Genomic DNA, 57,671 nt, shown 5'->3' with positions numbered 1-57,671 from the left:
AGCTGCGGCGAATAAACCTGGAAGGGTGAGATGATGCGCTCGATAAAGCGCAGGTTGCCGCCAAATTCAGAATCATGCCGGCGTTCTATGACAATCGCGTCCACCAAGCGCCCGTTGAAGCGGATGCGCACTTTAATCCCCGGTTGGACTTCTTCCGAGTCTGCCTCTTCAACGAGGTAATCAAATCCTCGGTCCAGGTGCGCAACCCCTAAAAGAGGCAACACCCGCGCAACCGGCTTCCGGGTGGCGGGTGTTTTCTTAGACATAGGCCTCGATTCTACAGACCAGCGGCAGCACGCAACGCTTCCACTCGGTTCAACTGCTCCCACGGCAGCTCAACGTCGGTGCGGCCAAAGTGACCGTAAGCCGCAGTTTGCGCATAGATGGGACGCAACAGGTCGAGCTCGCGAATGATAGCGGCCGGGCGCAGGTCAAATACCTGATTCACCGCAGCCTGGATATTCGCATCGCTCAGCCCTTCCTTGGCGGTACCAAAGGTCTCCACATACAAGCCGACCGGCTTGGCGCGGCCGATGGCGTAAGCCACCTGGACTTCAGCGCGATCTGCCAAGCCCGCGGCGACGATATTCTTAGCCACCCAGCGCATGGCATAAGCAGCGGAACGGTCCACCTTGCTTGGGTCCTTGCCGGAGAAGGCGCCGCCGCCGTGGCGAGCCATGCCGCCGTAGGTATCGACGATGATCTTGCGGCCGGTAAGACCGGCATCGCCCATCGGTCCGCCAAGAATGAAGGAACCGGAAGGGTTGACCAACAAGGTCGTCTCTTCGGTGTAGTACTTGTCCAAGCCGGCGTCCTTGATAACCCATTCAAGGACCTCACTGCGCAAGGGACCTTCCAACCAAGCGCTATCGACCTCGGCATCGTGCTGCGTGGAAATGACCACGGTATCCAGGTGGGACGGCTCATTGTCGTCGGTATAGGCAAAGGTAACCTGGGTCTTGCCATCCGGGCGGAGGTGATCGACGATGCCTTCCTTGCGTACCTGCGTCAGACGGCGGGACAGGCGGTGCGCCAAAGCGATAGGCAGTGGCATGTACTCAGCGGTCTCATTGGAAGCATAGCCGAACATCAGGCCCTGGTCGCCTGCGCCAGCGGTATCGTTTTCGGCATCATAGTCCTCGTCATGGGCGCGGGCTTCAGTGGAGTTATCTACGCCCGCGCCAATTTCCTGGGACTGCTCGCCGATGGCGATATTCACACCGCAAGTGTTGCCATCAAAGCCGACTTCTGAAGAAGTAAAACCGATGGATTTAAGGGTGTCACGCACCAGCGCCGGGATTTCGACGTATGCCTCGGTGCGAACCTCGCCCACCACGTGGACTTGGCCGGTGGTTACCAACGTCTCAACGGCCACGCGGGATGCTGGATCCTTTTCTAGCAGGGCATCAAGGATGGCGTCAGAAATGGCGTCACAAATCTTATCGGGATGGCCTTCCGTAACGGACTCGCTGGTAAAAAGACGAGTTGCCACTGCAGCGTTATCAGTCACAAAAACTTCCTTTGTTCTCACTGTTGATTCGATGCTGTGGGTTTTCTACGCCCAAGCCTAATACCTCGCAAGCCTAGACCAAGCGGTCTATAAAAGCAATTTTAGTTGTCTACCCTTGAAACATTTCATTCACGGCCGAAAGAATCTGAGCGGCGACAACCTGCTTCGAGCCATGCTCCACGCGTTGCGGCGCGGAATCCGGGCGCAAGATCCACCCCTCGCTGGACTTTTGACCAAAAGTCTTTCCGCGCCCGACCTCATTGGCCATGAGCACATCGCAGCCTTTACGCGCAAACTTTTCCTGGGCGTAGTCTAAGGCGGACTTCTGAGCATCACCGGTTTCGGCGGCGAACCCCACAATTACGCACTCGGCAGGGATTTCCGAGCGGTTGCGCGCAGCGACAAGCCCTTTGAGCACATCCGGGTTTTCCACCAGATGGAGCGTCGAGAGTGCATCGTCTGCCTGCCCCTTCTTCATCTTTGATTCGGCGACCACCGCCGGACGGAAGTCAGAGACTGCAGCGGCCATGATCACCACGTCCGCATCGCGGGACTCCTCGCGCATGGCGTCCTCCAACTCACGGGTGGAGACAATGTGCCGGAGCTTCGCGCCGCTTGGCACAGGAAGCTGGGCGGTATTACCCGCAACGAGGGTGACCTTGGCCCCCATCTGGGCGGCCCATTCCGCGAGCGCGAATCCCTGCCTGCCGGAAGAGCGATTACCCAAGTATCGGACCGGATCCAGCTCTTCCTGGGTACCGCCGGCTGATATGACGACTTTCTTGCCCTGCCAGGTGTGCTGCACTCGATAGCCTGCTAGTTCAGTACGGATAATCTCCGCGATTTGTTCCGGCTCCGGCAAACGACCCGGGCCAGAATCCTTGCCGGTAAGGCGTCCGTGGGCGGGCTCGATGACGGTAATACCGCGGCGCCGCAAAGTAGCCACGTTGTCCTGCGTAGCGGGGTTATGCCACATCTCAGTGTGCATGGCCGGGGCCACAATAACCGGGCACGTCGCGACCAATACGGTGGCCGTGAGCAAATCGTCTGCTCGGCCTGCAGCCAACCGCGCGATAAGATCCGCGGTGGCAGGCGCAATGACCACTGCATCCGCATGCTGTCCTACGTTGACGTGCTGCACCTCATCCACGGCCTGAAACACACTCGTGGCGACGGGATGGCCGGACAGTGCCTCAAACGTGGCCGCGCCCACGAAGTTCAGTGCACTTTCCGTGGGGACAACGCGGACGTCATCGCCCGCTTCTTTGAGGTTGCGCACGAGGTGGCACGCCTTGTAGGCAGCGATGCCGCCAGCGACGCCCAGAACAATATTGCGAGAGGTATCTTTATCAGTCACACCGCACGATGGTACCTGCCAACATAGACAAAGGCTCCACCCGCCGCGACCAAGAGGTGCACCCTAATTCGGGGATGCACATCCGTGGCGGCGCGTGGAGCCTTAAAGCTATTACACGCTTAGTGCTAGCTACTTGCCTTCCTCGTGGTCAAGCAGGCCAGCATCAATCTCGCGCAATGCGATGGACAAAGGCTTTTCGCCTGGCTCTGGGGTAACCAGCGGGCCTACGAACTCGAAGACACCTTCATCCTGCTCTTGGTAGTAGCTATTGATCTGGCGTGCGCGCTTAGCGGCAAAGATGACCAAAGCGTACTTAGAGGAAACCTTGTCCAAAAGCTCATCGATCGGGGGATCAGTAATGCCGATCGGATCATCAAATACTGGTTCCGCCTTTGCGGCTTCAGTGTTAGAAGGGGTGGTCACGTTAGTCACATGCACCTTTACATTGATTGAAGATGGTCAAAAAGGAGGTCTATGCCCGCAGGATATCACTAATGGCAGATACTGCCTCGTCCAGATCCTCGTTCACAACGACGTGATCGAACTCGTCCTGTGCGGCTAGTTCCTCATGCGCAGTTTGCAACCTACGGTCAATGACGTCTTGCGGCTCAGTACCGCGGCCGGTAAGCCGCTCCACAAGTACCTCCCATGACGGGGGTGCCAAAAAGACCAGGTCTGCCTCCGGCAGCGCTTTCTTAACACTCCGGGCACCCGCGAGATCCACCTCAACGAGTACCGGGCGGCCAGCGGCCAAAGCTTCCTCTACCGGCTGGGCGGGCGTTCCAGAGCGCTGCAATCCGCCGTGGATATCAGCCCATTCGAGCATCTCCCCGGCATCAATTCGCTCCTGGAAGGTTTCTGGGGTGACGAAGAAGTAGTCGACACCGTCCTGCTCCCCGGGGCGGGGCTGGCGCGTGGTCATAGACACGCTGAAATACAGCCCCTCGACGTCACTGCGCAGACGCGAAACTACGGTGGATTTTCCCACTGCGGAAGGCCCCGCCAATACGACGAGGCGCCCGCGTGCAGTTGCGTCAGCCATGGTTGTGACTATTCGCCGTAACCGAAACGCTCGAGGAGAGCACGACGCTGACGCTCACCTAGGCCGCGCAGACGACGGGTCTGAGCAATCTCCAGGTCCTCCATGATTTCCTTAGCCTTGACCTTGCCAACCTTCGGCAGAGCCTCGAGGAGTGCAGAAACCTTGGTCTTGCCGATGATCTCATCGGTCTCAGCCTTTTCGAGCACGTCCTTCAGGTCGGTCTCGCCGCGCTTGAGCGCAGCCTTGAGCTCGGCGCGAGCCTTGCGGGCCTCAGCGGCCTTTGCGAGAGCTTCCTTGCGCTGCTCATCAGTCAACTTTGGAAGGGCCACGGGTTTCCTCCGATTCATTAGATTGATTCTGTTACGTCTAGTACTTGGTACCAGATTACGGTTGCCTAACGCAGTTAATACACCGCGGAAAGTTATTAATAACCTTCGAGCAAACCGACTTCTGGCAATCCTAGCACTGCTCATTGAACGGTGACGATTAGCGGGTCCAAAAGCACGCCTATTTTAGCACGTCACCGCACATACCTTAAACAAAGTACCAGGTAAACGGCGCGGCTGTTAATCAGCCACGCCGCCCGTTCTAGTCCCGGAACTCCGCTGCCACCTGAGCAACTGCTTTGCGCAGGTCAGCGACGTCCGGACCCTGCTCCAGCACTGCTCGGGACACATTGGCAAATCCCAGCGAGGGATGAGCAGAAACAATGCTGTGCACCTGCTCTGGGCCAGCGCCCTGGGCGCCAACACCGGGCAGAAGCACCGGACCATTGAGTGCATCGAGGCGCGGCGGATTGTCTAACGTAGCGCCGACGACTACGCCGACATCGCCAGGCTTGTCGGCCTTGTTCGCCTCGACATTGAACGCGGCGCATTCATCGACGACGCCCTGAGCGATAGTGCTCTCCTCGCCCACCGGGACCGACTGGATGTCACGCGCCTCCGGATTGGAGGTAGCGGCGAGGACGAATACACCGCGGCCAGTTTCTTGGGCCTTGGTGAATACCGGCCCCAGTGCGCCAACGCCTAGATAGGGCGACACGGTCACAGAGTCTGCGCGCAGCGGCGAGCTAGCGCCGAGCCACGCATCTGCATAGCCGGCCATGGTGGAGCCAATATCGCCGCGCTTGGCATCGGCAACAGTAAGGCACCCCGCTTCCCGCAGGGAAGCCAAGACTTCTTCCAGGACCGCGAAGCCCTGAGAGCCAAAGCGCTCAAAGAAAGCGACCTGTGGCTTTACCAAGGCGGCGGTATCGCTAAAGGCTTCAACGCAGCGCATGCTAAAGGTCCGCAGACCTTCAGCGGTGGGCTCCAGCCCCCATTTCTCCAAGAGATATGGATGCGGGTCGATGCCAACGCACAGGCGCCCACGTTCCTGCCCGGCTTCTTCTAGCCGCTCGCCAAATCCTTTAGTGCTGTGGGCCATGCTCAAGCTCCTGGAGTGCGCGTACCTGCAGGTTGCCAATACGCATCGCTTCGATGCCCTGGACGGCTGCGGTTACACCCTGCACGGTGGTCACCAGCGGGATCTCCATGTGTACGGCGGCGGCGCGGATATCGTAGCCATCGTGGCGGGCACCGGCGGAGCCGGCCGGGGTATTGAGAATCCAGTCAATCTCGCCGTTGAAAATCTTATCCACGATGGACTCTTCGCCTTCCTTGGCCTCAGAGACCTTGGCAGCAACCTCGCACTCGATACCGTTGCGGCGCAGCATCTGGGCGGTGCCGGCGGTAGCGACGATGTTGTAGCCCATGTTGGCTAGGCGCTGAATCGGGAAGATCAGGGTGCGCTTGTCGCGGTTGGCAACAGAAACGAAGACGGTGCCCTCCGTGGGCGGTACGGCAAAGGCTGCGATTTCGCCCTTGGCATAGGCCGCGCCAAAGTTGGTAGCCAAGCCCATGACCTCACCGGTGGACTTCATCTCTGGCGAGAGCAGCGTGTCGAGCAGGCTACCATCGGGACGGCGGAAGCGATTGAATGGCAAGACTGCTTCCTTGACGGCAATCGGGTGCTCCAGCGGCAAAGAGCCACCGTCGTATTCGGAAGGAATCATGCCTTCGGCACGCAGATCCGCGATGCTCGAGCCCATCATGACGCGAGAAGCTGCCTTAGCCAGTGGTACGCCGGTGGCCTTGGAGACGAACGGCACGGTACGGGAAGCACGTGGGTTGGCCTCGATGACATAGAGGATGTCGTCCTTCAAGGCGAATTGGACATTCATCAGGCCCTTGACGCCAATGCCCTCGGCGAGCAAGCGGGTGGACGTGCGGACCTTTTCAATGTCCTCGGGTCCAAGTGTCATCGGAGGCAGCGCACAGGAGGAGTCACCGGAGTGGATACCGGCCTCCTCGATGTGCTCCATGACGCCGCCCAGGTAGACCTCGGTGCCGTCGCACAGCGCATCAACATCAATCTCGATGGCGGAATCCAAGAAGCGGTCCACCAGAACCGGGTGGTCCGGAGACAGCTCGGTGGCGCGCTCGATGTAGTCTTCCAGCGCCTTTTCGTCGTAGACGATTTCCATACCGCGGCCGCCCAGCACGTAGGACGGACGAACCAGTACCGGGTAGCCGATGGAGGAAGCAACCTCGCGGGCCTCCGCGAAGGAGGTGGCGGTGCCGTATTCCGGTGCTGCCAATTCTGCCTCATCGAGGACCTTGCCGAATTCGCCGCGATCCTCGGCGGAGTCGATAGCTGCGGGGCTGGTGCCCACAACCGGAACGCCTGCCTCCTCCAAGCGGGCGGCAAGGCCCAGCGGAGTCTGGCCGCCCAGCTGGACAATCACGCCAGCAACGTCACCGGAAGCGGCCTCCGCGTGGTAGACCTCCATGACGTCCTCGAAGGTCAGCGGCTCGAAGTAGAGGCGGTCTGCGGTGTCATAGTCGGTGGAGACGGTCTCCGGGTTGCAGTTGACCATGACGGTCTCGTAGCCCTGATCCGAAAGTTCCAGGGCCGCGTGAACGCAGGAGTAGTCAAACTCGATACCTTGACCAATGCGATTAGGGCCGGAGCCCAAAATGATGACCTTGCCCTTGGAGCCTTCCGGTGCCGGGCGAACCTCGGTCTCGGCATCCGGGTCAAGCTCATAGGAGCTGTAGTGGTACGGGGTCTGTGCTTCGAACTCGCCGGCACAGGTATCTACCGTCTTGTACACGGGGCGGATGCCCATGCGCCAGCGCAGGCTGCGTACGCCATCCTCGCCGTTGAATTCTGGGCGAAGGGCGGCGATTTGGGCGTCGGAAAGCCCAAAGACCTTGGCCTCGCGCAGCAGCTCCTCGGTGAGCACTGGGGCGTCGATAAGCTCCTGGCGGAAGGCCACCAACGTGGCCAGCTCAGCGATGAACCATGGGTCTACGCCGGAAGCCTCGTGGACCTCGTCTACAGAAGCGCCAAGACGAAGGGCTAGCTCGATGTCGTACATGCGGCCCTCGGTTGGGCGCTCCAGATCCTTGAGCACGGCCTGCAGGTCAGTGGCACGCTCGCCCGCGAAGTACTCATCCGGCTTGGTCCAGAAGCCATTCGGCTTGTTCTCCAAAGAACGCATGACCTTGTTCAGGCCCGCGATGTAGTTGCGGCCGATGCCCATGGCCTCACCCACAGACTTCATGGTGGTAGTCAAGGTGTCATCGGCACCCGGGAACTTCTCAAAAGCAAAGCGTGGGGCCTTGACAATGACGTAGTCCAGGGTCGGCTCGAAAGCTGCCTTGGTCTCGCCGGTGATGTCGTTTTGCACCTCGTCCAAGGTGTAGCCAATGGCGAGCTTGGCAGCCAGCTTGGCAATCGGGAAACCGGTGGCCTTGGAGGCGAGCGCGGAGGAACGGGACACGCGCGGGTTCATCTCGATGACGATGATGCGGCCGTCGTCCGGGTTGACCGCGAACTGGATATTGCAGCCGCCGGTATCGACGCCGACCTCGCGGATGATGGCAATGCCCAAGTCACGCATCTTCTGGAACTCACGGTCAGTAAGCGTCAGCGCCGGGGCGACGGTGACGGAATCGCCGGTGTGCACGCCTAGGGCGTCGACGTTTTCGATGGAGGCAACGACCACGACGTTGTCATCGCCATCGCGCATGAGCTCGAGCTCGTATTCCTTCCAGCCCAGGATGGATTCCTCAATGAGTACGTTGGCCTCAGGGGATGCGGCCAAGCCGCCGCCGGCAATGCGGTCCAAGTCTTCATTATTGAAGGCCAGACCGGAGCCCAAACCACCCATGGTGAAGGACGGGCGGACTACGACGGGCAGGCCGAGATTGTCGACGGTCTCGTGGACCTCATCCATGTTGTGGCACACAGCGGAGCGGGCGGACTCACCGCCGATGGAGGCGACGATGTCCTTGAATTTCTGGCGGTCCTCGCCGCGCTCGATGGCGTCAATATCGGCGCCGATGAGCTCAATGCCGTACTTGTCCAAAATTCCTTGGCGGTCCAGCTGCACTGCGGCATTCAGCGCGGTCTGGCCGCCCAAGGTAGCTAACACAGCGTCGATGGGGTGCCCCTCTTCGCGCTCCTTGACCAGAATCTTTTCGATATATTCCGGCTCAATGGGCTCGACGTAGGTGTGATCCGCAAACTCAGGGTCGGTCATGATGGTGGCCGGGTTGGAGTTGACCAGCGTCACGCGCAGGCCCTCTTCCTTGAGCACGCGGCAGGCCTGGGTGCCGGAGTAGTCGAACTCGCAAGCCTGGCCGATGACGATCGGTCCGGAGCCGATGACCAGGACGTGGTTGATGTCGTTGCGCTTTGGCATAGTTATTCTTCCTTTTCCTGGTTGTCTACTTATTTGGGGTGTGGTTAGCCATCAGTTCTTCAAACTGATCAAATAGCGGGTTGGCATCGTGCGGGCCCGCCGCGGATTCTGGGTGATACTGCACGGAGTAGGCCATGCCGTTGCGCAATGCCACGCCCTCCACGGTGTCGTCATTGAGGCAGATATGAGTGATCTGCGCGGGGCCGAAGTCGGTGGCGAACTCGGCGTCGTTGCTGTTTAGGTCATAGCCTTCCGGCGCCTTCAGCGCGAAGCCGTGGTTCTGGGAGGTGATATCAATCTTGCCGGTCACGTTATTGCGCACCGGCACGTTGATGCCACGGTGGCCAAACTTCATCTTGTAGGTGTCCAGGCCAAGCGCGCGGCCCAGGAGCTGGTTGCCAAAGCAGATGCCGAAGAACGGGATTTTAGCTTCGAGCACCTGCTTGATGATGCCCACCATTTCGTCGGCGGTAGCCGGGTCGCCCGGGCCGTTGGAGACGAAGACGCCATCCGGGCTATAGGACTTCACCTTGTCAAAGGAGGTATTTGCGGGCACCACGATGGTTTCAATGCCGCGCTGGGAAAAGTGGCGCGGGGTTGCGGTCTTAACACCCATGTCGAAGGCAACGACGGTGTACTTCTTCTCCCCTACGGCTTCAACCGTGTACGGCTCGTCGGTAGAAACCTCCGCGGCGAGATCGGCGCCTTCCATAGAGTCCTGGGACTTAACTTCCTTGAGCAGCTCCTCTACTGGGCGTTGAGCATCTTCGCCGGAGAACAGGCCGGCGGCGATGGAGCCGTAGTTGCGCAGGTGGCGCACCAAGGTGCGGGTATCGATGCCGCGGATGCCGATGACGCCTTGCTTTTCCATCTCCTCGCTTAGGCTGCGCTCCGCGCGCCAGTTGGATACGCGCTGTGCAAGGTCGCGGATAACGAGGCCAGCAACCCAGATGCGGTTTCCGTGGGACTCGTTGTCCTCATCATTCCAACCGGTATTGCCAATGTGCGGCGCGGCGGATACCACGATCTGGCGGTGGTAGGACGGGTCCGTCATGGTTTCCTGGTAGCCGGTCATCGCCGTGGTGAATACGGCCTCGCCCAAGGTGGTGCCGGTGGCGCCAAAGCCATAACCGCGGAATGTGCGCCCGTCCGCGAGAACGAGGATTGCTGGGGTTCTATCAGTCACGTCGTGGCCTTTCTCTGCCATATAGGTGGTTTCAGTGTGCAAGGTTAGTCTTCTTCGGAGGCTGCCAAGTCAAAAGTGACGGCACCTCGCAAAATGGTGTGGGTAACGCGGGCACCAAATTCTTCGCCAGCGTACGGATTGTTTTCGGACTTGGAGGCCAGCTTCGAGGAATCAGAAACCCAATGGTGGTTTGGGTCCACGATGGTCAAGTTAGCCGGCTCACCTTCCGCGATGGGGCGGCCATGGCCCGGCAGGCGGGTGATTTCTGCAGGGCGCTCGGACATGACGCGGGCAACAAAGCGCCAATCGGCCAAGCCGGTCTCGACGAAGATCTTGGCGATGACGGCCAAAGAAGATTCCAGGCCCAACATGCCAGGGCGGGCATTTTCAAACTCCACGCACTTGTCTTCGGAGCCGTGCGGGGCGTGGTCGGTGGCGACGCAGTCGATGGTGCCATTGAGCAGCGCCTCGCGCAGGGCCTCGGTATCACGCTGTTCGCGCAGCGGCGGGTTGACGCGGAAGAGGCCATCGTAGGTGCGCAGCTTGTCATCGGTCATTAACAGGTGGTGCGGGGTTACCTCGGCGGTGAGAGGAATATCCTGCTCCTTTGCCCACTTCAGTAGCTCCACGGTGCCCTGGGTCGAGGCGTGGCAGATGTGCACGCGGTTGCCGTAGTCGCGCGCCAATAGGGCGTCTCGGGCCACGATGGATTCCTCCGCCACGCGCGGCCACCCGCGCAGGCCGAGCTTGGCCGCGGTCTCGCCTTCATGGGCGGAAGCACCACCGGTCATGCGGTCATCCTCGGCGTGCTGTGCCAGCAGCACGTCCATGCCCTTGGCATATTCCAAGGCGCGACGCATAAGCTGCGGATCCTGGACGCATTTGCCGTCATCGGAGAACATGCGGACTTTGGCGTCCGAGCGGGCCATCATGCCGAATTCAGTCAGCGTCTTGCCTTCCAGGCCCTTGGTAATGGAGCCCACCGGGTGGACGTCGCACAGCGCCAGTGCTTGGGACTTGGCCCATACGGACTCAGCGATAATCGGCTGGTCGGTCACCGGGTTGGTATTAGCCATGGTGAACACGGCGGTGAAACCGCCCTTGGCGGCAGCCTTGGAGCCGGTCTCGATGGTCTCGGTATCCTCGCGACCAGGCTCGCGCAGGTGCACGTGCATATCCACTAGGCCCGGCAAGAGCACGTTGCCCTGGCCGTCGATGACCTGTGCATCCTCGGCTTCTGCCGGAGCGCCGATGGTAGCGATGATGCCGTCCTTGACCACGACATCGGTGGGCTCGCCTTCGCCGTACAGGCGCACATTCTTAATCACCAGTGGGGATTCCGCCGGCGCGGAAAGGCGACCGGTTTCCGGGTAAGTAGTCATTGTCTCTCCCTAAAGTTGAGTGTGGGTCGCGGTTTTAGATGCCGGCGTTTTCGCCATTGGTCAGCAGGGTAAACAGCACCGCCATGCGGGCGTGTACACCGTTGTGCACCTGCTGTAGGACCGCAGTTTTGTCCAAATCTGCGACGCCGTAGTTAATCTCCATGCCACGCAGCATCGGGCCTGGGTGCATGACGATGGCGTCCTTATGCATGGCCGCCGCGCGATCCTTAGACAGGCCAAAGAGGTTGGCATACTCGCGGTGGGAGGGGAAGAAGCCGCCGTTCATGCGCTCCTGCTGCACGCGCAGCATCATGACGACGTCGGCGTCTGCGATTTCCGCATCAAAGTCATAGGACACGCGCACTGGCCAATTCTCTACCCCAAAGGGCATGAGGGTGGCTGGGCCCACGAGGGTTACCTCAGCACCAAGAGTGGTGAGCAAATCTACGTTGGAGCGTACGACGCGCGAGTGCAGGCAATCGCCCACAATCTTGACCTTCAGGCCGGCAAAGCCTTCGTCGCTATGCAGTCCCAGGCGCTGACGCATCGTGACGGCGTCGAGAAGCGCCTGCGTTGGGTGCTGGTGCGCGCCGTCGCCCGCGTTAATCACTGAAGGACCCTTGCCATTAGGGGCAACCCACTGGGCTAGCTGCTGGGGCGCACCAGAGGAAGGGTGGCGCATGATGATCGCATCGGCGCCGATGGCGGCCAAGGTAAGGCCCGTATCCTTCAGGGACTCGCCCTTCTTTACCGAGGAGGTGGAGGCAGACAGGTTAATGACGTCCGCGGACATCCACTTGCCGGCCGTTTCAAAGGAAGAGCGGGTGCGGGTGGAGTTTTCATAAAAGAGGGTATAGATAGTCCGCCCCCGCAGGGTCGGCAGCTTCTTTACTTCGCGGCCTTCTAGGGCCTCCCGGAAGCGATCCGCTTCATCCATTAGACCGATGATTTCGCTTCGGTCCAGCTCTGCCATATCGATGAGGTGCTTCATGGTTATGCCTCCCCCGTTTCGGAGCCAGCTCCGTCAGTTGTTGCGGCGGCTCGGGTCAATACGACCGCATCCCGGCCGTCAATCTCGCTGTTGTATACGGTGACGTCTTCTTCTCGCGCGGTGGGCAGATTCTTACCCACATAGTCGGCGCGGATAGGAACCTCGCGGTGGCCGCGATCTACCAAGACGGCCAGCTGAATAATGTCCGGACGGCCCACGTCACTCAACGCGTCCAAGGCGGCGCGGATTGTGCGGCCGGAATACAGCACATCGTCGACCAAGATGACGATGGCATTATCGATACCACCGGTGGGAATCGTCGTCGGTTGGAGTGCGCGATGCGGCTTATTCAAAAGGTCATCGCGGTAGAGAGTGATATCGAGAGAGCCCCATGGGACTGCGACCCCGGAAAATTCTTCAATCTTGTGCGCTAGGCGCTGTGCAAGTGGCACGCCACCAGAGGGAATGCCAAGCAGAATGACCCGCGGTGCGTCCGCGGAATCGAGCGCCGTTTTTTCAATGATCTGGTGCGCGATGCGTGCAACGGTACGCGAAACGTCATCGGAGCTTAAAAGCTCTAGCTGCTTCGCGGTAGCGTCAGTTCCACTCATCGTGACCTCCTTCCCCGCCTCACGGTGCGGTCTTTAAAGGATGCCGGTTGATGGTCTCAAAAATGTCTATGCTCTTAGACACAGAATACTCTAGCACCTTCCCCACCATTTGGGTGAGGGCGAAAAGAAGGAGGCGTATCAGTCAGTGAGTTTTTCCGCCGAACACATAGTTCCCGCCCCGCGCGAGCAGGTCTGGCAATGGCATACCCGCCAAGGAGCTTTAACCCGTCTGAACGCGCCCTTTGCCTTCATGAAACCCATCCAGCAGGCCCAGAGCCTAGGCGATGGCACCTCCATCCTGGGCCTTCCGGGCGGCCTGCGCTGGACTGCTCAGCATAAACTTTCCCAGTACCGCGAGGGCTATGAGTTCACCGATGTGTGCGTAAACTCGCCCATTCGCAAATTTGCCACATGGCAGCACCACCACACCTTTGCGGATCACCCGGACGGCACGCTCGTTCGCGATGAAGTCACTACCCGCATCCCTTCGGCGGCGCTGGAATCGGTCTTTGCTTATCGGCAGCACCAGCTCATTGAGGATTTTTCCTTTCTCCGGCGGCTTGCCGACGCCTCCTTAAACACCGAACCACTAACCATCGCCATGACCGGCTCCCGCGGCAGCGTGGGTGCAGCGCTCAGCGCACAGCTGCGCACCGCCGGGCACACGGTGATCCAGCTCGTGCGCGGCACGGCCAGCAAAGGTCAGCGCACCTGGCGGCCAGAACATCCCGATCCCGACCTCCTGCGCGGCGTCGATGTCCTCGTCCACCTGGCAGGCGAACCCATCTTCGGCCGCTTCAACGATGAGCACAAGGCCGCCATCCGCGATTCCCGCGTTGGCCCCACCGAGCGCCTAGCCCGTCTAGCGGGCACCACGGATTCCGTCCGCACCATGGTCTGCGCCTCTGCCGTGGGCTACTACGGATCCAACCGCGGCGATGAGGTCCTCACCGAAGACTCCGCACCTGGCGAGGGCTTCCTGGCAGACGTGGTGGTCGACTGGGAGCGCGCCTGCGAACCCGCCCGCGCCGCGGGCACCCGCGTAGTCAATATTCGTACCGGCATCGCCATGTCGGGCGGTTCCGGCCTACTGCCACTGCTGCGCGCCCTCTTCTCTACCGGCCTGGGCGGCCCTTTCGGCGACGGTGAGTTTTGGTTCAGCTGGGTTGCTCTCGATGACCTGACGGATGCCTACTTCCGCGCCATCGTGGACGATTCGCTAGAAGGCCCGGTCAATGCGGCCTCGCCTAACCCGGTGCTCAACAAGGACTTCGTCAAAGCCCTCGGTGCAGAGCTACACCGCCCAGCCCTGCTCCCCGTTCCACCCTTCGGTCCCGCAATTTTGCTGGGCAAGGAAGGCGCCCAAGAGTTGGCCTTGGCGCAACAACGCGTAAGCCCCACCGTTCTACAAAACATCGGGCATACGTTCCGGTACCCCACGATCGATACTGCTCTCGCCCACGAACTTGGCGGCGAGCGCCTATGGCAGTCCCAGTAGCTAGATAAGAACTTAGGTAAACTAGCAAAGGTTGACCTTTATCCCCGATTAGTACATGGATTGAGACTACTTAAGTGTCTGAAGAACCAACCCTGTATCCCGATACGCCGGTAGAACCCGTAACTCTCGAGCGCATCGGCGAGATCTTTGCATCTGAGAACTTGGAATACCGCCTCGAAGAGCAGCCAGTGAGCGAGGAAGAAACCGTGCAGATCCTGCGCACTGGGTTCTCCAACGTCGCCATCGCCATGCAGGTGCGCGATGATGTGCTCGTGGCAGATTCCGTGTGGCGCGGCAATGTGCCTTCTTCTGAGGGCCCAAGCCTGTTGATGGTACTCAACCAGTGGAACCAGCAGCACTTCGCGCCGACACTGCGCTTCTTCGAGTCTGCCGAGAATAACCTCGCCGTCTCCGGCGTCCGCGAGATCAACATCGCCCACGGTTTGTCCCGCAATCAGATCGGCGCCTTCGTGATGTCCACGCTGGATTCTATGCTGCAGTCCTTCGCCTTCGTGGAAGAACACTACCCACAGCTCGTGACTTGGGAGGAGCACAACCATGACTAATGCCTCTACCGAAAACAATCTGCCGGAGATCACCCTGGACCGCGTTGTCGAGGCCATGCGCACCTTCGACATCGAATTGACCAAGATGGACAGCGATATTGAGGCAGCTACCGCTAACCTCAACGGCCTGCCCACCATGTTTGCGGTTCTTGATTCCGTGGTTATTGTCCGCTGCGATGTGCCTACCGACGCCGCCTACTCCAAGGCCGACGCCGGCCTCTTCCTCGCGGCAAACCAGATCAACTCCGTGGCCTTCGGCGCCCGCGCAGTTATCTCGGAACACGATGACATGCTCGTGGTGCGCACCGAGCGCGATATCCCTGCCGCCGCCGGCATGACCGACGAGCAGCTGCAGGCTGCCCTGAAGACCGCCGTAGATGGCGTCATCCGCGGCCAGGATGCCATGGTTTCTGCCGCCGAAGAGATGGCCAAGCTTGGCTCCGAGACCGCAGCCAAGGCTGGTTCTGACGATGTCGCCGCAGGCGACGCTGCGCAGAGCTAAGCCGCTCTAGCATCCACTGCTCTCCCCTCTCCTTCCGCCTTAACAACGGCGCAAGGATGACGGGGAGAGTTCTTTTCCTCTTGGCCGTTCTGGGCACATGGAGACACGAAAATGGGCGTCGATTGGCTCTGTCTTGGCCATGAAAATACCGCCCGCCACAGCTCTTCACCATCGAGCTGGGCGGGCGGTTTAAGTATGCGGGCCAGTCTAAATCTGGCTATTCCGCAGTGGGGTCCTGCTGCGCAGAACCGTCTGCTACAGCCGAGCCGTCGGCCGCGGCAGCGGAGTCCGAAGCGGTGGATGCGGAGGTATCCTCGGCCGCATCTTCCGCGTTCTTAGAGTCTACCGACTCCTCGTCGGTCGTATCCTCGCCGTCGGCATCCGCATCGCTGCCCTGGTGTTCTGCGGACATCGGGTTTTCCGCAGAACGGGATTGCGCCACGTCATCCAACACAGCGTGGATATATGGCGCTGCTTGATCGTTGGAATACTGGGAGGCAATCTCCACGCCTTCCACGACTGCAGTAGCGGTGGGAATATCCGGGTTGAACAGCAGCTCCCACACCGATAGGCGCAGGATCGCACGGTCAACGGCCGGGATGCGGTGCAGTTCCCAGTCCTCGGCAAGGAAGCGAGAGATGGTGTCATCGATGGCATCCAGCTCTTCAGCGACGCCCTTGACAATGACCTGCGTGTATTCGGCGACAGGTGCTACCGCATTGCGATCCTCACGTGCCAATGCGATGCGATCCTCCACGATGGCAACGGGGTCAACGTCCCTGTTTTCTGCCTCGTAGAGGATATCGGCGGCACGACGACGCGCGCGGTACCGCGCGGTGTGCCGCTTGTAGTTGATATCGCGCTTAGGGGTGTTATCAGACACAGTCAGATGCCCTAGTTGTTAACGCGGGAGAGGTACTCGCCGGTACGGGTATCGATCTTGAGAACATTGCCGATCTCAATGAACAGCGGAACCTGGATCTCAGCGCCAGTTTCCAAGGTGGCGGGCTTGGTGCCGCCGGAAGAACGGTCACCCTGCAGGCCAGGCTCGGTGTGCTCGACCTTAAGGTCTACGGAGATAGGCAGTTCGGCAAACAGTGCCTCATCCTCGTAGAAGGAAACCTGAACGCGCATGTTCTCCAGCAGGAAGCGAGCGGCATCGCCGAACTTCTCCGGCGGGAGCTCGAACTGCTCAAAGGTCTTTTCATCCATAACAACGTAGCTGGTGCCATCGTTGTACAGGTAGGTCATATCGCGGCGGTCCACGGTAGCGGTCTCTACCTTAACGCCAGCATTCCAGGTCTTGTCCACGGTCTTACCGGAGACAACATCCTTGAGCTTGGTACGCACGAAGGCTGGGCCTTTGCCCGGCTTGACGTGCTGGAACTCAACGATCTGCATCAGTTTGTTGTCGATCTTCAGAACGAGGCCGTTCTTGAAATCAGTAGTATCAGCCATTGCGGTTAAACTCCCGAAAATTGTGGACTAAAGGTTGAAAACAATGTTTAAGCCTACCGGACAACTGCCCCTTGGGGTATTACCGGTCCCCCATTTCTTCCCCACAGTTACCAGCGGAGTGACTTTCGGGGCCTGTCGCCTGCCCTAAGCGGTCAGACACACGAGCAATCAAAGGTTTTTATCTAGCAATAACTCGCTGTACGATAAGGCTTTGCTTTATTGATTTTTCACATATCTACCAAGGATTTTTGCGATGCCTCTCAAGCAGCTCTACGCCGCGGCTACCGCTACTGGCGCAGCCGTAGCAGCACTCTCCGCCCCGCAGGCCATGGCAGCAGACGCCCAGACCGTGATGTTCGGCGATTCTGTCTTTGCCAACCCAACCTATGGCCAAGTTGGCACGACCTCGAGCCTGTCCCGTTCGGCGGGCACTACGCTATCGTCTGCCACCCACGGCATCGAAGACGCCCCGGGCGTGCCGTCCCCACAGGGTTGCCCGCAGGGTCAGAGTAATGTTGGCCGCGAATTGGGGCGGGTTTCTGGTCAGCACGTAGCCAACTACGCCTGCTCTGCGGCAAAGGCCGCCGGCCAATCGCACCGTAAGGACTTCGATGAGCAGATCAACGGAGCCATTGCTAATAATGATCTCAATGGCGAAACGAAGAACGTTTTGATTCAGTTTGGCGCCAATGATCTCCAGGAAATCCTGCGCCCATCTCTTTCTTCTTCCAATCCCTACTACGACGGCATGAAGCAATCGATCCAGCGGATTCGCCACGCCGCCCCGAATGCCCGCATCACCGTTGTAGGCTATCCCGCCATCTCCGCCCGCAATGGCGCGGTATGCCCGCTGCGCACCTCCGCACCGGGATCCTCTGAAGCCGGGTTCAACATGGACTACGCGGGCCTGGTTCGCACCGGCGAGGACCAGGTCAATAGCGCCATGTACAAGGCAGCCCGCGCAAACGGCGTGCAGTACTACGATCTGCGCGCCGACTCCATTGATCACGGCATGTGCGCGCCGGACAGCACCCGCTGGATTTCCGGCAAGTGGGAGTACTCCGTACCGCACAACCTCTTCAATCACCTCACGCACCTGGGCAACCGTAATGTCGCCCAGCTGCTCAACTCCAAGGTGCTGGCCCACTAGGCGGGCAGTTCAGTAAATTCCTTCGTCGCGGCGGTAATGATCTTCGGTGCGCCATCGGTGATGATGAGGGTATCTTCGATGCGCACGCCGCCCTTGCCCGGAACATAGATGCCCGGCTCAATGGTCAGGGTCATGCCGGCGGCGAGCTCACCCTTACCGGTCCGTGCCGCGAACGGGGCTTCGTGGACGTCTAGGCCCACGCCGTGGCCCGTCGAATGTACAAAGTAGTCGCCATAGCCGGCGGCGGAGATGACATCGCGGCAGGCGGCGTCGACGTCGGCAAGCTTAGCGCCCGGCACCGACGCTGCCACGCCTGCCTTTTGGGCGCGGAGCACCACATCATAGATTTCCTTGGCAAAGTCATTCGCCGTGCCCACGACGTAGGTGCGGGTGCAGTCGGAATTAAACCCGCGCAGGTGCGCACCGAAATCGATGGTCACAAGGTCGCCATCCTCGATGACCCGGTCATCAGCGCCATGGTGCGGCATCGCCGAGTTCGGACCAGAAGCCACGATGGTATCGAAGCTCACTCGCTCCGAGCCGAGCATGCGCATCCGATATTCCAAATCGGCAGCCACCTGGCGCTCGGTGCGGCCGGCACGCAACTCACCAGCGGCGAGCAACTCCTCCAGTGCCTGATTAGCCAGCGCGGCAATCTCTTCCAGCTTTTCTAACTCGAGCGAATCTTTGACCAAGCGAATTTGTTCAATGACCCCGGCGATGGGAACCAAGGTAACCGACTCCGGGGCGGACTCTTCCAGCTCCTTCAGCTCGGAGACCGAGAGGTAGTCGGCTTCAAAACCGACTCGAACCGGCCCCTCGACATCGGCAAATTGCTGCAGCAGCACCTTTCCTACCGCGCGGCCTTGGATAGCCTCCAGATCGGGAACTTCGCGGGCGATCTGCGTGGTGTACCGGCCGTCGGTAGCAACCTGCGCGGTAAGGTCCTTACGCAGCAATAGCCCGCCATTCGAGCCGGAGAACCCCGAAAGGTAGCGCACGTGCGTGAGGTGGGTGACCAGAACGGCATCGATGCGCTGGCCGGCTAGTTCCGCGGCAAGCTTGCGGCGCCGGTCACTAAAACGGGTATCTGCCAAAGCCATGATTTCATCCTTTTAGGGTCGACTGCGGTGTAGAAAGTATCCACCCAGTATATCGACCCTGCCCCCGCAGTTGGGCGGATTTCTTTCTTTGCCGGCTGACGCCCAGCCCGTTCGTGGGGGCCTATTGGCAGAGGTAGTCCACTGCCGCCACGTAGCCAAAGACCCCCAACCCGGCGATGACGCCGCGGGCGATAGGGCTGAGATAGGAATGATGGCGGAAGGGCTCGCGCGCATGCACATTAGAAATATGCACCTCTACGAATCCGGCGCCATCGGCTACCTCTGCCAGGGCATCCCGCAGGGCCACTGAGGTATGGGTAAAACCGCCGGGGTTGATAATCACTGGGAGGCCCGCATCCGCGGCAGCATGCACCTTCTCAATGAGCTCACCCTCATGGTTGGACTGGAAGCACTCTACCTCTGCACCGTGCGTGGCGGCGCGCGAGGAGATCATCTGTTCTACATCCGCCAAGGTGGTGGAACCGTAGACATCCGGTTGCCGCTTTCCTAAGCGGTTCAAGTTCGGGCCGTTGAGGACAATAATCTTCATTTCTACTCCGAAATCGCGGCGTAGGCCGCCTCTAGCTCTTCCGTGCTGGGCCCCTCGAGACGGGTGGTCTCGCCCACCCCAGTCAAGGCTACAAAGCGAATCATTCCGTCGCGGTTCTTCTTATCGTGGGTCATTGCCTCATACAGGTCCCTGAACTGGCCCGGCCTATACGTGGTCGGCAGCCCAATGCTGTCAAGAATCCGGCGGTGCTTTTCCACCAGCTCTGCGTCAATGAGGCCGCGCTCATGCGCCAGGTGGGCGATGAACATCATGCCCACGGCCACCGCGTTGCCATGGCGCCACTGATACTGTTCATGGCGCTCCACCGCATGGCCAAAGGTGTGGCCGTAGTTGAGCGTTTCCCGCAGGCCCGATTCTTTGAGGTCCTCGCCCACCACCGCGGCCTTGACCGCGATGGAGCGCGCAATAAGTTCTGGAAGGAAGCCCTGCGGGTCCACGCATGCGCCGGGGTCACTGTCATAGCGTTCAAGGATCACCGGGTCATGGATGAATCCGGTTTTGATGATTTCTGCCGAGCCAGCAATGATCTCTGCCGCGGGCAGGGTATCCAGGCGCTCGAGATCCACAAACACAGAATCTGGCTCATGAAAGGCGCCAACGAGGTTCTTGCCGGCTGCGGTATTGATGCCGGTTTTACCGCCGACGGCCGCGTCAACCATGGCCAATAGCGTGGTGGGCACCTGAATAACCTTGATGCCGCGCATCCACCCGGCCGCAGCGAACCCAGCCAGATCGGTGGTGGCGCCACCACCGAGGCCAATGATGACGTCACGGCGGTTAAAGCCCTTTTCCCCCAGCTGATCCCATACGCCACCGATGACGCTGAGCTGCTTGGCGGCCTCGGCATCGGGGACGTCGATAAGCGTAGGCTCCACGCCCTCAGCGGCAACGAGTTCTGCTAAGCGCTCGGCTGCGGCACGCAGCGGCGGCTGGTAGATAATGCCAGCCTGGCCTGCACCAATCTGCGCACAGCGCTGCGCGATGTCCCGGTTGAGATCAGCGCCAATGCGAACTTCATAGGGCTGTGGTCCATTAACGGCAATACTGGGCATGGTGGTCCTTTCCGTTCGACGCCGAGCCAGTGGGGCGAGAGACTAGTGCTAGCGCGGCGGGGAATCTACAGGGTATCGAGAAAGCCGAGGATATCGCCCACCACCTGCTGTGGGGTCCGGGCATCGGTGCGCACCCGATAATCGGCCACCTCCTGGTAATACGGGCGACGCGCCTCCACGAGGTTGCGGTAGTGCTCGAGGGGATCGGCGGCCGCAAGCACCGGCCGATTGCTATCCCCGGACGTCCGCCGTGCACCTTCTTCCGGGGAGATATCCAAAAAGATGACGTTATGGCGCTCCAGCAGCCCGCGGGTGGAGTCCGTCAGCACTGCCCCGCCGCCGAGGCTGACGACCCCACCAGTGCGCAGTGCCGCAGCAACGTGCTCGGCTTCGAGCGCGCGAAAGTCTGATTCACCAAGCTCGCTAAAGACTTCCCCACACGGCTTGTCCTTAGCCTGTTCAATAAGGTGATCCGAATCCACCAGTTCGCAGCTCAAGGCGTGGGAAAGGCGGCGGCCAATAGTGGATTTACCCGCACCTGGCGGGCCAACCAAAACAACGCGTGGCCGGGGCAGGCCCGTAACGGCGGTTGGGGTGGTCATAACTTACTCCTGGTCAAAAGCAAGGCGGTCCGAAACGTACTTATCATACGCGGCGACGGCCGCGGAGGTTTCTTCGAGGCTATCGCCACCGAATTTTTCTAGCACGGCCCGCGCAAGAACGAGGGCAACCATTGCTTCTGCAACGACGCCCGCCGCCGGAACCGCACACACATCTGAGCGTTGGTGAATGGCAGTAGCTTCAGCGCCGGACTCCATATCGATGGTGCGCAAGGCACGCGGAACGGTAGAAATCGGCTTCATCGCCGCCCGTACGCGCAACTGCTGCCCGTTGGTCATGCCGCCTTCGAGTCCGCCTGCGCGGTTGCTAAGGCGGGATACGCCTTCTTCGGTTCGCACCATCTCATCGTGGGCAGCGGAACCGCGACGACGGGCCTCGGCAAAACCATCGCCAATTTCCACGCCCTTGATAGCCTGAATGCCCATCAACGCGCTGGCCAATTGGGCGTCCAAGCGGTCATCGCCGGAAATATGCGAGCCCAGGCCGATGGGCAGGCCATCGACCACAACCTCAACGATGCCGCCCAAGGTATCGCCCTGCTTCTTTGCGGCCTCAATTTCCGCGATCATGGAGGCTTCAGCCGCCTTATCGCAGGCGCGGACCGGCGAGGCATCGATAGCCTCGATGTCCGCGAACGCTGGCGCAGGCCCCTCATAAGGCTCGGAAGCGCCAATGGAAATCACGTGGGAGAGAACCTCAACGCCCAAGGTCTCGCGCAGGAAATTGCGCGCTACGGTAGCTGCGGCCACACGGGCCGCCGTTTCACGCGCAGAAGAGCGCTCGAGGATGGGGCGTGCTTCACTGTGGCGGTACTTCACCATTCCGGCAAAGTCCGCGTGCCCGGGGCGCGGCCTCGTCAAGGCGGCACCGCGGCCGGAGTTCATCGCCTTGACGGATTCTTCATCGTCCATATCCAGCGGATCGGCCGACATGATGGTGGTCCACTTGGGCCACTCCGTATTGGCAATCATGATGGCGATGGGACTACCCAAGGTGAGCCCGTGGCGGACTCCGCCCAGCACGGTCACCTCATCGGCCTCAAACTTCATACGGGCACCGCGGCCATAGCCTAGGCGGCGCCGGGAAAGCTGATGGGAAATATCGGCGCGGGTAATGGGGACCCCAGCGGGCATATGCTCCAACATCGAAATAAGAGCTTGGCCGTGGGATTCACCTGCAGTAGTCCAACGAAGCATGCGGGTATTATCGCACGGCCTGGCCAATCCAGTACCAACTTGGCCCCGCAATATATTCTTCCACCCCCTCAAAGAGGGTGCGCACATGCGAGAACGACCGTTGCCGCTAGCAACATCGCAGGGCCGTGCGGGCTCTCCTTCTGCCCACTGCACGCGGACCACAAAAGCGTCAGAAGGGACGCGCTGCCGCTTGCCGCTACCACGCCCATAAACCCGGCCACATGCCCCACCAGCATTCCCAGGGGCCAGGCGAGTTTTATGTCGCCTCCACCCACGCCTGCATGGGCCAGCCCTAGCACGAGGTACATCCCCGGCCACCACAGCCCACTCCAATTGGCAACGACGAGCGAGAGCACCGCAGCTGGAAGGGTTAACCAGTCTGGCAATCGGCGCTGCCGAATATCCCACCAAGACAAGGCTGCTGCCCACAAACCATAAATAATTCCCCCGACTATTAGCACGGGGATCACTCTAAGGCACGCTGTGAGGAAGCGCTGGGCGTCAATGTCTACATGGCGAAGTCTGCAGTTCCTACGGCACGAGGGTTGTCGGCCCCGCTTGCCGACGCCCCTCCTACTTAGTCGTCTGCGACCGCTTCTGCAGCTCCTGGTTCAATGCCTTCAGCATGTCTTCCCGCGGGGCGGCCACCCCAGTAAATTGCTCGAACTGACTAAATGCTTGGTAGGCGAGCATGACATGCCCGCCCACAGTCTTGTACCCATTGGCCGCCGCACACGTGGTCAGCGGTGTAGGCCAGGGATCATAGATGACGTCCAGCACCGGTGCGTGGGCGAGGTCAAAGACATAGTCTTTCACCGCCGCTGACGGAACCGTGGACACAATGACATCGGCTTCCCGAGACAGCACGGATAAGTCCCCGTCGAAACTGATAAAGGAAAGCTCCAGCCCTAAGTTCTGGGCGAGCGGCAACAGTTCGGCGCTCCGGTCGGAACGATTGAGGACCGTAACCTTTTTCACCCCGCGCTCGGAAAGCGCCCACAACGCCGGACGGGCGGTGCCCCCAGCACCAATGAGCAGCGCATGACCTGCCGGACTATCCCCCAGGAGCTCGGCGAGCGCACCGCGTACGCCCTCGGTATCGGTATTGTCCGCAAACCAACCATCAGCCCTGCGCACCAAGGTGTTTGCCGAGCCAATCAGTTGGGCCCGGTCACTTACAATGTCCGCAAAGCTGAGGGCAGCAAACTTGCCGGGCATGGTCACGGAGAAACCAACAAACTCTGAGTCGCTTGCCGCCACCAATTCCGGCAGCCCCTCCGCCGATGACTCAAAGCGGGTGTAGTCCCAACCGGCCAGCCCGGCGGCCTCGTAGCCAGCATTGTGAAGCACCGGAGACAAGGAGTGCTCGATGGGGCTACCAAGGACAGCCGCACGTGGCATGACGTTCTACCTCTTTGTGGTCGTCGCGACTCTACTGGGCGGGCTGCTCGGCAGCGGCGTCGCCGTTGCCGGAACCAGCGCCCTCGCCTTCGCGTTTGGAGTCAAGCACGCCGGAGCGGATGGCGTCATCAACGCGGCCCAAGTGCTCATCGTAGCTATCGGAGAAGACGGTAGTGCCTTCCTGGTCCACGGTGACGAAGAACTTCCAGTTGCCCTCAGCCGGCTCTTCCATGGCCTTGATTGCATCGTCCGAAGGAGAAGCAATCGGGGTATCCGGTAGGCCTTCCTTCGCGTAGGTATTCCACGGGGTCTTCTCCCCACGGGCCTCATCGGTGGTGGCCAGCTCAACGTCTTCCAAGCCGTAGTTCACGGTGGAGTCAAACTCCAGGCGCATTGGCTCGTCCAAGCGGTTAAGGATAACGCGGGCAACCTTGTCGAACTCGCCTGCCGGTGCCTCGCGCTCCACCAGGGATGCGGAGGTGAGCAGCTCATAAGGGCTCAAGCCGATAGCCTGCGCGCGTTCCTGAATATTGGTCTCGTTGTAGCGCTTGGTGGAGCGGGTGATGAGGTCCTTGAGGATATCCTTGGCCTCCATATTGGGGTCCAAGACGTACTGGCCTGGGGCGATAAGGCCCTCAATGCGCTTGGGGTCATTGCCGCGCTTGTTGATAGCGTCCAAGGCCCACTCCGGTGCGCCCAGCTCGGCTGGGTCGGTTTCCGCGGCAACCTTTTCCAGGTCCTCCTTCTTCAGGCAGTTGCCATCGTTGCAGCTGACCTCAGAAATCAGGGAGTAAATGCCGTAGCGGACGTCTCCGCCCACAACCTTGACGTCCTCCAAGGTGGCGCCGCCTTGCACCTCGAGCATGTCCACGCGGTTATTCTCATCCAACAGTGCCTCGACTGCGGCGTCCGCGCTCATCTCTTCCTGTAGGCGATAAAAGCCCGGCTGGATTTGGCTCGCGCTGTGGTTCATCGACGCAGCAGAATCGAAAGCGTCCTGCGTCTTCACCACGTTCTTTTCTACCAAAGCAGGTCCGAGCTCGGACATGGACGAGCCTTCCGGCACCTCCACCAGCTGGGTGGTACCGTTGCCGGTTCCTTCATAATCGGCGGAGGTATTGCCGAGGCGGAATCCGATGTAGATAAGGGCGCCAAGGATGACGATGATGGACGCAATGACAACGGCAATGCCGCGCTGGCGGCGCTTGACGTATTTCGGCTCCATCGATCGGCCGAGGCGTTCTTGGTTACGGCTCACGTGTTTTAGTCTCCTGAGTCTGAAGGCTGGTCTATTGCATCTTGGGTTCGTAGCGCGCTCGCACGCCCATCCAACCAAGTCTGCAATATCTCCACCGCTGCTGCTTGGTCGATGACTTTACGGCCCTTCTTCTCGGACACGCCAGACGCGCGCAGCGCGGTAGTTGCTGCCACGGTGGTCAGACGCTCATCAGCCAAACGTACTGGTGGTGGAACTTTATCTATATTTGCATCTCGATTCAACCGACGGCGGATCCGAAACGCAATTTCCTTAGCATGTTTTACGCTTTTTGAGCCATTTCCCTGCAGGTCCCGCGGCAGCCCTACGATGACCTCTACTGCGCCATAACAATCAATCAGTTCTAGGATGCGGTCAATATCGCCCTTATCGCGGTCCTTGAACCCGGTTTCCCGGTGCACGGTCTCCACTGGGGTGGCAAGCGTGGCTTCCCTATTGGACACTGCCACGCCAATGCGCACCGTGCCGACATCGAGTGCGAGCCGACGGCCCTGCCCCGGATCATCAACTCCGGGGGTATCTGGTTCCACTTTTGCCACGGTCGAACTCCTACAGGGACTCGAGCATATCCTTGACGGCCTCGAAGCCGCGCTCAGCACCGGCCGCAGTAGAACCAGAGCCCTGAGCCATATCCGGCTTACCGCCGCCGCGTCCGTCAACGTACTGGCCAAACTGCTTGACGATGTCCCCGGACTTCACGCCGCGCCCAACGGCCTTGTCCGTGGCCGCCGCGATGAACGGGAACTTGCCTTTGTCCTCGGCGCCCAAGACGATGACGGCTTCTTCCTCGCGCAGGCGGTTGCGCAGGTCCGTAGCAACGGTGCGCAGGTCCCCGCCGGTGGTGCCTTCCGGCAAGGTCAGCGCAATGACCTTGAACCCATTGATGTCCTTAGCCGCGCTGACGAACTCGGAGGCACGCGCAGCCAGCTGCTGCTTGCGCAGGGTTTCAATTTCCTTCTCCGCTGCCTTGAGCTTCTCAGACAGCTGAGCAATGCGCTCCGGCAGGTCCTCGGTCTGTACCTTCAGCTCGCGAGAAACGCCTTCCACCAAGGCGGTCTCCTTGGAGTAGTAACGGAAGGCATCCAAACCGGAGTAGGCCTCGATGCGGCGAGCACCAGAGCCAACGGAGGACTCACCGAGCACGGACACCGGTCCGATTTCAGCGGAGGAACCAACGTGGGTACCGCCGCACAGCTCGATGGAGAACGGGCCACCGATCTCTACCACGCGGACTTCCTTGCCGTAGTTCTCACCGAATAGTGCCATAGCGCCCATGGCCTTGGCCTCCTCCAGGGAGGTCTCAATGGTGTTGACGGCAAAGTTGGAGTCGATTGCCTGGTTAGTAATCAATGCAATCTCTTCCAACTGCGCCTGGCTGAGCTGCTCGGTGTAGTTGAAGTCAAAGCGTAGGTAGCCCGGGCGGTTCATGGAGCCGGCCTGGACGGCGGTGGGGCCAAGCACCTGGCGCAGTGCGGCGTGAATGAGGTGGGTTGCGGAGTGCGCCTGGGTGGCACCGTGGCGCCACTGCTCGTCGACGGCTGCTTCAACGGACATACCCAAGTCAAGGCCGCCGGCGGTAACCGTGGCCTTGTGGACCCACAGCTTCTTACCAATCTTCTGGACGTCATTAACCTCAAGGAGGGATTCGCCGGCCATAATGCGGCCGCGGTCTGCCATTTGGCCGCCAGCTTCGGCGTACAGCGGGGTGTGGTCCAAGATGACCTCAACCTGCTCGCCCTCGCGCACCTGGTCGACCTTTTCGCCGCCGCGGACGAGGCCGATCACGCGGGCGTCGGAAGTAAGCTCCTCAAAGCCGGTGAAGACGGTGGGGTTATTGTCTACCCAGTCACGGTAGAGGGAAAGGTCAGTGTGGCCGTGCTTCTTGGCCTGATTATCGGCCTTGGCGCGGCGGCGCTGCTCGCCCATGGCATCGTTAAAGCCATCCATGTCGACCTCAAGGCCGGCCTCCTGGGCCATTTCCAAGGTCAAGTCGATGGGGAAACCGTAGGTATCGTGCAGCTCAAAGGCCTTCTCGCCCGGCAGGACCTTTGCGGTCTTCGCGCGGGAGGTGGACTTGAGCTCCTGGACGGCATCATCGAAGAGGCGGGTGCCGGACTCGAGGGTCTTCAGGAAGGCCTTTTCCTCATTCACGGCAACGCGCAGGATGCGCTCGCGGTTGTCCGCAATCTCCGGGTAGGACGGGGTCATAGTATCCATGACCGTATTCATGAAGCGCTCCATAGTCGCGCCCTTAGCGCCCAGCAGCTTGGCGGAACGGATAATGCGGCGCAGCAGGCGGCGCAGGATGTATCCGCGGCCCTCATTGCCTGGGGTCACGCCGTCCAGGATGAGCATCATGCCCGTACGGGAGTGGTCAGCTACCACACGGAAGCGGATATTGTCCTCGTGGGAAGCGTTGTCGCCATAGGTGGCGCCAGTAAGCTCCTCCGCCACGTCAATGACTGGGCGCAGCAGGTCCGTTTCATAGACGTTGTCTACGTCCTGCAAAATGCAGGCCACGCGCTCGATGCCCAGGCCGGTATCGATATTCTTCTTGGGCAGCTCGCCGACGATCTCAAAGTTGCCCTTGCCAATGCCCTCGCCGCGCTCATTTTGCATGAAGACCAGGTTCCAGATCTCCATGTAGCGGTTGTCATCGGCGATCGGGCCGCCGTCCTTGCCGTACTCAGGACCACGGTCATAATAGATCTCGGAGCACGGGCCACAGGGCCCAGGGATACCCATGGACCAGTAGTTGTCCTCCATGCCGAGGCGCTGAATGCGCTCTTCAGGCACGCCGATCTTGTCGCGCCAAATTTCGGCGGCCTCATCATCATCCAGGTAAACGGTGACCCACAAGCGCTCTGGGTCTAGGCCAAAGCCGCCCTCATCAACGGAGCCGGTAAGCAAGGCCCACGCATTGGTGATGGCGCCTTCCTTGAAGTACTGGCCAAAGGAGAAGTTGCCGGCCATCTGGAAGAAGGTGTTGTGGCGGGTGGTAATACCCACCTCATCAATGTCCAAGGTACGCACGCACTTTTGGATGGAAGTGGCAAGGCCCTTGGCAAAGGGCGGGTTCTGCTGGCCCAAGAAGTAGGGCTTAAACGGAACCATGCCGGCATTAACGAAAAGCAGGTTAGGGTCATCCAGGATCAGCGAGGCGCTTGGTACTGCCTCGTGACCAGAATTGACGAAGTGCTGGGTAAACCGTTCCCGGATCTCATGAGTCTTCACGAGCAACAATCCTAACTGTCTGAGCTTTCATCTTCTATCAAGAAGTTTCTAACCCGCCCAACTCTACCCTTCGCTGCACAGCGATTTCCCATCGGTGGGGATCAGCGAGGCCGGCGCGCGTTTTTGCCGGGGCCGCGTTTGCCACGAATAATGCTGCGCAAGCGGCCTATATAGTCATAAACACGCTTCTCAGCCCCGTGATCGGTGGGTTCATAGTAAACCGAACCCTCCAGCTCATCGGGCAGGTACTGCTGCTCTACTACGCCGCGGGGATCATCGTGGGGGTAGACATAGCCCACGGCATTTCCCATCCGCTTGGCGCCCTCATAGTGCCCATCACGCAGGTGCGGTGGCACGTGGCCCACCTTGCCGGCGGCTACATCGGCTTGCGCCTGCGTGATGGCAGAAATGACCGAGGGAGACTTGGGCGCGGTGGCCAGGTGAATGGTGGCTTGCGCGAGCGGGATTCGGGCTTCTGGCATGCCAATGAGCTGAGCGGCCTCGGCCGCCGCCACGGCCACTTGGAGCGCGGTGGGATCGGCCATGCCAATGTCCTCGGAGGCGTGCACAATGAGCCGCCGGGCAATAAAGCGCGGGTCCTCCCCCGCTTCTACCATGCGGGCGAGATAATGCAGCGCAGCGTCAACATCGGAGCCGCGAATGGACTTAATAAACGCGGAAACCACGTCATAGTGTTGGTCGCCGTCGCGGTCGTAGCGCACCACTGCCTTATTGACGTTGTCCGTGACCGTTTGTGGGGTAATTTCCCCGCCATCGTCAACCGCCTCGGCCGCGGCCTCGAGATAGGTCAGCGTGCGCCGCGCATCGCCACCGGCGAGGAGTACCAACTGATCCAAGGCTTCATCGGTAATCCGAATCTTGCGCTCGCCCAAGCCACGGTCGCTTTCGAGCGCGCGCTTGGCGACGCCCCTTAAGTCATCGTCGCTTAGCGAATGCAGCTGCAACAGCAGCGAGCGAGACAGAAGCGGCGCGACGACGGAGAAGGAAGGGTTTTCCGTGGTTGCCGCGACGAGCAATACCGTGCGATTCTCCACGGCCGCAAGGAGCGCGTCCTGCTGAGTCTTGGAAAATCGGTGCACCTCATCGATGAACAGCACCGTGCGCCGACCATGAATGAGCTCTTGCCGAGCGTGGGTGATGACCTCGCGGACCTGCTTGACGCCCGAATCGAGGGCGGAGAGGCCCACGAAGTTCTGCCCCATTTGGCTAGCGATGAGCGAGGCAATGGTGGTCTTGCCGGTGCCCGGCGGCCCGTACAAGATGACAGAGGCCTCCCCTGAGCCTTCCACGAGGCGGCGTAATGGCTTGCCGGGAGCCAGAAGGTGGTCTTGTCCGACCACTTCATCTAGGTTTTGGGGACGCATCCGCGCCGCCAGTGGCGACCCGGCGTGGGTGGCGAAAAGGTTCTTCCCGGGCAGCGGCGACGCGCTGCGGTCCGGAGTGGGCCCGCCGAATAAAGAGTCTTGAGACACTGGAAAGCTACCTCCTATAAGCGTGCGGGCACATCGCGATTGTCTATTCGTCGTCCAAGCGGCGCGCAATGGCGCTGCCAAATTCCGCAATGGGCGCGCAGGCGGGGCCATCGCAGCGCGCGGCATATCGAGATAGCGCCTCAAAGGTTTCATAGAGGTCGCGGCGCACGAGCAATTCATCTTCAGTGAACGGTCCGTGATCGGCCGGACGCAAAATGGAGCGCTGCGGATCGTGGACGACCTCGGCTTCTCCCCTAGCTAGGGCAACCAGCCCTTCGATGCCGCCGGCGTGCATCGTGGTCACGCTCGATAGCGCCCAGCCAATAAGCGACGCCACGATAAGGCCGTGGATTTCTTCCGCATTGGAAAATAGCGGCCACACCTCAGATACGGCACGGGACCAGGCAGAGATGAAGATGTCTGCCTCTTCGTCCGTAATCGGCTTGGAGAAGAGGAACTGTGGGAATCCGGCGATAACGCAGGCTACGTCGAAGCCAACATTGCGGAATCCTGCCCATTCATAGTCCAAGAAGTGCAGGCGCTGGGACACAATAATGTTATCCGGCGAAAGGTCAAAGGGAGTAAAGGCCCGGTCTTTGCCGGATGCTAGGGAGCGTGCGGCTTGACCCGCAAGTTCCCGGAAGCTTGCCGGTGCTTCAAGCCCTGCCTTATCCAGCAAATCAAGGCCGATGCTAATGGAGCGCTCCAGCGCCTCATCGCGCACGGACTGGTGCGGGGCCAAGTCCGGGTTCTTGCGCAGCATCCTAGTGAGCAAGGTTTCATAATCTTGCTCATGGCCCGCGGTTCCAGCGTGCATGTGCCCCAACGCACTGCCCAGCGAGCGCAACACCCGTACGCGGTCATCATCGGTGGACTGTACGAGGACATCGGCAAGCGTTTCGCCCTCACCCAAGTCCGTCAACACAATAATGCGCTGCTCCAGATCGTGGGCCAGAAGCACAGGCCCGGGGCGCACGTCCTCAGATAACGCGGTGGTGAATTGATAAGCCACCACCTCGCGCAGCATCGCGGCATCATCGACGCCATAGCCGGTGACCGGGTTGTACTTTATGACTACCGAGCGGTGCGGCAGGAAGGCTCCAGGGGCAATCTTGGCGCGCAGGACCATTGCATTCCCGGAACCATCCAAGCGCTCTACGCTCGACATTTCCGGGGTACCACCAAAACGGCGCGACAACATCTCCGAGGCGGCTTTGATGACGTCCTCGGGTGACAGCACAGCTTTGTTATCAACCATAGTTCTATCCAGTATGCCCCCTCACACCAAAGCGGGGTCACAAGTTCGCCCGCTGCGAAATTGCCGCGGACTACGATGTGCCCCGCACGGTGCGCCTGAAAGGCCGAGGTTTAAGCTCCCGGCCTACTTCTCCTCAGCGGTTTCTGCCGTAGTGGAACCGGCCTTGTCCTGTTCCTTCTTCTTTTCTGGCTTGTAGTCTACGCCGGTCTCCTTACGCTGTGCGGCAGGGATTGCCGCCGGGGCGTCGGTAAGCGGATCCACGCCGCCGCCAGACTTCGGGAACGCAATGACGTCGCGGATGGAGTCGAAGCCGCCCAACAGGGAGACGATGCGGTCCCAGCCGAAGGCGATGCCGCCGTGTGGTGGGGCGCCGTACTGGAAAGCATCGAGCAGGAAGCCGAACTTCTCCTGAGCCTCCTCGTCACCGATTCCCATGACGTCAAAGACGCGCTTCTGCACGTCCTGCTGGTGAATACGGATGGAGCCGCCGCCAATCTCGTTGCCGTTGCAGACAATGTCATAGGCGTACGCCAGCGCCTCACCCGGGTTCTGGTCAAAGTTGTCCAGGTACTCCGGCTTCGGGGAGGTAAAGGCGTGGTGAACCGCGGTCCACTTGGAGTGGCCCAGCGCGACGTCACCAGAAGCGGTCGCATCAGCGGAAGGCTCAAAGAGCGGAGCGTCTACAACCCAGGTAAAGGCCCAGTCGCCTTCCTTAATAAGGTCCAGCTTCTTTGCAATCTCGCCACGTGCAGCGCCCAACAGGGCACGGGAAGACTTGGTGTCACCGGCGGCAAAGAAGATAGCGTCGCCCGGCTTAGCGCCGACGTGCTCTGCAATGCCCTCGCGCTCGGCGTCAGTAATGTTCTTAGCTACCGGACCGCCCAAGGTGCCGTCCTCGCCCACGGTGATGTAGGCCAGACCCTTGGCTCCACGCTGCTTTGCCCAATCCTGCCAAGCATCGAACTGACGGCGTGGCTGAGAAGCGCCGCCTTCCATGACCACGGCGCCTACGTATTCGTTCTGGAAGACGCGGAAGGTGGTGTCCTTGAAGAACTCGGTGCACTCCACAATCTTGATGTCAAAGCGCAGGTCCGGCTTATCGGAACCGTAGTACTTCATCGCATCGGCGTAGGTCATGCGCGGGATTGGAGTCTTGATCTCGTAGCCGATGAGCTTCCACAGCTCGGTGACAATCTCTTCCGCCAAGGCGATGACATCGTCCTGGTCTACGAAGGACATCTCCACGTCCAACTGGGTAAATTCCGGCTGGCGGTCAGCCCGGAAGTCCTCATCGCGGTAGCAACGCGCGATTTGGTAGTAGCGCTCCATGCCCGAGACCATGAGCAGCTGCTTGAAAAGCTGCGGGGACTGCGGCAGTGCATACCAGGTGCCTGGCTTCAAACGCGCTGGTACCAGGAAGTCGCGTGCACCCTCCGGGGTGGAACGGGTCAAGGTTGGAGTCTCGATCTCAGCAAAGTCATGAGAATCCAGCACCTTGCGGGCCGCGCGGTTGGCAGTAGAACGCAGGCGCAGTGCCTTTGCCTGGCGCTCGCGGCGCAGGTCCAGGTAGCGGTACTTCAGACGAGTCTCCTCGCCTACCTCACCCGAGGTAGAAGGATCATCAATCTGGAATGGCAGCGCTGCGGACTTATTCAGAACCTCAAGATCCGCGACATTAACCTCAATCTCACCGGACGGCAGGTTGGGGTTTTCCGAGCCTTCTGGGCGAGGCTCCACGGTACCGGTGACCTTAACGCAGTATTCGGAACGCAGGTCGTGGGCGCGCTCCGCCACGTCAGATTCACGGAAGACAACCTGGGCAATGCCGGAGCGATCGCGCAGGTCAATGAAGATCACACCACCGTGATCGCGGCGGCGGGAAACCCAACCGGTTAGGGTGACGGTCTCTCCTGCGAGTTCTTTGCGGAGCTCACCTGCTAAGTGGGTACGCAGCACTGTTGTTCAATCCCTTCTGAAAATTGTGTCACTTGCGGGTCCCGCCACGCGTAAACAGCGCGCGCCAAACCAAGCACAAGACTAGGAACGCGCACAATTCTACATCCCTACCAGTACGCGGAGCGCAGTTAGGTGGACGCAAGTTAATCCCGAAGGTCGCAGAAGAACCACCGTTTCCCTCCTTCAGCCTCTTTGCAACAATCTTCATCCTGTGTATGAGGGGACCATGTGGCACTATTTAGGCATGACTTTTAGATCAGGTGCCGATTTCGGCGGCAAGGAAGCGCGTTCGGGTGGCGGCGGCGGTGGCATCGCCATTGGCGGTGGCATCGGCTCGATTGTTCTCGTAGGCCTCTTCCTCCTCATGGGCGGCAACCCCTCAGACTTGGGCGCAATTCTGGGCAGCGAGCAGACCCAATCCGACGGCGCTGCACAGGGCGAAAGCCCCGAATGTGAAACTGCAGAAGATGGCAACACCAAGGATGAATGCCTTGTAGAGTTCACCGGTCGCAGCGTGGATAACGTCTGGTCAAAGGTCTTGCCGGAACAGGCAGATATCCAATACACCGAGCCGGAGCGCGTGGTCTTCCACGGCGGCGTTAATACCGGTTGTGGCGCGGCCTCTTCTTCTACCGGCCCCTTCTACTGCCCGCGCGATGAGTCCGCTTATTTCGACACCGCGTTCTTTGATTCCTTGCGCAACTTCGGCGCGGAAAATGCCCCTTTGGCCCGCATGTACATCGTGGCGCACGAGTTCGGCCACCACATTCAAAACCTTGAGGGCACCCTCGGCCTGTCGGACTATAACGACCCAGGCGCCGATTCCAACGCGGTGAAAATCGAGCTCCAGGCTGACTGCTACGCAGGCCTGTGGGCTTCCTACGCCGACAAGGGCGATAATCCCTTGCTCGAGCCGATTACTAAGGAACAGGTCTCAGACGCTGTCGCGGCCGCCCAGGCGGTGGGCGATGACAATATCCAGCGCCGCTCCGGCGGCCAGGTCCAGCCCGACTCCTGGACGCATGGTTCCTCCGAGCAGCGTGAGAAGGCATTCCTTGCCGGATATAACTCTGGCAAGATGTCCCAGTGCGACACCCTTGAGCGCGGCGCCTACCGCGGCTAATACTCACAACGTGGCCGTCATCTAAAAGCGGCGGCCATTATGTTCGCAAATAGCCACATTGCTTTTACGAACTCCACATCTTGAGTTCACTTTCCCGACACCTAGAGCCTTTAGTCTAAGCGTGCATTCTCTACATAAGAATTTCCTTTGAGAATCCTTTTCGCCACGCTGACAAGCGCGGCCATACCCCTCGTGCACGCTTGACTGAAAGGTTCTTTCTGTGTCTACCCCTACCACCCAGATGACGGACATTGAGGCCGTCAATGGCAAGGGAAACGACTGGATTTGGCACGCCATCTTTGGCGGCCTTACCGCCGTTACCCTCATCGGTTTTATGATCTGGGGCCACGACTACGTCGATGGCTCTAAGCCCATTCTCCTTGGCACCGCCATTCTCTTCGCTCTTTTCATGGCCTTCAATATTGGCGGCAATGACGTTGCCAATTCCTTCGGTACCTCCGTAGGTGCCGGGACACTGTCCATGAAGCAAGCCCTCGTTGTCGCCGCCATCTTCGAGGTCTCCGGTGCCATCCTCGCCGGCGGCGAGGTCACCGATACTGTGCGTTCCGGCATCGTCGACCTTGACGCCATTGATGGGCTAGACCCCATGGAGTTCGTCTACATCATGATGGCGTCCCTTTTGGGTGCGGCCATCTGGCTTCTTGTTGCCACCCGTATGGGTTGGCCAGTGTCTACCACCCACTCCATCGTCGGCGGCATCGTCGGCGCCGCGCTCACCGTTGGCTTTGTCACCGGCAAGGGCGGCTTGGACATGGTGCAGTGGGGTGGGATTGGCACTATTGCCATCTCGTGGGTGCTCTCCCCTGTCCTCGGCGGTCTCGCCGCTTTCATCCTGTTTAAGTGGATTAAGACCTCAATCTTGGTCTACAACGAGGAAGCAGACCAGAAGCTGCGCGAAATCAAGACCCGCCGCGCGGAGCTGCGCCAAGAGCACAAGTCTCGCTTTGCTCGCCTCAATGAAATCCAGCAAATCAGCTACACCAACGCCATGGCCCGAGACGCCGCCTTGGTGGCAGAAGAAGACTTTGATCCGAATCAGCTGGAATCTGAGTATTACCGCGATCTGTATAACCTCAACAAGGACATGGATGATGTCAAGGCTCACCGCGCTCTGGAGAGCTGGGTACCGGTACTAGCCGCCATCGGTGCCATCATCATTTCCGCCATGGTGATGTTCAAGGGTCTGAAGCACACTGGACTCGATTTCAGCGTCCTTCAGAACCTGTTGGTCATGGGCATGGTCGGCGCAGTGGTGTGGATGGCCGTCTTCATTTTCGCTCGCTCGCTGAAGAAGAAGTCGCTGGCTAAGTCCACCTTCCTTCTCTTTTCTTGGATGCAGGTATTTACCGCTTCTGCCTTCGCCTTCTCCCACGGTTCCAACGATATTGCCAATGCTATTGGCCCCTTCGCTGCGGTGATTGACGTCCTCAAGACGGGCCAAGTAAGCGATGAAGCTGCCGTGCCCGTTGCCGTCATGATTGCCATGGGTATCGCCCTGATTTCTGGCTTGTGGTTCATCGGCCGCTTCGTAATTCAGACCGTGGGCTCAGGCCTTACCCAAATGCACCCCTCCTCCGGCTTCGCTGCTGAGCTTGCCGCCGCCGCTGTGGTGATGGGTTCATCGATCCTCGGCCTGCCAGTTTCTTCCACCCACATCCTCATCGGCGCTGTGCTGGGCGTAGGCATTGTCAACAAGGCAGCTAATTGGAACCTGATGAAGCCTATCGCTTTGGCGTGGGTCATCACCCTGCCCGCCGCGGCAGTCATCGCTGCCATTACCGTGTCGGTGCTGCGCGTAGTCTTCTAGGGGTAGCTCAGCGCCGCTTATCCTCGGCACCCCTTTCATCCGCTAGCCGCACCGGCCATCGAGCCGGGGCTAGCGGATTTTCCATTGGGTGGCTTGGACTACCGCCCTGCTTGGCGACGCCCCCTTCTCTACACCGGCCCATATGACCGTGCACCGGGCTACTGCATTCCTGACCGCATTCAACGACATAGAACAACACTTGCGCTCGGCTCTCAACGCTGAGAACTCAGATTCCTTTTGGTGGATAGTAGACAAGGCACGAGACAAACACATGCTTTCTGGCAAGCAAGCCTAGGCACTGAAAGATTTTTCTAACCTTCGCAATGCCATTGCCCACGGGCGTTACTACAAATCAGAGCCCATCGCTGAACCGCACGAAGCAGTGGTCAAGCAAATCTCCGCCCTCCGAGACATAGTGGTTTCCCACCCGACGCACTCCACGTTTTGCAGCCACAAAAGGTATTTACCTTGACATCTGCCACATCAATCATGGAGGCATTTAACGTCATAAAGGATAAGGACTTCTCCCAAATCCCCATCTACGATGAGGGCGGCTTCACCGCTTTGTTAACCACCAACACTATCGCTCGATGGGTAGCCAGAGACCTCAGCGATAATCACGTGCTCGATGCCGCGGACATCGCGGACATTGTCGAATATCAAGAACCCAGTGATCGCGCTATCTTTCTTGCCCGCACAGTAAGCGTGCAGGAAACGGTGGACGCACTTTCAGAAACCGACAACCAAGGACATCACCCATGCGCCGCGGTCATCACGGAACACGGCAAGGTCACTGAGAAACCCCTGCGCCTAGTTGCACCGGCCGATCTACCGGCACTTTTTGATGCCCTAGAATGGGAATAATTCTCCCGCAGTCGGCTTCTCCGGCGGTCGGCGACGCGTCAATCTTTACTCCTGTGCACCGCGTAGAAAGGCAACCATGCAATTCGGTATCTTCAGTATTGGGGATTTGACCACTGACCCCATCTCAGGAAAGACCCCCACTGAGGCTGAGCGCATCCGCAACTTGACGGAGATTGCGTTGAAAGCCGAAGAGGTTGGCCTTGATGTCTTTGCCACCGGCGAACACCACAACCCACCTTTCGTACCGTCCTCTCCTACAACACACTTGGCCTATATCGCGGCGCAAACAAAACGCTTGCAGCTATCTACTGCAACCACGCTGATTACTACCAATGACCCTGTAAAGATCGCAGAGGACTATGCATTTTTGCAGCACCTTGCTGACGGCCGCGTAGACCTCATGCTCGGCCGCGGAAATACCGGCCCGGTCTATCCCTGGTTCGGCAAAGACATCCAGCAGGGTATTCCTTTGGCGATTGAGAACTATCACCTGCTGCGCAGGCTGTGGCGCGAGCCCGTCGTTAACTGGCAAGGAAAGTTCCGCGCGGGATTAGAAGGGTTTACCGCTACTCCGGCACCGCTGGATGGAATTCCGCCCTTTGTCTGGCACGGCTCCATTCGTTCACCGCAAATCGCTGAACAAGCCGCATACTACGGCGATGGCTTCTTCCACAACAATATCTTCTGGAATAAGGAACACACCGCCCAGATGGTAGACCTCTACCGCCGTCGCTTTGAAACCTATGGGCATGGTCAAGCGGACCAAGCAATCGTCGGACTTGGCGGCCAAGTCTTCATTGGCGAAACCGAGCAAGAAGCTAAAGACTTCTTCCGCCCCTACTTCGACAACGCCCCAGTCTACGGTCACGGGCCAAGCCTCGAGGACTTCACGGCGCAGACTCCACTGACCGTCGGCACCGTAGAACAAGTAATTGAAAAGACCCTCAGCTTCGCTGACTGGGCCGGTGACTACCAACGCCAGCTATTCCTCATCGATCATGCCGGACTGCCCCAAGAGGTAGTTCTCCAGCAGATAGAAATCCTCGGCACGCAGGTTGTTCCCGAGCTGCGACGCCGCTTTGCGCAGCGCCGCCCGAGCCACGTGCCTTCTGACCCGCCGACGCACGCAAGCTTGCTCTCTGCGCCTCATCCTTCACACCTTCAGGTCAGCCCAGGAAAGGAGAACTAGTTATGCGCTCCCTCCTCGTTATCTCAGCTGGTCTTTCGCAGCCGTCTTCCTCTCGCAGGCTGGCGGACATGCTTGCAGAAGCCACCCGCGCCAAAATCTCCGCGCGCGGTGAAGGAGTCCACATCGACGTCATTGAGGTCCGCGATCTCGCTTTCGAACTAGCTACCGCCATGACCGATCAGACTGCGCACACACCGCTTTTGGCTAGAGCCAAGCAGCAAGTTGCCGATGCCGATGGACTCATCGCCGTCACCCCGGTATTCCAAGGCAGCTATTCGGGCCTTTTCAAGATGTTCTTTGACGCCTTGGAGCCCCATGCCCTCGACAACCTTCCCACCATTATCGCAGCTACGGCCGGTTCTTCGCGCCATTCCCTCATTTTGGACTACGCGCTCCGCCCGCTATTTAACCAACTCCACGCCAACATCGTGCCGACTGGCGTATTCCAGGCCGCAGAAGACTTAGGCACTCCAGAGGGAGAGCGCATCGTCTCCCGGATTGAGCGCTCTGCCATCCAGCTGGCTGACCAGATAGTTGCCCCGCGAGACAGGGTGCCCGGAATTGCCGGCGATCTAACCGGGTTGGGAGGCCGCTCCACCGTTCGGTTAGCAAAGGAGAACTTCATCCCCCTTGACAAGCTCCTGAATGGGTATGGCAGCTAAGCCAAAACGCGAGCAGTGCTACGCATAGACGGCGATTGATAGAAGGTGTGACTTTCGCTACCCTGGTCACATAAAATCTGCCTCTACTCTTCGGTTTCGGCTGTGACCGCAATAGCGGCACAGCACATGCGCCCAACAGCTATCCCTTCAGAAAGGTTCGGCACAGCTTAACTATGACAATTAGCGTCACGGACATCTTCTCCATCGGCATTGGCCCTTCTTCCTCGCACACCGTCGGGCCCATGCGCGCGGCTAAGCAATTCCTCGATTCACTAGAGAAACACCCAGCTAAGGTCTATACGGAGTTGCGCGGATCGCTTTCCGCCACCGGCCGTGGCCACGCTTCCGATCGCGCCGTCATCCTTGGGCTCGCCGGGTGGGATCCGCTGAGCGTGCCTATCGACGCCGAGCCCCACGCGGGCGGCTTTATCCCCAGCGAAGGAACCATATCTGGTCCCCGCGGCACGGTGGATTATGAGATCGTCTTTGATAATGAACCGCTGCCCCAGCACCCGAATGGCATGATTTTTAGCGCCTGGGATGACAACGGCAACCTCCTCGCAGAAAAGGAAGAATACTTCTCTGTCGGCGGCGGTTTTATCCTCTCCCGCGCCGATCTCGATGCGGAAGTCGCCGAAAGCAATGAGGTTCCTGCCGGCGTAGCCGCCGCCCAGGTAGATGACTCCGTTCCCTATAGGTTCACCACGGGCGAAGAATTGCTCAACCTCTGCGAGGCTCATGACAAAGCAATTTGGGAGATCGTACTTGCCAACGAGGAAGCCTTGCACCGCGATGAAGGCGGAGCGGAATACGTTCTGCGCCACCTTGATTTAGTCTGGGACATCATGCGTGAATGCGTAACCGAGGGTATTTCCACCAAGGGGCTTCTTCCAGGTGGCCTGCGTGTGGCACGCCGTGCCCCGAAGATGTATGCACAGTTGCTAGAAAACCAGGACGACACCAGCTGCGGTTTCTCCGCCATGGAGTGGGTTAACCTGTACGCCCTAGCGGTTAATGAGCAAAACGCTGCCGGTGGCCGCGTCATTACTGCACCTACCAACGGCGCGTGCGGCATCATTCCAGCAGTTCTGCACTATGCGCGCGATTTCCGCGCAGACTTCACCCGTTCCACAGCTCGGCGCTACCTATTGACCGCCGGTGCCATCGGCATGATTATCAAGGAAAACGCGTCCATCTCCGGAGCCGAGGTTGGCTGCCAAGGCGAGGTGGGTTCCGCCTCCGCTATGGCCGCCGCAGGCATGGCAGAGCTGCTGGGTGCAGCCCCGGCGCAGGTGGAAAACGCCGCGGAGATTGCTTTGGAGCATAATTTGGGCCTTACCTGCGACCCAGTGGGCGGTTTGGTGCAGATTCCGTGTATTGAGCGCAATGCCATTGGCGCGGTAAAGTCCATCAACGCCGCGCGCATGGCCAAAATGGGCGAAGGAACTCACCACGTGACCTTGGATAATGCGGTACAAACCATGGCTGAAACCGGCCGCGATATGCTCTCCAAGTACAAGGAGACCTCCCTGGGCGGATTGGCCAAGACCATGGGCTTTAGCGTTTCGCAGGTGGAGTGCTAAAAAGGACTCCATGCGCGCAGATGCCCTTCATCGCCGTACCGCTATTATTGCCGCGGCGTGCCAGCTTTTTCGTACCCACGGCGATGATGTCGCTTTGGAAAAGGTGGCTACGCAGGCTGGCGTAAGCGTGGCTACGGTCTACCGCAACTTCCCCAACCGCGCGAGCCTTATCCGCGCGTGCGCGGAATATATGGGTAATGCCTTTGCCAAGTTTCAACAGCGCCTCATCGCGGACTTTGAAAACTCTACGCATTCTGGAGAAGACTACGTCCGCACTTACGCCACCCATATCCTGACAATGGGACTAAACACGCTCATTCCTGCGTTCGTCCCTCAGGATTTGGACTCTCTTAGCCCTGAGTTAATCGCCCAGCGCGACCTCCTGGAGCGCAACGGCCGACGGTTTATTGAGCTGGGCCAAAAGCAAGGCGACATTGGCCCCGGCTTCACCCACCTCGAATTCATTGTGGGACTGTTGAGCCTGGCCCGACCCCGCGAGGTTGATATCGAGGCCTACCAGCCGGATATTCAGGAAAAGATCATTGATCTCTTTTTGGCGGGCATAAAAAGTGGGCACCGCGCCTAAGCGCGATGCCCAACGACCAAAGAAATTTAGGCCTCGCCGTTCACTTCCCGAGCAAGTACGGACACTAGGTCCGAAACCTTGACGTCGTGCTGCTCATGGGCGGCAAGGTCCTTGAGCGCAACCGTGCCATTTTCTAGCTCCTGCTCGCCCAAGACCAGCGCGAAGCGTGCACCGGCGCGGTCGGCGCCCTTCATCGCGCCCTTCAGGCCACGGTCTCCAAAGGACATATCCGCAGAGATTCCAGCCTTGCGGAGGTCATTGATCAGGGCGGTCATGGTGCGCTTGGCGGCCATACCCAGTGCAACGCCAAAGACGTCCACGCGGGACTCCACACCATCGAGGATGATGCCCTCAGCCTCCAGCGCCAGCAGGGCACGGTCGACTCCCAGACCGTAGCCGATACCAGATAGGTCTTGGCCGCCTAACTGAGCCATCAGCCCGTCGTAGCGGCCACCGCCACCAATGCCGGACTGCGCGCCGAGTCCGTCATGGACGAACTCGAAGCAGGTCTTGGTGTAGTAGTCCAAGCCGCGGACCATACGGGGATTAATCTCGTAGGCTACGCCCATATCGTCCAGCATGCCGGTGACGGTTTCGAAGTGCTCGCGGCATTCGTCATTGAGGTGGTCGAGCATCAAGGGGGCGTCGGCAAGCTGCTCCTGGATCTCCGGGCGCTTGTCATCCAGCACACGCAAAGGGTTAATCTCTGCACGGTGGCGGGTCTCTTCATCCAAGTCGAGCTTAAAGAGGAATTCCTGCAGCTTCTCGCGGTAAGCTGGGCGGCAGTTGCGATCGCCCAAGCTGGTGAGCTCGAGGCGGAAGCCGCTAAGCCCCAGCGCGCGGAAGGAACGATCCGCCAAAGCGATGACCTCGGCGTCAAGCGCAGGATCGTCCACGCCAATAGCTTCTACACCGACCTGCTGTAGCTGGCGGTAGCGGCCAGCCTGGGGGCGCTCATAGCGGAAGAACGGACCAAAATAGTTGAGCTTCACGGGCAGCTGGCCACGGTCCAGGTTGTGCTCGATGACCGAGCGCATCACGCCGGCGGTACCCTCCGGGCGCAAAGTAACGGAGCGGTCGCCGCGATCCGCAAAGGTGTACATCTCTTTTGACACCACGTCGGTGGACTCGCCCACGCCACGGGCAAAAAGCGCGGTGTCTTCAAAAATGGGCAGCTCAATGTGCTGGAAGCCGGAGAGATGTGCCTGCTCCACCATGGTCTGGCGCACCTTATAGAATGCGGCTGACTGCGGCGGGAAATAGTCTGGGACACCTTTGGGGGCGGACAGGGCTTGGAACTGCTTCTTATTACTCACGGGTATTACAGTACCTCCCTCAATGTAGCGAAGAAGGGATTGGTCGCCCTCTCCTTACGCATTGTGGTGGCAGGCCCGTGGCCGGGAAGAATGTCGAGGTTATCTGGCAGGCTCCATACTGGGCCAGCAAGCGACTTCTGCATGGCATTTGGGTCCGAGTGAGGTAGGTCGGTGCGCCCAATGGCCCCGGCGAAGAGCACATCACCGGTGAGGGCAAAGTCCTCGGCGACGATCATCACGCAGCCCGGCGAATGCCCAGGCGCGTGTTTGAGAGCAAAGGTATGACCAAGAAGTTCCAGGGTTTCGCCATCATGGAGCTCGCGAAGGTCATCGATGGGGGTCATATGGGCGGCGTCGAAAAGCTCCTGTGCTTGGGGCGAAACACCTTCTCCGCTGGCGAGCATAAACTTGTCATCGGGGTGAATATAGACAGGGATATCGAGCTTTTCTGCCAAAGACCCGGCGTCCCGGGTGTGGTCAATATGGCCGTGGGTGAGCACGATTGCCTCATAGTCCAAGTCATGCTCGAGGACTTTTTCCATCGCATCCATGCCGGGATCCACGATGAAGGCGCGGCGGCCTTCCGCAATCACATAAGTATTGGTCTGAAACGGACCGGCAGTAAAACCGAAGATTTCCATACCCACTACCCTAGCTGTCTCCATAAAAAGGAGCCGGCCTCCCCCATCTTCTTGATGAGCAGAGGCCGGCAGCACCGAACGGCTTAACGCAAAATGTCCCACACCTTGTCATAATCAAGCTGGGTAACAACGCCCGGTACCATTTGAGTGTGGATGACCTTGTGGTCTTCATCAGCCACCAGCACGGAGCGGGCAAGCAGGCCTTCCAGGACGGAATCGCGCACAGTCACGCCGAACTTCTCACCAAAGTCAGATCGAAATGCGGAGGCGGCGATGACATCATCAATGCCATCAGCTGCGCAAAAACGCTTGAGGGTAAAAGGCAAATCAAGAGAAACGGAAAGAAGCTTAGTGTTGCCTAGATGCGCCACCTGCTCATGGAAGCGGCGCAGCTGTTCTTGGCAGGCAGGGGTTTCAATAGAGGGCAAGATGGAAATAATAAGGCGCGTGCCCGCAAAAGTCTCATTGGTAATCTGACGCAGGTCGGTACCGATGAGTTCAAATTCGGGCAGCGGATCTCCCACTGCGGGAAGTTCACCAACGGTGGGCGTTGGCGGATCGGTAAAATCTGGTTCAACCACAGATGCCAGCGTCCTTATGATTTGGCCTAAAAGCTATTAACTTGCTCTATTTTCCATGCCAACGCTTTCTCAGCTGTAGGGAACCGCTAAACTCGGTCAGGTTGAATCATGCCACCGAAAATCGCTAGAAAGGTTGACTCCCGGTGCCAAATAATCAAAAGCGCGGCGAAGAGGCGCTGAGCAAGCTCGAGCGCGAGCTAAAATCCCGCGAACGCAAGCAAAAGGCACGTCCGCTAGGCGTTGTTGCCGCCTCCCTCGTAGTAATCCTCGCCCTCGTCGGCGGCATCTACTTCTTGTCTACCCGCGAAGGCGACGATGAAAACGTACAGGCTGAGGACTCTTCCGCAGCTGAGACCTCGCAAGAAACGCCACAGGCGCAACCCATCGCTGACAAGCGCGCCAAGGCCCTGCCAGATACCGTGACCTGTAAGTATGAGGACAACGGTCAAGAGTCCAACGGCGCGAAGAAGCCGAACGGCAAGGATATTTCCACCAAGGGCACCGTCACCGTTTCCTTTGAGACCAATCAGGGCACCATTGAGATGGAAATGGACCGCGCCAAGGCGCCGTGTACCACCAATGCTATTTCTGATCTGGCAAAGTCGGGCTACTACGACGACACCGTTTGCCACCGCATGACCTCAGGTGGGCTCAACGTGCTGCAGTGCGGCGACCCAACCGGTTCCGGTTCCGGCGGACCTGGCTTCAGCTTTGGCGATGAGTACCCCACCGACGAGGTCGAAGAGAAGGACGCACAGAACCCCGTTGTCTACCCGCGCGGTTCCGTCGCCATGGCCAACAGCGGCCCAGACACCAATGGTTCCCAGTTCTTCCTCAACTACGACGATTCTGAACTGGCCCCGAGCTACACCTACTTCGCCACCATCACCGACAAGGGCATGAAGACGATGGATAAGATTGCCAAGAACGGCGTCGAAGGCGGCCAGCCAGATGGCAAGCCGGCCAAGGAAGTCAAGATTAAGAAGGCAACCGTCAAGGCTTAAGCGGCAGAAAAGCCCTGCTTGGCGACGCCCCCTCTTAGCCCCACCGCACCACCCCCCTAACGGGGGCGGACACAAAGCCCCGGCCATTCACCACGCACTCCGTGAATGAATGCACCGGGGCTTATCCTTTCCTTAAATTAAGCTGAGCCCGATTATGAGGGTTAAGCTGCAGGAACACGAGAACACTAAAATTCCCCCAGATCACAACAGCAACAGTAGTAAACACCCAGAACACAGCGGACTTTCAGCTAGTTCAGCAAATAAGCGAAAACCTGCCAATACTGTTGCGGAAGGCTGTCAGCCTGTCTAGTATTTGAAACGTCTTTGAACACACCAAGCTTGTTAGGAATCAAAAATGAAGCTTTTCTCCCGCAAGGCACTCGTTGCTGGCGCAACCGCTCTGTCCGTCGCTTTCGCAGGCACCACCGTTGCTAACGCTGAGGACACCACCTCCGACCTGTCCTCCAAGATCACCAACTCCGTCGAGGGCCTGTCTTCTTCCTCTGACAACGACTACGCAGCTGACAAGTCTGATGACTCCGAGGGCAAGGAAGACACCCGCACCTCCAAGGAGAAGGCTGACGACATCAAGGCTTGGATCGGCGTCTTCACCGCTGTTATCGGCGCTCTGGGCACCCTGTTCGCCTTCGCAAACAAGTACTTCGACCTGCCTTTCGGCAACAAGTAAGGTCACCGCTTCATAGCGATTCTTAAGCCGCTGCTTCCCTTAGTGGAATGCAGCGGCTTTTTTCATCTGCTCTTGGGCAAAGGGAGCCTACAGATGCTCTTTGCGTTCCCCGCCAAGCTTTGGCGTGTGCCCTAAGCGTCTTTAGCGTCTTCGATGTACTCCGACCCCACGAGGTCCTTGAAAAGCTCCGGGTCGATGGCCTGACCGACCTTGATGACGGAGATATGGCCTGTAGGCTCAAGGATCATTATTTGCACGTCTTCCATGCGGCTAATGCCGGCCCTACGGGCGGCCGAGTAGATATCCGATTCTGTAATGTGGGCCAGCGTCAGGTTATCTTCAACCATCTCACCGCTAAAGACTAAAAGGATGGGACGACGGTCCAGAAAGCGCGTCCACTTCACTACCTTGCGAATGGTACCGAAGGCAGCTTCGAGCGCCATCAGCGTGGTCAGACCGATGACGCCGGCGGCAAGGGTCGGTGGATTGCCCACGATGACACGGCCCGCGACCGCGCCAAACATAATAATGATGATGGCATCTGAGGCCGTCATGGACGTAAGCACGCGAGAGCCAAATACCTTCACCAAAACCATGAAGGATAGGTAGATACCCAAAGTCGCCAGCACGACAACGGGAATACGGTGCCATTCAATACCCAGCTGATAAGTAATTTCGCGCAGGAAGAGTTCTAGAGTATCCACGACTGCTTAGGTTACCCGGCAGCCGCGAGACATACAGAAAAGGCGGAGCGTCACTCCCCCGTTCAGGAAGAGCCGCTCCGCCTAGTGCTGTGCTGTCCTAGATGTGGAACTGCTTGCGCAGGTCCTCAATCATCTTGCGAGCTGGGGCAGGAAGAATCTGCGGGTTCATGCCCACAACCGCAACGCCAGCTACCAGCGCTGCAACGATGGCGAATACTGCGCCACCCACGGAAGAGCCGTTGGAGGACAAGGAAGAGCCCTTTGGCGCAGGCTTAGCTCCCGGCTCTTCGGAGCCGTCGCCGCTTACCTCGAGTGGCAAAGTTGCCTTAGTTCCTGCGTCGGTGGTGATTTCTAGGTTCTGGGTACCGCTCAGGTTCTCTGGAACGGTGAGCTTTACCGTTGCGCGACCGCGCTCACCAAATTGCGCATCGCCTTCTTGCGCAGCGTTGTCGATATCGACGGTCTGCTCAGCGTCGCCCAACTTGACGGTTGCCTTCTTGGCCATCGGCTCACCGTCGGTGGAGTAATTGAGGCTGGACAGGTTCACCGTGATTTCCTCGCCCGGCTTCACGTCCCCCTCGATGTTGGCGCCAATCTGGCCCTGGCCCGTGCGGACCTCCGATTCACCCGACTTGATGTAGTCGATCATGGCCTGAGTGTCCATGTAGCCCACATCGTTCTTGTCCTTGATGGAACCAGCGTTGAAGTAGCCGTCGCCGCCTGCCTCTTCATCACTGGAAGCAAGGAAGGAAGACAGCGCAATGGAGTAATCCTTCTTCGGATCGATTTTCTCGCCGTTGATGGTCACAGACTGTACGCGCTCGCCCTTGTCGGCCTTCTGGTCGTAGACTACTTGGACGTTATTGGAAAGCCCCATAGCCAGGCGTGGTCGGCTGCCTTCCTGCCACTGGTTTTCCAAGGCATTAATGAACTCCTCGCCGGAAATCTTGGCGGTAATTACAGAGTTGCCAAAGGGCTGTACCTCAAAAATGTCCTTGTAGGTAACGTCGCCGCCCTTCAAGTCAGCACGAACACCGCCAGCGTTCATCACGCCGATCTCGATGTCCTCGCCTACCTGCTTGCTCATGGCGTAACGCTGGCCGTCAGCAATGAAGTTATTGAGGGTAGATTCGACACCACGGTTAGAACCCGAATCAGCATTCTCATCAGATCCGCGGAACAGGGCCCGTTCCACAGTACCGGCGGTCTTGGCACCCTCGATGTCAGCCTCTTGCTGGGCCTTTTTTACAATAGCTGCGATTTCAGCATCTGGTTCAACCTTTGCTGCAGCGGTCGCGTCGTACTGCTTCAAACTGATGTCGGTAATCTTTTTAGCAGTCTTATCAAAGGTAATATCAACGTCGTTGAGCAGTTTGCCGTACTCGTGTCCCTGTGCCCACTGCAGTGGCAAGGCGCCCTCGCGCTCAATTTCGCCCTTAGTGGCAACGTGGGTGTCGCCGCCAAAAGCTACGTCGACGTCTTTGTTAAAGTCCTCTGCAAAGCCTTGGGCATCTTCGTGCATGAGCGCAACAACAACATCGGCCTCACCAGATTCTTTCAAACGAGTAGCTTCCTTATTGGTAGCCTCGGCTGGATTAGTAAAAGTGATCCCTGGGATCTTGGCAGCAGACACCTTATACTTGGTATTTTCCGTTACCGTGCCAACATAGCCGACTTTTACGCCATCAATTTCTTCGACGTGGGAAGCCTCCAGAAGAGGCTTCCCATCCTTGAACACGTTGGCACCCAAGATTGGGTAATCAGAGCTATCAGCGATACGCCCTGTAAGGTCTTCGGTACCCTTATCAAACTCATGGTTACCTACAGCAGTCACCTTCATACCCATCTCGTTGAGGGCTTCAAGGGTGTACTTGTCATCAGAAATTGCAGAGACAAAGGCAGAGCCGCCCACGTTATCGCCCGAGGAGGTCAGGTTGAATTCCTGTCCTTCATTTACCTGCTTGATAAGGGACTGCAAGCGAGCCACGCCGATTTCATCGCCGGCCTTGGCTGGGTCACCAATTTTGTCTTCCAAGTGACCGTGAATATCGGTGATATTGGTGACGGAGATGGTGGTCTTGTTTTCCTGTGCCACCGCCTGCGCGCCGGAGAGAGCAACAGCGGAAACGGTAGTGGCGGCCACAAGCTGGCCGATGCGACGGAACTGCATTGAAATACTCCTAGATTGTAGAAAGCAACAGGACAATTTATATCGCTTTACTAACAACTTGGCAGGAGAAATTGAGCCCGCTTGCTGGGGATTTACCTTGCAGAAGCCGAAAATTCATACACTGGTAACCCACCTGATGCTTTCGCGTTGCTTGCCCCGCCCCTCCTTGAGGGTAGGGACAGAGCACACTAAGCAGTCACTCGGTAGACGTCGAAGACGCCTTCGGTATTGCGCAACGTCGTCATCAACGTGCCCAGCTGCTTGGTGTCGGACACCGAGAAAGTAAACCTAACCGTCGCGATGTGGTCATCGCCCCGATTCGAGTTCATGGTCAAAACGTTGATGTTTTGATCGCTCATTACCCGAGTGAGCTCCGAGAGGAGGCCCTGACGGTCGAGGGCTTCCAATTGCAGCGTCGCAGAGAAAGCGCCCGTCGCAGAGGTACCAGAAGACCAGGCCACCTCCAACATGCGCTCTGGTTCTGCCTTGAGCTTTTCCGCGTTTGTGCAATCGGCTCGGTGCACGGAGACTCCCCCGCCGCGGGTAACGAAGCCGAAAATGGAATCGCCCGGCACGGGCTGGCAGCATTTGGCGAGCTTTGCCATCACATCGGGGCTGCCTTCCACCAAGATGCCGGTGCCCGATGCCGAGTCTTCGGTGTGTTGGGCGCGGGAGTGCTCAATTTCAGACAGTGGCGTGCGGGAGGCCAGGGTGTCGATGGCATCATCTTGGTCGCCGAACATGGCAACCAATTGGTTGGCCACGTGTTGAGCAGATACGTGGCCCGCGCCGATGGCGGTATACAGCGAATCGACATCGGTATAGTGCAGCTGTTCCGCTACCTGCTTCATGGAGCTGGCAGTAAACAGGCGGTGCATAGGCAGGCCGCCGCGCTGGACTTCGGTCGCCAGGGCATCGCGGCCTGCTTCCAAGTGTTCTTCGCGGCGTTCCTTGGCAAACCACTGCCGCACCTTTGTCTTAGCTCGAGCAGACACAAGGAAGTCTTGCCAATCGCGGGACGGACCGGCGTTGGGATCCTTGGAGGTAAAGATTTCCACCTTGTCGCCGGACTTTAGCTTCGATTCGAGCGCGACGAGCTTGCCATTGACCTTGGCACCGATACACCTGTGCCCCACCTCAGTATGTACTGCGTAGGCAAAGTCCACCGGTGTAGAACCGGCAGGAAGGTTCACCACATCGCCCTTCGGGGTAAAGGCGAAGATTTGCTTGGCGGTCAGGTCGTAGCGCAGCGAGTCGAGGAACTCGTTGGGATCGGCGGCTTCCTTCTGCCAGTCTAGAAGTTGGCGCATCCACGCCATCTGGTCCACTTCTTCTTGGTGGCCCGAGTTCTTTCCCTTGGTTTCTTTGTAGCGCCAGTGAGCAGCCACACCGAATTCGGCGTTGTAGTGCATCTCGTGGGTACGTACCTGGACTTCCAAGGTAGCGCCGCCATCTGCCAGCACCGTGGTATGCAGGGACTGATACACGCCGAATCGCGGCGAGGAAATATAGTCCTTGAAGCGCCCCGGCAATGCCTGGTAGATCGAGTGCACCACACCGATAGCGGCATAACAGCTATTGACGTCCTCGACCAAAATGCGGATTCCTACAAGGTCGAAGATCTCCGCGAAGTCACGGCCGCGCACGATCATCTTTTGATAAATGGACCAGTAATGCTTTGGGCGGCCCATAACCTCGGCTTCAATGCCGTTTTCCTTCAGCGCCCCGCTGACCTGGCTAATGATCTCCTTCAGCGCGCGGTCGCGCGAGGGGGCGCGATCTGCCACCATCCGTACGATTTCGTCGTACTTCTTCGGATACAAGATGGCAAAGGACAGATCTTCCAGCTCCCACTTCACGCTGGCCATGCCGAGGCGGTGAGCTAGCGGCGCGATGACCTCTAGGGTCTGCCGCGCCTTCTTAGCCTGTTTTTCGGGCGGGAGGAACCGCATCGTACGCATATTGTGCAGGCGGTCGCTGACCTTGATGACTAGGACTCGGGGGTCGGTGGCCATGGCGACGATCATTTTACGAATGGTCTCAGCCTCTGCGGCCGACCCCAGTGCCACCTTGTCCAGCTTGGTCACGCCATCGACCAAGCGAGCCACCTCCGGACCGAAATCTCGGGTGAGGTCCTCTAGTGAGTAGTCCGTATCCTCCACGGTGTCGTGCAGCAGTGCTGCAACGATGGTGGTGGTGTCCATACCGATCTCCGCTGCGATCGTCGCCACGGCGAGCGGGTGGGTGATATACGGTTCTCCGGATTTGCGAAAGACCCCCTCATGGAGCCGCTCCGCGGTGTCATAGGCGCGATTGAGCAGATCAGCATCGGCCTTGGGGTGAAACTTGCGGTGGATGGACATCAACGGGTCCAGCACCGGATTCACCTTCACTCGGCCGCCGGTGAGCGAACGAGCTAGGCGAGCCGACATACTGCGCATTCCGCCGCCGGACTGGCGCTTTACGGGTTTGTCCATGGCCAAATCTACCGCCCTTCACAGTGTCATGGGCCTTGTGGCCTCATGTCCAACTAGATCGTGCGATCTAGCTTAGACATCCCATCTTAGTCTGTGGCATTCAACACAATGAGCGGTGGGCCGGATAAACGCTCACGACCGTTGAGGCCCTTGACCTCCAGCACCACCACATTGCCAGCGACTTCGGCACCTGCGGACTCAAGCAAAAGCTTGGCACCGTGGAGGGTGCCACCGGTCGCCAGGACGTCGTCGACAAGCACTACGCGTTTGCCCTTGATGTCAACGCCGCTGGCTGGAATCTCCAGCGCCGCGGAGCCATACTCCAGCTCATATTCCTCGGTATATACCGGTGGGGGAAGCTTGCCTTTCTTGCGGATGGCCAAGATACCCAGGCCCATCTTGTAGGCGACGGCCGAGCCGAGGAGGAATCCACGGGCGTCTAGGCCGCCAATCATATCTGCGCCCAATTCCTCGCAGGCGGCCGCCAAGCCGTCCACTACGGTGCGAAATGCCTCTGGGTCCGCCAAGACTGGGGTGAGGTCCTCAAAGAGGATGCCCTCCTCTGGGAAGTCTTGAACGAGGCGAACCTTATCCTTGAGTGCCTGTGCTGCTGATTCGTAGTGCGAGCTCATAATCTTCCTTGAGAAATGTTTGCGAGAGGTCGTTAACGGCCGCTGTGTGCAGCCTAGTTCTTTTCAGCTGGGGCGGTGCTGTGCCAGCGGTCCATATTCCAACCGATGCCCGAGACGCCAGTGTACGGCAGGACACCTTCCACGTCGCGGCGGACGAGGAAAACGCGCGGCTGCGCGGAGAGCGGAATGGACGGTACATCCTTCCACAGAGCCTCTTCTGTCTTCTTCAGCTCCGCAGAGTTCTTCATACTGGACTCCACCGTGGAATACTCCGTCTGAGGATCGACTGGACCGAGGAAGGCATCAACGGTAGGCGCCCAGGTTTCCGGATCCATTTCCAAGTAGTGCTGGGACATGAACTCCGCAGACGCGTCCTCGATGGTGATACCAGCCGGCTCACAGGATGCACGAAGTTGTTCCACCATGGCAGCGTAGCGTTTGTCTGGCCCCAAATAGCCGACCTTGATGGTCGTACCGTTGAGGTCACCGGCCTTAGCCAAATCCGTGCCTTGGTGTTCCTTGCCCACCTTGTCTAGACCGCCGGCGACTGGGTTGGTCGCGGAGACGGTACGCAAGTATGCCGGCGGCACCTCCACACCGGAGGCCGCAGAGCTTGCTTGCGCAACCGCCTGCTGATCGACGCAAGCAGCGAAGCTCTCGCGCGCCCACGGCTCCGCGAATACTCCAGCTTCAGATAGCGTGAGCGTATCGGTTAGCTCGCCAACCATTGGAGTGACCTCGTAGGGGGACTCCCCTGCCTCGTCCTTCGTACTGTCCAGCCAGTCAGGATTTTCGCTGGCGGCATCCACTACGCGCAGTGCGCCTTTATCTGCAAGCTTTTGTGCATCAGCATCCGAAGGCCAGACCACAACACGCTCTTCCGCTGGGGCGTCCCCGAAGTACTTTTCGTTTGCTTTGAGAATGATCTCCTCTTCGTCGCCTACCTTGTCAATGACATAGGGTCCAAAGGAGACCTGCAGCTCGGGATCTAGTTGATCCTTGGCCACGGAAAAGCCATAGCGCCATTCCTTAGCAACCGGCGCAAGCGCCTGCATGTCTTCGACCGTGAGTGCCGCGTTGAGTTCGGCAATGCTCAACCCGGACTTTTTAGCCAGCGCATGGGCCGGCATGACCGTGCCGGCGCCAAACATGTGGCGCCAGCGCTGCCCCTGATCCTTGTTAAAGGTCAAGGTGAACGTTTTGCTTTGGGGCTCACAGCTAAAATCTGCGATGTCATTCATCAACGGCATATGGGAGGCAAATTCAGCTGGATGAGTACCGGCCACATACGCCAAAAAGTAGTCGTCACAGGTAACGGGGGTGCCATCGGAAAAGACAGCATCCTCCTCCAAAGTGAGCTGAACGCTGCGCTGGTCGCTGCCGGCAACAGGCGGAAGCTCTTCAGTTTCAACCAGATCCGCATTGGGGATTAATTCGCCAGAGGGGCCGGGCACGAAAAGGCCCGGATAAAGCCGCGTAGACAGCAGTCCGGCGGAGGTAGCATCACCAAAAGACGTGCCAGCATTAGTGGTGGCCAAGCGGGAATTTACCTGGTAGCCAAAGTATCCATAGGATTCTGGCTCCTGGGGAGCACTAGGCGAGTCCTCTTCGCCGCCCTGCCCACTACAGGCAGAAGCAGCTAGAGCTAGAGCTGAAACGCACGAGGCAATGGCCTTCCTTCCCCAGTGACGTTCGCTAGAACTGCTCTTGGATTCAAACACCGTAATTCGCCCTCACTTCAGCTACAACTCCGCCAAAATTTTACTATCGGAGGCTACCGGCCCGGGCGCCAGGTTGCGCCAGGGTGCCCAGTGGACTCGGACGGATCATCTTCGATCTCAGCCGGGGTGGTCTTTGCACTCACTGGTGAGACCACGGTGCGGCCGGAGGATGCTGCGCCAGATTCTGCCGCGGCATTCTCGTCCTTGCCAGCGCGGTAGTCCGCGACCCGCTTGTTGTGACGCTTGATCTTCTTGGACATATTGGCGAGGGTCACGACCAGCGGCGTAGCGAAGAAGATGGAGGAGAAAATGCCCTCGACCACGCCGATGAGCTGAATGAGCGCCAGATCGCGGAGGGTACCGATACCCATCAGCCATACGGCCACCACGAAGAGCGCGATGATAGGCAGCGCGGAAATAACCGAGGTAGAAATCGAGCGCATGACCGTCTGGTTGATAGCCAAGTTTGTCAGCTCAGCAAAGGTCTTCTTGCGCTGGCCCTCGAGGCCTTCCGTGTTCTCGTTGATCTTGTCAAAGACGATGACCGAGTCATACATGGAGAAGGTCAAGACGGTAAGCAGACCAATAATGACGGCCGGGGAAACTTCGAAGCCAAAGAGGGCGTAAATACCGGCGATGATCACGCCGTCTGCAATCAGCGCGATGATGGCGGCAAAAGCCATGTTCTTCTGCAAGCGAATGGCCACGTAGACGGTCGCAGCCACCAAGAAGACCAGCATGGCAATGAGCATGCGCTGGGTAATAGAAGAACCCCAGGATTCGGAAACCGTGGACGAGCCAATGGCATCCGGAGTGGCCTTGCCGTTTTCATCCTTCGGCTGGAAGTTGTCATAGATAGCCGCGCGGGCCGCATTCACGTCCTCTTGGCTCAAGCGCTCAGAAACGATTTCCAAGGTCTCAGAATCGCCAGAGCCCACAATGTGAACCTGCTCAGGTTCGACACCGGTGGAGTCTTCGAATACCTGGCTTACCTCATCTTCCTTGAGGTCGCCTGCCGGCATCGACAACGTGGTGCCGCCTTCGAAGTCAATCGAGAGCGAGAAACCACGAATGAGGATTGCGGCCACTGCGGCCACGATCAACGCGGCGGTGATGCCGTACCACAGCTTGGTGCGACCGATGAAGTCATAACCGCGCTCGTCCTCGTAGAGGCGGTCCATCCGGGAAATCTTGTGCTTAGTCGAAACAGCCATGCTTATTTCTCCTCATCTTCCGCAGCATCTACGGGACGTGCGGTTCCTGCGGCAGAATGTCCTGCCGTTTCTTTGGTGGCTGACTCTTTAGCGTCGGAGGCTTCAGCAGTGCTTGCTTGACGACGTCCCGAGCCAAAGTAGCCGCGCTCACGGCGCTCTTCCACCAGTGCGTAGATTCCGCCGAGGCCATTCATCGAAGGTTTAGCAGCAGCCGGACGGCGGCCCACCATCTGCATCAGTGGTGCCATGACCAGGAAGGATACGACCAGGTCGAAGACCGTGGTCAGACCCATCGTAAAGGCGAAGCCCTTCACCTCACCGATGGCGAGGAAGTAGACCACAACAGAGCCAATCAGGGTCACCGCGTTACCGGTCACAATGGTGGCACGAGCGCGCTCCCACGCCTTTTGCGTAGCGGAGCGGAAAGTGCGTCCCTCGAGGAGCTCGTCCTTGATGCGCTCGTAGTAGACCACGAAGGAGTCAGCAGTTGCGCCCACACCGATGACCAGACCGGCGATGCCGGAAAGGTCCAGCGAATAACCGATCCAGCGGCCCAGCAGAACCAGGGAACCATAGGTCAGGAGGCCAGAGGCAATGAGGAAGATGAGGGATACGCCGGCCAGCGCGCGGAAGTAGTACAGCGAGTAGGCCATCACGAGTACCAGGCCAACGAGGCCTGCAATGAGGCCGGCCTGCAGTGCGGCCTTACCCAGGGTTGGTGGAATGGACTCTACGGTGCCACCCGGCTCGCCATTTTCACCGGCGAAGGACAACGGCAGTGCGCCATACTTCAGGTTATTAGCCAGGTTTTGTGCCTCTTCCTGGCTAAAGTCACCAGTAATGGAGGTAGCAGAGCCAACTGGAGTTGCTCCCTGAATAACCGGTGCGGAAATAACCCCAGAGTCAAGGGTGATGGCAACCTGGTCCTTGAGGTGTTCCTGCGTCAGGTCTGCCCAGGTCTGAGAACCGTTCGGGCCATCGCCGGTCTTGAAGGAGAAGTTGATCTCCATCTGGCCGGACTGACCGTTTAGGCCGCCTTCGATAGGAGAATTGGTATCGATCTCGTTACCGGTGAGGCGGGTACCGTTTTCGTCCTTGATGCCATTGAGAAGCGGTGCGGGCTCCAGAACGTATGGATTGCCGTTGGAGTAGTCACAAGTAACAAATGGCTTTGCAGGATCATCGGCGCCGGCCAGTGGGTCGCTGCTGCCCTGGCAGGTCATCAGCGCGGAGGCTGCTGCCTGGGTGGTCGGGTCCTCGGACTGACGGTCCTTCAGGAGCATCTCCGTAACTTCATCGCGGCGCTTAGTCTGCTCAATGGAGTTGCTTGGCTCCTCAAGCGGCTTGGCGCTGACCTTAGGAGCCTTCTGCTCCTTTGGCTCCTTGCCAGTCATCTGCGCTTCTTGCTGAGCGATGGCCTTGGTCATCTGTTCCATCTGCTTATTGGCCTCGTCTGCGCTCAGTACGTCGTACTTCACCCAGCGATTGGCCATATCTTCCAGCTCCTTATTGAGCTTTTCCATATCCGGCATGGAGGGCTTAGCCACCGGACGGAAGAACAGCTGCGAGGTCTGGCCCACAGCCTGTGCCTGGGAGGCGTCCTCACCTGGCACGGTAATGACCAGGGTATTGCCGTTGATGACAACCTCAGAACCAGAAACACCCATGCCGTTAACACGCTGTTCCAAAATGTTGCGTGCTTGCTTGAGTTGGTCTTGGGTGGGTTCCTCGCCTTGCGGCGCCAGTGTTACGCGGGTACCGCCCTGCAAGTCGATGCCAAGCTTTGGGGTGCTTTGACGGCTACCAGTTAAAAAGATAAGCGCATAGATAACAACCACAATGAGAACGAAGAGCGCGATCGCGCGCTTCGGCCATTGGCGTTTGCTATTTTTCATAGCGCCACGGGTTTTTGCGGACAACGATAATCTCCTGTGCTGCTTATAACAGGGTGTTTAAACATTAAATACGGCCCCGCCACATGGCGCAGGCACGTCAACAACGCACAATCGTACGTCATCAGGCGGAGTTTTCCTTAACGAGGTCCGGAAAAGACTCAAAGTGTGATGGGGTCTACGCTCCGCGAAGGCTCCACCCACCTAGCAAACGTTAAGGCAACTCTTAGGAAATAGCCGGCTATTCCTTCTCCTGGCCGTCAAACGGAGGGTACTTCTCATCAGGCAGGTTATCTGCCGCATCATTCTTCTCTTCCCCAGCAGCAGGGCGCGCAAGCTCATTGGCCTCCTGCTCAGTGCGAATGACCGCCATCTTGTCAAAAGTAACCACCACGCCAGGGGCGATTTCTAGATCCACATCCTTGTCGCCAGTGCTGCGCACTACGCCGTGCACGCCGCCCGCCGTAACGATGGCGTCGCCCGGCTGCAGGGAATTCTGGAGGGCCTGCATCTCATTTTGGCGCTGGCGCTGCTTTCGCATGGCCATAAACGAGGGAACGACGAAGAGGATGCCAATAATGATGAGAATGATGATTTCCATAGCACCCTAGTGTGCCAGACGGCGGTGCGCACAGAAACCCCAAGGGGGGCATCGCCAAGCAGGCTAGCCCCTGAATTAAAACAGCCCGGCCGCGCCCTCCGGCGGGGTAAGCCCCAGGTGCCGCCACGCAGCAGCGGTAGCTACACGGCCGCGTCCAGTGCGCGCAATCATTCCGGCACGCACCAGGTATGGCTCACACACCTCCTCGACAGTCGAGGGTTCCTCGCCCACTGCGATGGCTAGCGTGCTCACGCCTACCGGTCCGCCGCCGTGCCCCTTAATCAAGGCATTGAGCACCGCCCGGTCGAGGCGGTCAAGTCCCATGTCATCCACGTCAAAGACTTCGAGCGCTCCCTGGGCCGCACTGAGATCAATCAGGCCGGTGCCATTGACCTCGGCATAGTCACGCACGCGGCGCAGCAAACGGTTAGCAATACGTGGTGTTCCGCGCGAACGAGAGCCAATTTCTACTGCCGCATCGTGGTCAATTTCCACGTCCAAAATGTGGGCGGCGCGCTTGATCACCTGGGTAAGATCGGCCGTGTCGTAGTACTCCATCTGTGCGGTGAAACCGAAGCGGTCGCGCAATGGGCCGGTGAGCATGCCGGCGCGCGTAGTCGCACCTACCAGGGTAAATGGCGGGATCTCTAGCGGAATAGAAGTAGCGCCAGGTCCCTTGCCCACGATGACGTCAATGCGGAAGTCCTCCATTGCCATGTACAGCATTTCTTCTGCTGGCCGGGCAATGCGGTGAATCTCATCGATGAACAAGACATCGCCTTCCATAAGGTTGGAAAGCATTGCGGCCAAATCACCGGCGCGCTCCAAAGCGGGCCCGGAAGTCATACGCAGCGAGGTCCCCAGCTCCTGGGAAATAATCATCGCCATTGTGGTCTTGCCCAGGCCCGGCGGCCCCGAAAGCAAAACGTGGTCGGGCGTGACCCCACGGTTCTTTGCCCCCTTAAGCACAAGGGAAAGCTGCTCGCGTACCTTGGGTTGGCCGATAAACTCCTCGAGCGACTTGGGAC

The 57,671-nt window shown here is 59.1% G+C and carries 53 protein-coding genes (2 of these 53 cut by a window edge); 14 read left to right on the top strand and 39 right to left on the bottom strand.

Annotation, left to right across the window (positions count from 1 at the left end):
• The 12 genes from MHY22_RS01375 to pyrR all read right to left on the bottom strand — a co-directional run.
• Nucleotides 1-266 carry the start of a primosomal protein N' gene (locus MHY22_RS01375; protein ID WP_239277675.1) on the bottom strand. It extends 1,774 nt beyond the left edge of the window, so the window shows 266 of its 2,040 coding nt (coding positions 1-266); it begins with the start codon at nt 264-266; the stop codon falls past the left edge of the window.
• A gap of 11 nt (nt 267-277) precedes the next feature.
• Nucleotides 278-1,510, bottom strand: a complete 1,233-nt coding sequence (gene metK, locus MHY22_RS01370; RefSeq protein ID WP_239277672.1) for a methionine adenosyltransferase — start codon at nt 1,508-1,510, stop codon at nt 278-280.
• 109 nt (nt 1,511-1,619) lie between these two features.
• On the bottom strand, nt 1,620-2,867 hold the full coding sequence (gene coaBC, locus MHY22_RS01365; RefSeq protein WP_239277671.1) for a bifunctional phosphopantothenoylcysteine decarboxylase/phosphopantothenate--cysteine ligase CoaBC: 1,248 nt from the start codon (nt 2,865-2,867) through the stop codon (nt 1,620-1,622).
• A gap of 129 nt (nt 2,868-2,996) precedes the next feature.
• Nucleotides 2,997-3,299, bottom strand: a complete 303-nt coding sequence (gene rpoZ / locus MHY22_RS01360; protein WP_005324891.1) for a DNA-directed RNA polymerase subunit omega — start codon at nt 3,297-3,299, stop codon at nt 2,997-2,999.
• Between the two features lie 40 nt (nt 3,300-3,339).
• Nucleotides 3,340-3,909, bottom strand: a complete 570-nt coding sequence (gmk, locus tag MHY22_RS01355; protein ID WP_005324892.1) for a guanylate kinase — start codon at nt 3,907-3,909, stop codon at nt 3,340-3,342.
• Between the two features lie 8 nt (nt 3,910-3,917).
• The gene (gene mihF, locus MHY22_RS01350) at nt 3,918-4,238 is read right to left on the bottom strand and encodes an integration host factor, actinobacterial type (RefSeq protein WP_005328460.1); all 321 of its coding nucleotides are present in this window, start codon (nt 4,236-4,238) and stop codon (nt 3,918-3,920) included.
• A gap of 259 nt (nt 4,239-4,497) precedes the next feature.
• Nucleotides 4,498-5,337, bottom strand: coding sequence for an orotidine-5'-phosphate decarboxylase (gene pyrF, locus MHY22_RS01345; RefSeq protein WP_239277670.1), 840 nt, complete (start codon nt 5,335-5,337; stop codon nt 4,498-4,500).
• Nucleotides 5,321-8,662: a carbamoyl-phosphate synthase large subunit gene (carB, locus tag MHY22_RS01340; protein WP_239277668.1), complete on the bottom strand. Its 3,342-nt coding sequence runs from the start codon at nt 8,660-8,662 to the stop codon at nt 5,321-5,323. The genes pyrF and carB overlap by 17 nt, the downstream gene beginning before the upstream one ends.
• Nucleotides 8,663-8,687: 25 nt before the next feature.
• Nucleotides 8,688-9,869 (bottom strand): glutamine-hydrolyzing carbamoyl-phosphate synthase small subunit, encoded by a 1,182-nt coding sequence (carA, locus tag MHY22_RS01335; RefSeq protein WP_239277666.1) that lies wholly within the window; start codon nt 9,867-9,869, stop codon nt 8,688-8,690.
• 23 nt (nt 9,870-9,892) lie between these two features.
• Nucleotides 9,893-11,230, bottom strand: coding sequence for a dihydroorotase (locus MHY22_RS01330; RefSeq protein ID WP_239277664.1), 1,338 nt, complete (start codon nt 11,228-11,230; stop codon nt 9,893-9,895).
• Between the two features lie 34 nt (nt 11,231-11,264).
• Entirely contained in the window at nt 11,265-12,221 is a 957-nt protein-coding gene (locus MHY22_RS01325; protein WP_179386552.1) for an aspartate carbamoyltransferase catalytic subunit, read from the bottom strand.
• 2 nt (nt 12,222-12,223) lie between these two features.
• Complete coding sequence (gene pyrR / locus MHY22_RS01320; RefSeq protein ID WP_239277663.1) at nt 12,224-12,832, bottom strand: bifunctional pyr operon transcriptional regulator/uracil phosphoribosyltransferase PyrR; 609 nt, start codon at nt 12,830-12,832, stop codon at nt 12,224-12,226.
• Between the two features lie 145 nt (nt 12,833-12,977).
• On the opposite strand from pyrR, the gene MHY22_RS01315 reads away from it, so the two are divergent.
• The 3 genes from MHY22_RS01315 to MHY22_RS01305 all read left to right on the top strand — a co-directional run bounded on the left by MHY22_RS01315 (nt 12,978) and on the right by MHY22_RS01305 (nt 15,398).
• On the top strand, nt 12,978-14,330 hold the full coding sequence (locus tag MHY22_RS01315; protein ID WP_239277661.1) for a TIGR01777 family oxidoreductase: 1,353 nt from the start codon (nt 12,978-12,980) through the stop codon (nt 14,328-14,330).
• A gap of 74 nt (nt 14,331-14,404) precedes the next feature.
• The gene (locus tag MHY22_RS01310) at nt 14,405-14,896 is read left to right on the top strand and encodes a YbjN domain-containing protein (RefSeq protein ID WP_086587601.1); all 492 of its coding nucleotides are present in this window, start codon (nt 14,405-14,407) and stop codon (nt 14,894-14,896) included.
• Nucleotides 14,889-15,398 carry a YbjN domain-containing protein gene (locus MHY22_RS01305; RefSeq protein ID WP_239277660.1) on the top strand — a complete coding sequence of 170 codons (510 nt, stop codon included), beginning with the start codon at nt 14,889-14,891 and terminating at the stop codon, nt 15,396-15,398. The genes MHY22_RS01310 and MHY22_RS01305 overlap by 8 nt, the downstream gene beginning before the upstream one ends.
• A 217-nt stretch (nt 15,399-15,615) precedes the next feature.
• Here the strand turns inward: MHY22_RS01305 and nusB are convergent, their stop codons facing one another.
• Together nusB and efp are read right to left on the bottom strand one after the other, a co-directional pair.
• Nucleotides 15,616-16,254, bottom strand: coding sequence for a transcription antitermination factor NusB (nusB, locus tag MHY22_RS01300; protein WP_370658822.1), 639 nt, complete (start codon nt 16,252-16,254; stop codon nt 15,616-15,618).
• 38 nt (nt 16,255-16,292) lie between these two features.
• Nucleotides 16,293-16,856 carry an elongation factor P gene (efp, locus tag MHY22_RS01295; RefSeq protein WP_023021466.1) on the bottom strand — a complete coding sequence of 188 codons (564 nt, stop codon included), beginning with the start codon at nt 16,854-16,856 and terminating at the stop codon, nt 16,293-16,295.
• Nucleotides 16,857-17,109: 253 nt separating this feature from the next.
• On the opposite strand from efp, the gene MHY22_RS01290 reads away from it, so the two are divergent.
• Entirely contained in the window at nt 17,110-18,006 is an 897-nt protein-coding gene (locus tag MHY22_RS01290) for a GDSL-type esterase/lipase family protein (RefSeq protein WP_239277657.1), read from the top strand.
• On the opposite strand, the gene MHY22_RS01285 is transcribed toward MHY22_RS01290, so the two are convergent.
• From MHY22_RS01285 to aspS, 13 genes are all read right to left on the bottom strand, one after another.
• A complete protein-coding gene (locus MHY22_RS01285) occupies nt 18,003-19,109 on the bottom strand; it encodes a Xaa-Pro peptidase family protein (protein WP_239277655.1) in 1,107 nt (368 codons plus the stop codon). The genes MHY22_RS01290 and MHY22_RS01285 overlap by 4 nt on opposite strands.
• Nucleotides 19,110-19,230: 121 nt before the next feature.
• Nucleotides 19,231-19,659, bottom strand: coding sequence for a type II 3-dehydroquinate dehydratase (gene aroQ / locus MHY22_RS01280; protein WP_239277653.1), 429 nt, complete (start codon nt 19,657-19,659; stop codon nt 19,231-19,233).
• 2 nt (nt 19,660-19,661) lie between these two features.
• On the bottom strand, nt 19,662-20,732 hold the full coding sequence (aroB, locus tag MHY22_RS01275) for a 3-dehydroquinate synthase (protein ID WP_239277651.1): 1,071 nt from the start codon (nt 20,730-20,732) through the stop codon (nt 19,662-19,664).
• Between the two features lie 65 nt (nt 20,733-20,797).
• The gene (locus MHY22_RS01270) at nt 20,798-21,334 is read right to left on the bottom strand and encodes a shikimate kinase (RefSeq protein ID WP_239277650.1); all 537 of its coding nucleotides are present in this window, start codon (nt 21,332-21,334) and stop codon (nt 20,798-20,800) included.
• Between the two features lie 3 nt (nt 21,335-21,337).
• On the bottom strand, nt 21,338-22,549 hold the full coding sequence (gene aroC / locus MHY22_RS01265; protein ID WP_239277649.1) for a chorismate synthase: 1,212 nt from the start codon (nt 22,547-22,549) through the stop codon (nt 21,338-21,340).
• Between the two features lie 68 nt (nt 22,550-22,617).
• Nucleotides 22,618-23,010, bottom strand: a complete 393-nt coding sequence (locus MHY22_RS01260) for an A24 family peptidase (protein WP_239277648.1) — start codon at nt 23,008-23,010, stop codon at nt 22,618-22,620.
• Between the two features lie 112 nt (nt 23,011-23,122).
• Entirely contained in the window at nt 23,123-23,950 is an 828-nt protein-coding gene (locus MHY22_RS01255; protein ID WP_239277647.1) for a shikimate dehydrogenase, read from the bottom strand.
• Nucleotides 23,951-23,981: 31 nt separating this feature from the next.
• Entirely contained in the window at nt 23,982-25,175 is a 1,194-nt protein-coding gene (gene mltG / locus MHY22_RS01250) for an endolytic transglycosylase MltG (RefSeq protein WP_239277765.1), read from the bottom strand.
• Nucleotides 25,176-25,213: 38 nt separating this feature from the next.
• Nucleotides 25,214-25,765 (bottom strand): Holliday junction resolvase RuvX, encoded by a 552-nt coding sequence (gene ruvX / locus MHY22_RS01245; RefSeq protein ID WP_239277646.1) that lies wholly within the window; start codon nt 25,763-25,765, stop codon nt 25,214-25,216.
• 10 nt (nt 25,766-25,775) lie between these two features.
• Complete coding sequence (alaS, locus tag MHY22_RS01240; RefSeq protein ID WP_239277645.1) at nt 25,776-28,460, bottom strand: alanine--tRNA ligase; 2,685 nt, start codon at nt 28,458-28,460, stop codon at nt 25,776-25,778.
• 101 nt (nt 28,461-28,561) lie between these two features.
• Entirely contained in the window at nt 28,562-29,953 is a 1,392-nt protein-coding gene (locus MHY22_RS01235) for a replication-associated recombination protein A (RefSeq protein ID WP_005324949.1), read from the bottom strand.
• Nucleotides 29,954-29,996: 43 nt separating this feature from the next.
• Nucleotides 29,997-31,211, bottom strand: a complete 1,215-nt coding sequence (locus MHY22_RS01230; protein WP_239277644.1) for a phosphotransferase — start codon at nt 31,209-31,211, stop codon at nt 29,997-29,999.
• Nucleotides 31,212-31,334: 123 nt separating this feature from the next.
• Nucleotides 31,335-33,167 carry an aspartate--tRNA ligase gene (gene aspS, locus MHY22_RS01225; protein ID WP_239277643.1) on the bottom strand — a complete coding sequence of 611 codons (1,833 nt, stop codon included), beginning with the start codon at nt 33,165-33,167 and terminating at the stop codon, nt 31,335-31,337.
• Nucleotides 33,168-33,411: 244 nt separating this feature from the next.
• On the opposite strand from aspS, the gene MHY22_RS01220 reads away from it, so the two are divergent.
• The 8 genes from MHY22_RS01220 (at nt 33,412) to MHY22_RS01185 (ending at nt 41,002) form a co-directional block, all read left to right on the top strand.
• Complete coding sequence (locus tag MHY22_RS01220) at nt 33,412-34,290, top strand: neutral zinc metallopeptidase (protein ID WP_239277642.1); 879 nt, start codon at nt 33,412-33,414, stop codon at nt 34,288-34,290.
• 241 nt (nt 34,291-34,531) lie between these two features.
• Nucleotides 34,532-36,118 (top strand): inorganic phosphate transporter, encoded by a 1,587-nt coding sequence (locus MHY22_RS01215; protein WP_239277763.1) that lies wholly within the window; start codon nt 34,532-34,534, stop codon nt 36,116-36,118.
• Nucleotides 36,119-36,260: 142 nt separating this feature from the next.
• Entirely contained in the window at nt 36,261-36,413 is a 153-nt protein-coding gene (locus MHY22_RS01210; RefSeq protein WP_239277641.1) for a hypothetical protein, read from the top strand.
• A gap of 173 nt (nt 36,414-36,586) precedes the next feature.
• Nucleotides 36,587-36,982, top strand: coding sequence for a hypothetical protein (locus MHY22_RS01205; protein ID WP_239277639.1), 396 nt, complete (start codon nt 36,587-36,589; stop codon nt 36,980-36,982).
• A 76-nt stretch (nt 36,983-37,058) separates the two neighbouring features.
• Entirely contained in the window at nt 37,059-38,171 is a 1,113-nt protein-coding gene (locus tag MHY22_RS01200; protein WP_239277638.1) for an LLM class flavin-dependent oxidoreductase, read from the top strand.
• 2 nt (nt 38,172-38,173) lie between these two features.
• Nucleotides 38,174-38,833: an FMN reductase gene (locus tag MHY22_RS01195; protein WP_239277636.1), complete on the top strand. Its 660-nt coding sequence runs from the start codon at nt 38,174-38,176 to the stop codon at nt 38,831-38,833.
• A gap of 173 nt (nt 38,834-39,006) precedes the next feature.
• The gene (locus MHY22_RS01190) at nt 39,007-40,416 is read left to right on the top strand and encodes an L-serine ammonia-lyase (protein ID WP_239277634.1); all 1,410 of its coding nucleotides are present in this window, start codon (nt 39,007-39,009) and stop codon (nt 40,414-40,416) included.
• Between the two features lie 10 nt (nt 40,417-40,426).
• Complete coding sequence (locus tag MHY22_RS01185) at nt 40,427-41,002, top strand: TetR/AcrR family transcriptional regulator (RefSeq protein ID WP_239277631.1); 576 nt, start codon at nt 40,427-40,429, stop codon at nt 41,000-41,002.
• Nucleotides 41,003-41,028: 26 nt separating this feature from the next.
• Here MHY22_RS01185 and hisS read toward each other — a convergent pair whose 3' ends face one another.
• The 3 genes from hisS to tpx all read right to left on the bottom strand — a co-directional run bounded on the left by hisS (nt 41,029) and on the right by tpx (nt 43,540).
• Nucleotides 41,029-42,318, bottom strand: coding sequence for a histidine--tRNA ligase (gene hisS / locus MHY22_RS01180; protein ID WP_239277629.1), 1,290 nt, complete (start codon nt 42,316-42,318; stop codon nt 41,029-41,031).
• Between the two features lie 5 nt (nt 42,319-42,323).
• Nucleotides 42,324-42,959 (bottom strand): MBL fold metallo-hydrolase, encoded by a 636-nt coding sequence (locus tag MHY22_RS01175; RefSeq protein ID WP_239277761.1) that lies wholly within the window; start codon nt 42,957-42,959, stop codon nt 42,324-42,326.
• Between the two features lie 83 nt (nt 42,960-43,042).
• A complete protein-coding gene (gene tpx / locus MHY22_RS01170; protein ID WP_239277628.1) occupies nt 43,043-43,540 on the bottom strand; it encodes a thiol peroxidase in 498 nt (165 codons plus the stop codon).
• Nucleotides 43,541-43,683: 143 nt separating this feature from the next.
• Here tpx and MHY22_RS01165 point away from each other — a divergent pair, with 143 nt between their 5' ends.
• Nucleotides 43,684-44,544 carry a peptidylprolyl isomerase gene (locus MHY22_RS01165; RefSeq protein WP_239277627.1) on the top strand — a complete coding sequence of 287 codons (861 nt, stop codon included), beginning with the start codon at nt 43,684-43,686 and terminating at the stop codon, nt 44,542-44,544.
• Nucleotides 44,545-44,899: 355 nt separating this feature from the next.
• Nucleotides 44,900-45,232: a hypothetical protein gene (locus tag MHY22_RS01160; RefSeq protein ID WP_239277626.1), complete on the top strand. Its 333-nt coding sequence runs from the start codon at nt 44,900-44,902 to the stop codon at nt 45,230-45,232.
• Between the two features lie 131 nt (nt 45,233-45,363).
• On the opposite strand, the gene MHY22_RS01155 is transcribed toward MHY22_RS01160, so the two are convergent.
• From MHY22_RS01155 to ruvB, 9 genes are all read right to left on the bottom strand, one after another.
• Nucleotides 45,364-45,936 (bottom strand): DUF421 domain-containing protein, encoded by a 573-nt coding sequence (locus tag MHY22_RS01155; RefSeq protein ID WP_239277624.1) that lies wholly within the window; start codon nt 45,934-45,936, stop codon nt 45,364-45,366.
• 97 nt (nt 45,937-46,033) lie between these two features.
• Nucleotides 46,034-48,106 (bottom strand): bifunctional UDP-sugar hydrolase/5'-nucleotidase, encoded by a 2,073-nt coding sequence (locus tag MHY22_RS01150; RefSeq protein ID WP_239277622.1) that lies wholly within the window; start codon nt 48,104-48,106, stop codon nt 46,034-46,036.
• A 188-nt stretch (nt 48,107-48,294) separates the two neighbouring features.
• Nucleotides 48,295-50,583, bottom strand: coding sequence for a bifunctional (p)ppGpp synthetase/guanosine-3',5'-bis(diphosphate) 3'-pyrophosphohydrolase (locus MHY22_RS01145; RefSeq protein WP_239277620.1), 2,289 nt, complete (start codon nt 50,581-50,583; stop codon nt 48,295-48,297).
• 86 nt (nt 50,584-50,669) lie between these two features.
• Nucleotides 50,670-51,215 carry an adenine phosphoribosyltransferase gene (locus MHY22_RS01140; RefSeq protein WP_005324978.1) on the bottom strand — a complete coding sequence of 182 codons (546 nt, stop codon included), beginning with the start codon at nt 51,213-51,215 and terminating at the stop codon, nt 50,670-50,672.
• Between the two features lie 53 nt (nt 51,216-51,268).
• Nucleotides 51,269-52,753: an ABC transporter substrate-binding protein gene (locus tag MHY22_RS01135; RefSeq protein ID WP_239277619.1), complete on the bottom strand. Its 1,485-nt coding sequence runs from the start codon at nt 52,751-52,753 to the stop codon at nt 51,269-51,271.
• A gap of 236 nt (nt 52,754-52,989) precedes the next feature.
• Entirely contained in the window at nt 52,990-54,150 is a 1,161-nt protein-coding gene (secF, locus tag MHY22_RS01130) for a protein translocase subunit SecF (protein ID WP_239277617.1), read from the bottom strand.
• A 2-nt stretch (nt 54,151-54,152) separates the two neighbouring features.
• On the bottom strand, nt 54,153-56,045 hold the full coding sequence (gene secD, locus MHY22_RS01125) for a protein translocase subunit SecD (protein WP_239277616.1): 1,893 nt from the start codon (nt 56,043-56,045) through the stop codon (nt 54,153-54,155).
• Between the two features lie 238 nt (nt 56,046-56,283).
• A complete protein-coding gene (gene yajC / locus MHY22_RS01120; RefSeq protein ID WP_239277614.1) occupies nt 56,284-56,643 on the bottom strand; it encodes a preprotein translocase subunit YajC in 360 nt (119 codons plus the stop codon).
• A 75-nt stretch (nt 56,644-56,718) separates the two neighbouring features.
• Nucleotides 56,719-57,671 carry the 3' portion of a Holliday junction branch migration DNA helicase RuvB gene (gene ruvB, locus MHY22_RS01115; protein WP_239277612.1) on the bottom strand. It continues 127 nt past the right edge of the window, so the window shows 953 of its 1,080 coding nt (coding positions 128-1,080); the start codon falls outside the window, past its right edge — the gene reads right to left on this strand; the stop codon is at nt 56,719-56,721.

The sequence above is a fragment of the Corynebacterium sp. ACRPO genome (assembly GCF_022347205.1).
In the GTDB taxonomy this organism is placed as follows: Bacteria; Actinomycetota; Actinomycetes; order Mycobacteriales; family Mycobacteriaceae; genus Corynebacterium.
This window is presented reverse-complemented; position numbering and strand designations above follow the sequence as displayed.

Excerpts from the sequence above, each read along its gene's own strand:
- gmk (WP_005324892.1), bottom strand. The coding sequence starts at position 3,909 with ATGGCTGACGCAACTGCACGCGGGCGCCTCGTCGTATTGGCGGGGCCT.
- pyrF (WP_239277670.1), bottom strand. The coding sequence starts at position 5,337 with ATGGCCCACAGCACTAAAGGATTTGGCGAGCGGCTAGAAGAAGCCGGG.
- carB (WP_239277668.1), bottom strand. The coding sequence starts at position 8,662 with ATGCCAAAGCGCAACGACATCAACCACGTCCTGGTCATCGGCTCCGGA.
- carA (WP_239277666.1), bottom strand. The coding sequence starts at position 9,869 with ATGGCAGAGAAAGGCCACGACGTGACTGATAGAACCCCAGCAATCCTC.
- MHY22_RS01330 (WP_239277664.1), bottom strand. The coding sequence starts at position 11,230 with ATGACTACTTACCCGGAAACCGGTCGCCTTTCCGCGCCGGCGGAATCC.
- MHY22_RS01325 (WP_179386552.1), bottom strand. The coding sequence starts at position 12,221 with ATGAAGCACCTCATCGATATGGCAGAGCTGGACCGAAGCGAAATCATC.
- pyrR (WP_239277663.1), bottom strand. The coding sequence starts at position 12,832 with ATGAGTGGAACTGACGCTACCGCGAAGCAGCTAGAGCTTTTAAGCTCC.
- MHY22_RS01305 (WP_239277660.1), top strand. The coding sequence starts at position 14,889 with ATGACTAATGCCTCTACCGAAAACAATCTGCCGGAGATCACCCTGGAC.
- efp (WP_023021466.1), bottom strand. The coding sequence starts at position 16,856 with ATGGCTGATACTACTGATTTCAAGAACGGCCTCGTTCTGAAGATCGAC.
- MHY22_RS01290 (WP_239277657.1), top strand. The coding sequence starts at position 17,110 with ATGCCTCTCAAGCAGCTCTACGCCGCGGCTACCGCTACTGGCGCAGCC.
- MHY22_RS01285 (WP_239277655.1), bottom strand. The coding sequence starts at position 19,109 with ATGGCTTTGGCAGATACCCGTTTTAGTGACCGGCGCCGCAAGCTTGCC.
- aroQ (WP_239277653.1), bottom strand. The coding sequence starts at position 19,659 with ATGAAGATTATTGTCCTCAACGGCCCGAACTTGAACCGCTTAGGAAAG.
- aroB (WP_239277651.1), bottom strand. The coding sequence starts at position 20,732 with ATGCCCAGTATTGCCGTTAATGGACCACAGCCCTATGAAGTTCGCATT.
- MHY22_RS01270 (WP_239277650.1), bottom strand. The coding sequence starts at position 21,334 with ATGACCACCCCAACCGCCGTTACGGGCCTGCCCCGGCCACGCGTTGTT.
- aroC (WP_239277649.1), bottom strand. The coding sequence starts at position 22,549 with ATGCTTCGTTGGACTACTGCAGGTGAATCCCACGGCCAAGCTCTTATT.
- MHY22_RS01255 (WP_239277647.1), bottom strand. The coding sequence starts at position 23,950 with ATGCCACGTGCGGCTGTCCTTGGTAGCCCCATCGAGCACTCCTTGTCT.
- mltG (WP_239277765.1), bottom strand. The coding sequence starts at position 25,175 with ATGGAGCCGAAATACGTCAAGCGCCGCCAGCGCGGCATTGCCGTTGTC.
- MHY22_RS01230 (WP_239277644.1), bottom strand. The coding sequence starts at position 31,211 with ATGGTTGATAACAAAGCTGTGCTGTCACCCGAGGACGTCATCAAAGCC.
- MHY22_RS01220 (WP_239277642.1), top strand. The coding sequence starts at position 33,412 with ATGACTTTTAGATCAGGTGCCGATTTCGGCGGCAAGGAAGCGCGTTCG.
- MHY22_RS01215 (WP_239277763.1), top strand. The coding sequence starts at position 34,532 with ATGACGGACATTGAGGCCGTCAATGGCAAGGGAAACGACTGGATTTGG.
- MHY22_RS01210 (WP_239277641.1), top strand. The coding sequence starts at position 36,261 with ATGACCGTGCACCGGGCTACTGCATTCCTGACCGCATTCAACGACATA.
- MHY22_RS01200 (WP_239277638.1), top strand. The coding sequence starts at position 37,059 with ATGCAATTCGGTATCTTCAGTATTGGGGATTTGACCACTGACCCCATC.
- MHY22_RS01195 (WP_239277636.1), top strand. The coding sequence starts at position 38,174 with ATGCGCTCCCTCCTCGTTATCTCAGCTGGTCTTTCGCAGCCGTCTTCC.
- MHY22_RS01190 (WP_239277634.1), top strand. The coding sequence starts at position 39,007 with ATGACAATTAGCGTCACGGACATCTTCTCCATCGGCATTGGCCCTTCT.
- MHY22_RS01185 (WP_239277631.1), top strand. The coding sequence starts at position 40,427 with ATGCGCGCAGATGCCCTTCATCGCCGTACCGCTATTATTGCCGCGGCG.
- MHY22_RS01175 (WP_239277761.1), bottom strand. The coding sequence starts at position 42,959 with ATGGAAATCTTCGGTTTTACTGCCGGTCCGTTTCAGACCAATACTTAT.
- MHY22_RS01160 (WP_239277626.1), top strand. The coding sequence starts at position 44,900 with ATGAAGCTTTTCTCCCGCAAGGCACTCGTTGCTGGCGCAACCGCTCTG.
- MHY22_RS01150 (WP_239277622.1), bottom strand. The coding sequence starts at position 48,106 with ATGCAGTTCCGTCGCATCGGCCAGCTTGTGGCCGCCACTACCGTTTCC.
- MHY22_RS01145 (WP_239277620.1), bottom strand. The coding sequence starts at position 50,583 with ATGGACAAACCCGTAAAGCGCCAGTCCGGCGGCGGAATGCGCAGTATG.
- MHY22_RS01140 (WP_005324978.1), bottom strand. The coding sequence starts at position 51,215 with ATGAGCTCGCACTACGAATCAGCAGCACAGGCACTCAAGGATAAGGTT.
- secF (WP_239277617.1), bottom strand. The coding sequence starts at position 54,150 with ATGGCTGTTTCGACTAAGCACAAGATTTCCCGGATGGACCGCCTCTAC.
- secD (WP_239277616.1), bottom strand. The coding sequence starts at position 56,045 with ATGAAAAATAGCAAACGCCAATGGCCGAAGCGCGCGATCGCGCTCTTC.
- yajC (WP_239277614.1), bottom strand. The coding sequence starts at position 56,643 with ATGGAAATCATCATTCTCATCATTATTGGCATCCTCTTCGTCGTTCCC.